The organism is Neorhizobium sp. NCHU2750 (assembly GCF_003597675.1).
In the GTDB taxonomy this organism is placed as follows: Bacteria; Pseudomonadota; Alphaproteobacteria; order Rhizobiales; family Rhizobiaceae; genus Neorhizobium.
On the sequence record NZ_CP030827.1, the window covers coordinates 3518934 to 3576604 of the forward strand.

The 57671-nt window shown below is 61.5% G+C and carries 50 protein-coding genes (2 of these 50 cut by a window edge); 11 read left to right on the plus strand and 39 right to left on the minus strand.

Annotation, left to right across the window (positions count from 1 at the left end):
• Positions 1-867 carry the 5' portion of an FAD-dependent oxidoreductase gene (locus NCHU2750_RS17075; protein WP_119941591.1) on the minus strand. 363 nt of this gene lie to the left of the window's left edge, so the window shows 867 of its 1230 coding nt (coding positions 1-867); it begins with the start codon at positions 865-867; its stop codon lies beyond the left edge, outside the window.
• A gap of 129 nt (positions 868-996) precedes the next feature.
• On the opposite strand from NCHU2750_RS17075, the gene dxr reads away from it, so the two are divergent.
• Positions 997-2184: a 1-deoxy-D-xylulose-5-phosphate reductoisomerase gene (gene dxr / locus NCHU2750_RS17080; RefSeq protein WP_119941592.1), complete on the plus strand. Its 1188-nt coding sequence runs from the start codon at positions 997-999 to the stop codon at positions 2182-2184.
• Positions 2185-2384: 200 nt separating this feature from the next.
• Here dxr and hemA read toward each other — a convergent pair whose 3' ends face one another.
• Positions 2385-3599 (minus strand): 5-aminolevulinate synthase, encoded by a 1215-nt coding sequence (gene hemA / locus NCHU2750_RS17085; RefSeq protein ID WP_119941593.1) that lies wholly within the window; start codon positions 3597-3599, stop codon positions 2385-2387.
• 408 nt (positions 3600-4007) lie between these two features.
• Between hemA and NCHU2750_RS17090 the strand changes: the two genes are divergently transcribed.
• The 5 genes from NCHU2750_RS17090 to NCHU2750_RS17110 all read left to right on the plus strand — a co-directional run bounded on the left by NCHU2750_RS17090 (position 4008) and on the right by NCHU2750_RS17110 (position 13544).
• Positions 4008-4271 carry a YMGG-like glycine zipper-containing protein gene (locus NCHU2750_RS17090; RefSeq protein WP_119941594.1) on the plus strand — a complete coding sequence of 88 codons (264 nt, stop codon included), beginning with the start codon at positions 4008-4010 and terminating at the stop codon, positions 4269-4271.
• A 188-nt stretch (positions 4272-4459) separates the two neighbouring features.
• The gene (locus NCHU2750_RS17095; RefSeq protein ID WP_119941595.1) at positions 4460-6385 is read left to right on the plus strand and encodes an autotransporter assembly complex protein TamA; all 1926 of its coding nucleotides are present in this window, start codon (positions 4460-4462) and stop codon (positions 6383-6385) included.
• Positions 6386-6402: 17 nt separating this feature from the next.
• Positions 6403-10899 carry a translocation/assembly module TamB domain-containing protein gene (locus NCHU2750_RS17100; RefSeq protein WP_119941596.1) on the plus strand — a complete coding sequence of 1499 codons (4497 nt, stop codon included), beginning with the start codon at positions 6403-6405 and terminating at the stop codon, positions 10897-10899.
• 210 nt (positions 10900-11109) lie between these two features.
• Positions 11110-11589, plus strand: a complete 480-nt coding sequence (locus NCHU2750_RS17105; protein WP_119941597.1) for a chemotaxis protein CheW — start codon at positions 11110-11112, stop codon at positions 11587-11589.
• Positions 11590-11792: 203 nt separating this feature from the next.
• Complete coding sequence (locus NCHU2750_RS17110) at positions 11793-13544, plus strand: methyl-accepting chemotaxis protein (RefSeq protein WP_119941598.1); 1752 nt, start codon at positions 11793-11795, stop codon at positions 13542-13544.
• Positions 13545-13604: 60 nt separating this feature from the next.
• On the opposite strand, the gene NCHU2750_RS17115 is transcribed toward NCHU2750_RS17110, so the two are convergent.
• The 8 genes from NCHU2750_RS17115 to NCHU2750_RS17150 all read right to left on the minus strand — a co-directional run bounded on the left by NCHU2750_RS17115 (position 13605) and on the right by NCHU2750_RS17150 (position 22607).
• Positions 13605-14654 carry an aldo/keto reductase gene (locus tag NCHU2750_RS17115; RefSeq protein ID WP_119943466.1) on the minus strand — a complete coding sequence of 350 codons (1050 nt, stop codon included), beginning with the start codon at positions 14652-14654 and terminating at the stop codon, positions 13605-13607.
• A gap of 188 nt (positions 14655-14842) precedes the next feature.
• Positions 14843-15670 (minus strand): formate dehydrogenase accessory sulfurtransferase FdhD, encoded by an 828-nt coding sequence (fdhD, locus tag NCHU2750_RS17120; protein WP_119941599.1) that lies wholly within the window; start codon positions 15668-15670, stop codon positions 14843-14845.
• Between the two features lie 153 nt (positions 15671-15823).
• Positions 15824-16714, minus strand: coding sequence for a LysR family transcriptional regulator (locus NCHU2750_RS17125; protein WP_119941600.1), 891 nt, complete (start codon positions 16712-16714; stop codon positions 15824-15826).
• Positions 16711-17499 (minus strand): phosphate/phosphite/phosphonate ABC transporter substrate-binding protein, encoded by a 789-nt coding sequence (locus NCHU2750_RS17130; protein ID WP_162939667.1) that lies wholly within the window; start codon positions 17497-17499, stop codon positions 16711-16713. The genes NCHU2750_RS17125 and NCHU2750_RS17130 overlap by 4 nt, the downstream gene beginning before the upstream one ends.
• Positions 17500-17619: 120 nt before the next feature.
• Positions 17620-18552, minus strand: coding sequence for an L-lactate dehydrogenase (locus NCHU2750_RS17135; protein ID WP_119941602.1), 933 nt, complete (start codon positions 18550-18552; stop codon positions 17620-17622).
• Between the two features lie 62 nt (positions 18553-18614).
• Positions 18615-19739, minus strand: coding sequence for a mandelate racemase/muconate lactonizing enzyme family protein (locus NCHU2750_RS17140; protein ID WP_119941603.1), 1125 nt, complete (start codon positions 19737-19739; stop codon positions 18615-18617).
• 198 nt (positions 19740-19937) lie between these two features.
• Entirely contained in the window at positions 19938-21437 is a 1500-nt protein-coding gene (locus NCHU2750_RS17145) for an aldehyde dehydrogenase (protein WP_119941604.1), read from the minus strand.
• 12 nt (positions 21438-21449) lie between these two features.
• Complete coding sequence (locus NCHU2750_RS17150; protein ID WP_119941605.1) at positions 21450-22607, minus strand: iron-containing alcohol dehydrogenase; 1158 nt, start codon at positions 22605-22607, stop codon at positions 21450-21452.
• Between the two features lie 110 nt (positions 22608-22717).
• On the opposite strand from NCHU2750_RS17150, the gene NCHU2750_RS17155 reads away from it, so the two are divergent.
• Positions 22718-23617 (plus strand): LysR substrate-binding domain-containing protein, encoded by a 900-nt coding sequence (locus NCHU2750_RS17155; protein WP_119943468.1) that lies wholly within the window; start codon positions 22718-22720, stop codon positions 23615-23617.
• 70 nt (positions 23618-23687) lie between these two features.
• Here NCHU2750_RS17155 and NCHU2750_RS17160 read toward each other — a convergent pair whose 3' ends face one another.
• From NCHU2750_RS17160 to NCHU2750_RS17185, 6 genes are all read right to left on the minus strand, one after another.
• Complete coding sequence (locus NCHU2750_RS17160; protein ID WP_119941606.1) at positions 23688-24095, minus strand: F0F1 ATP synthase subunit epsilon; 408 nt, start codon at positions 24093-24095, stop codon at positions 23688-23690.
• A gap of 110 nt (positions 24096-24205) precedes the next feature.
• On the minus strand, positions 24206-25636 hold the full coding sequence (atpD, locus tag NCHU2750_RS17165) for a F0F1 ATP synthase subunit beta (RefSeq protein WP_119941607.1): 1431 nt from the start codon (positions 25634-25636) through the stop codon (positions 24206-24208).
• A gap of 23 nt (positions 25637-25659) precedes the next feature.
• Entirely contained in the window at positions 25660-26535 is an 876-nt protein-coding gene (locus tag NCHU2750_RS17170) for a F0F1 ATP synthase subunit gamma (RefSeq protein ID WP_119941608.1), read from the minus strand.
• A gap of 31 nt (positions 26536-26566) precedes the next feature.
• Positions 26567-28096: a F0F1 ATP synthase subunit alpha gene (gene atpA / locus NCHU2750_RS17175; RefSeq protein ID WP_119941609.1), complete on the minus strand. Its 1530-nt coding sequence runs from the start codon at positions 28094-28096 to the stop codon at positions 26567-26569.
• A complete protein-coding gene (locus tag NCHU2750_RS17180; protein WP_119941610.1) occupies positions 28096-28662 on the minus strand; it encodes a F0F1 ATP synthase subunit delta in 567 nt (188 codons plus the stop codon). Before NCHU2750_RS17180 ends, atpA begins: the two co-directional genes overlap by 1 nt.
• 259 nt (positions 28663-28921) lie before the next feature.
• Positions 28922-29413, minus strand: coding sequence for an AGROH133_08824 family phage infection protein (locus tag NCHU2750_RS17185; protein ID WP_245480274.1), 492 nt, complete (start codon positions 29411-29413; stop codon positions 28922-28924).
• Between the two features lie 177 nt (positions 29414-29590).
• On the opposite strand from NCHU2750_RS17185, the gene NCHU2750_RS17190 reads away from it, so the two are divergent.
• Positions 29591-30652, plus strand: coding sequence for an alginate lyase family protein (locus NCHU2750_RS17190; protein WP_119941612.1), 1062 nt, complete (start codon positions 29591-29593; stop codon positions 30650-30652).
• 6 nt (positions 30653-30658) lie between these two features.
• Here NCHU2750_RS17190 and NCHU2750_RS17195 read toward each other — a convergent pair whose 3' ends face one another.
• Entirely contained in the window at positions 30659-32896 is a 2238-nt protein-coding gene (locus NCHU2750_RS17195; RefSeq protein ID WP_119943470.1) for a primosomal protein N', read from the minus strand.
• Between the two features lie 54 nt (positions 32897-32950).
• Entirely contained in the window at positions 32951-33880 is a 930-nt protein-coding gene (locus NCHU2750_RS17200) for a GNAT family N-acetyltransferase (protein ID WP_119941613.1), read from the minus strand.
• A gap of 137 nt (positions 33881-34017) precedes the next feature.
• On the opposite strand from NCHU2750_RS17200, the gene NCHU2750_RS17205 reads away from it, so the two are divergent.
• Positions 34018-34953: a tyrosine recombinase XerC gene (locus NCHU2750_RS17205; RefSeq protein ID WP_119941614.1), complete on the plus strand. Its 936-nt coding sequence runs from the start codon at positions 34018-34020 to the stop codon at positions 34951-34953.
• Positions 34954-35084: 131 nt separating this feature from the next.
• Positions 35085-36158 (plus strand): TraB/GumN family protein, encoded by a 1074-nt coding sequence (locus NCHU2750_RS17210; protein WP_119943472.1) that lies wholly within the window; start codon positions 35085-35087, stop codon positions 36156-36158.
• Between the two features lie 62 nt (positions 36159-36220).
• Here the strand turns inward: NCHU2750_RS17210 and NCHU2750_RS17215 are convergent, their stop codons facing one another.
• The 15 genes from NCHU2750_RS17215 to sdhC form a co-directional block, all read right to left on the minus strand.
• Complete coding sequence (locus NCHU2750_RS17215; RefSeq protein ID WP_162939669.1) at positions 36221-36871, minus strand: EF-hand domain-containing protein; 651 nt, start codon at positions 36869-36871, stop codon at positions 36221-36223.
• A 427-nt stretch (positions 36872-37298) separates the two neighbouring features.
• Positions 37299-38705, minus strand: a complete 1407-nt coding sequence (lpdA, locus tag NCHU2750_RS17220; protein WP_119941616.1) for a dihydrolipoyl dehydrogenase — start codon at positions 38703-38705, stop codon at positions 37299-37301.
• Positions 38706-38767: 62 nt separating this feature from the next.
• On the minus strand, positions 38768-39409 hold the full coding sequence (locus NCHU2750_RS17225) for a LysE family translocator (RefSeq protein ID WP_119941617.1): 642 nt from the start codon (positions 39407-39409) through the stop codon (positions 38768-38770).
• A 13-nt stretch (positions 39410-39422) separates the two neighbouring features.
• Positions 39423-39836, minus strand: coding sequence for an MAPEG family protein (locus NCHU2750_RS17230; protein WP_119941618.1), 414 nt, complete (start codon positions 39834-39836; stop codon positions 39423-39425).
• 120 nt (positions 39837-39956) lie between these two features.
• The gene (gene odhB / locus NCHU2750_RS17235) at positions 39957-41186 is read right to left on the minus strand and encodes a 2-oxoglutarate dehydrogenase complex dihydrolipoyllysine-residue succinyltransferase (RefSeq protein WP_119941619.1); all 1230 of its coding nucleotides are present in this window, start codon (positions 41184-41186) and stop codon (positions 39957-39959) included.
• A 62-nt stretch (positions 41187-41248) separates the two neighbouring features.
• The gene (locus NCHU2750_RS17240) at positions 41249-44248 is read right to left on the minus strand and encodes a 2-oxoglutarate dehydrogenase E1 component (RefSeq protein WP_119941620.1); all 3000 of its coding nucleotides are present in this window, start codon (positions 44246-44248) and stop codon (positions 41249-41251) included.
• Positions 44249-44532: 284 nt separating this feature from the next.
• Positions 44533-45435: a succinate--CoA ligase subunit alpha gene (gene sucD, locus NCHU2750_RS17245; RefSeq protein ID WP_119941621.1), complete on the minus strand. Its 903-nt coding sequence runs from the start codon at positions 45433-45435 to the stop codon at positions 44533-44535.
• A gap of 18 nt (positions 45436-45453) precedes the next feature.
• Complete coding sequence (gene sucC, locus NCHU2750_RS17250; RefSeq protein ID WP_119941622.1) at positions 45454-46647, minus strand: ADP-forming succinate--CoA ligase subunit beta; 1194 nt, start codon at positions 46645-46647, stop codon at positions 45454-45456.
• 68 nt (positions 46648-46715) lie between these two features.
• Positions 46716-47678, minus strand: a complete 963-nt coding sequence (gene mdh, locus NCHU2750_RS17255; protein WP_119941623.1) for a malate dehydrogenase — start codon at positions 47676-47678, stop codon at positions 46716-46718.
• 174 nt (positions 47679-47852) lie between these two features.
• Positions 47853-49016 (minus strand): cell division protein ZapE, encoded by a 1164-nt coding sequence (zapE, locus tag NCHU2750_RS17260; RefSeq protein ID WP_119941624.1) that lies wholly within the window; start codon positions 49014-49016, stop codon positions 47853-47855.
• Between the two features lie 27 nt (positions 49017-49043).
• Positions 49044-49574, minus strand: a complete 531-nt coding sequence (locus tag NCHU2750_RS17265) for a protease inhibitor Inh/omp19 family protein (RefSeq protein ID WP_119941625.1) — start codon at positions 49572-49574, stop codon at positions 49044-49046.
• Positions 49575-49783: 209 nt separating this feature from the next.
• Entirely contained in the window at positions 49784-50563 is a 780-nt protein-coding gene (locus NCHU2750_RS17270) for a succinate dehydrogenase iron-sulfur subunit (RefSeq protein WP_119941626.1), read from the minus strand.
• Between the two features lie 18 nt (positions 50564-50581).
• The gene (sdhA, locus tag NCHU2750_RS17275) at positions 50582-52426 is read right to left on the minus strand and encodes a succinate dehydrogenase flavoprotein subunit (protein ID WP_119941627.1); all 1845 of its coding nucleotides are present in this window, start codon (positions 52424-52426) and stop codon (positions 50582-50584) included.
• 6 nt (positions 52427-52432) lie between these two features.
• Positions 52433-52813, minus strand: a complete 381-nt coding sequence (gene sdhD, locus NCHU2750_RS17280; protein WP_119941628.1) for a succinate dehydrogenase, hydrophobic membrane anchor protein — start codon at positions 52811-52813, stop codon at positions 52433-52435.
• Between the two features lie 11 nt (positions 52814-52824).
• The gene (gene sdhC, locus NCHU2750_RS17285; protein WP_119941629.1) at positions 52825-53214 is read right to left on the minus strand and encodes a succinate dehydrogenase, cytochrome b556 subunit; all 390 of its coding nucleotides are present in this window, start codon (positions 53212-53214) and stop codon (positions 52825-52827) included.
• A 279-nt stretch (positions 53215-53493) separates the two neighbouring features.
• Between sdhC and NCHU2750_RS17290 the strand changes: the two genes are divergently transcribed.
• Positions 53494-53976 (plus strand): hypothetical protein, encoded by a 483-nt coding sequence (locus NCHU2750_RS17290; protein ID WP_119941630.1) that lies wholly within the window; start codon positions 53494-53496, stop codon positions 53974-53976.
• Positions 53977-53987: 11 nt separating this feature from the next.
• On the opposite strand, the gene NCHU2750_RS17295 is transcribed toward NCHU2750_RS17290, so the two are convergent.
• The 6 genes from NCHU2750_RS17295 to tsaD form a co-directional block, all read right to left on the minus strand.
• The gene (locus NCHU2750_RS17295; RefSeq protein WP_119941631.1) at positions 53988-54374 is read right to left on the minus strand and encodes an ester cyclase; all 387 of its coding nucleotides are present in this window, start codon (positions 54372-54374) and stop codon (positions 53988-53990) included.
• 58 nt (positions 54375-54432) lie between these two features.
• The gene (locus NCHU2750_RS17300) at positions 54433-55077 is read right to left on the minus strand and encodes a class I SAM-dependent methyltransferase (RefSeq protein ID WP_119941632.1); all 645 of its coding nucleotides are present in this window, start codon (positions 55075-55077) and stop codon (positions 54433-54435) included.
• 9 nt (positions 55078-55086) lie between these two features.
• On the minus strand, positions 55087-55527 hold the full coding sequence (locus NCHU2750_RS17305) for an EVE domain-containing protein (protein ID WP_119941633.1): 441 nt from the start codon (positions 55525-55527) through the stop codon (positions 55087-55089).
• 9 nt (positions 55528-55536) lie between these two features.
• Positions 55537-55839, minus strand: coding sequence for a YciI-like protein (locus NCHU2750_RS17310; RefSeq protein WP_119941634.1), 303 nt, complete (start codon positions 55837-55839; stop codon positions 55537-55539).
• A 61-nt stretch (positions 55840-55900) separates the two neighbouring features.
• Positions 55901-56884: an NAD(P)H-dependent glycerol-3-phosphate dehydrogenase gene (locus NCHU2750_RS17315; RefSeq protein ID WP_119941635.1), complete on the minus strand. Its 984-nt coding sequence runs from the start codon at positions 56882-56884 to the stop codon at positions 55901-55903.
• Positions 56881-57671: the 3' portion of a tRNA (adenosine(37)-N6)-threonylcarbamoyltransferase complex transferase subunit TsaD gene (tsaD, locus tag NCHU2750_RS17320; RefSeq protein ID WP_119941636.1), read on the minus strand. 307 nt of this gene lie beyond the right edge of the window; 791 of the gene's 1098 nt are visible here — the last part of the coding sequence; its start codon lies beyond the right edge, outside the window; the stop codon is at positions 56881-56883. Before tsaD ends, NCHU2750_RS17315 begins: the two co-directional genes overlap by 4 nt.

Consider the following 57671-nt stretch of genomic DNA (forward strand, 5'->3'; position numbering starts at 1 on the left):
GATCAACCCGGTCCGCCACCATTGGCTGAGACGATCGATTCTGACAGTCAAAAGGCTCGTATCGTCGAAGGAGCCGATCTCGCCCATCCGTGCCGGCGGCAGCGGCGAGACATCCGCCACCATTTTTCGAAAGGCCTCGATCCCCTTTTGCCTGATGTCGGCAAATGTCGTCCGTCGGATCACGTAACCACATTGCCAGTAATCGCCCCGGTCGATCAGCACGAGCCCCTGCCTTGGTCCCGCATGGCCCATCACCTCATGTGGATCGCCCGACTGTTTGGAGAGCTTCATCCACACGACTTCGCTCGGCTGGCCAAAGCTTTCGACAGTCAGTCCCGCCTTGTCGCGAATGACCGAATTGCGCCCATCCGCGCCGACCACCAGCTCGGCCCGAATGGTGATATCGCCGCCCGCCATGCGGGCACGAAGCCCGCGGATACGGCCATCCTCCTCGACAAGGTCGGTCACCTGCGCCTGCATGATCAGCCTGAAATTCGGATAGGCCTTGGCCGAAGCTGCAAGGAAATTCAAAAAATCCCATTGCGGCATGAAGGCGATGAAGCGGTTCTTCACCGGCAGCCGCGAAAAATCGGCGATCGTGATCGTGCGCCCGCCCATCTCCGCCGAGAGCTTTTCCGCCCGCGTATGCGGCAGCGCCAGGAACGCATCGATCAGCCCCAGCTGGTCGATCACCTCCAGCGTCGAGGGATGGATCGTATCGCCGCGGAAATCCCGCAGGAAATCGCCGTGCTTTTCGACAACCGTGACATCGACGCCCGCCCGCGCCAAAAGCAAGCCGAGCATCAGCCCCGCCGGGCCACCGCCGGCAATCACACAGGTTGTCTCGATCGTGTTGCTCTCTTTCATCACCTCATTTCGCTCCGATCGACGGCCGGATCAAGCCGGCCGTCATCACATCTGCCGTATTTCTCGGAACTCTTGTAGAGGCCGGCTTTCGCGAGTAGACCAGCGGCAACTGTAAGAGTGGAAGAGGTCATGGCAGACATTCTAAGGCGCCGCATCAGCATCCTCGGATCGACCGGCTCGATCGGCGTCAATACGCTCGACGTGGTCGCCCAACTCGGCGGACGCGATGCTTTCGACGTGGTCGCGATCACCGGCAACAGCAATGTCGACCTTCTGGCCGAGCAGGCGAAAATGTTTGGCGCGCGCCTCGCCGTCACCGCCGATGACAAGCAGTATGCGGTGCTGAAGGACGCCCTTTCCGGCACCGGCATCGAGGTCGCGGCCGGCCGCGCCGCACTGGTGGAGGCGGGAGAGCGGCAGTCCGATTGGGTCATGGCCGCAATCGTCGGCACCGCCGGCCTTGCGCCCACCCTTGCGGCAGCAAAACGCGGCGCCGATATCGCGCTGGCCAACAAGGAATGCCTGGTCTCCGCCGGCGACCTGTTCGTCAAGGCGGTCGCCGATGGCGGCGGCAGGCTGATCCCCGTCGACAGCGAACACAGCGCCATCTTCCAGTCGCTTGAGGACGACCAGCGCCACGCCGTCGAACGCATCGTCATCACCGCCTCGGGCGGCCCGTTCCGCACGTTCAGCCGCGAGCAGATGGCCGGCGTGACGGTCGATATCGCCCGCGCCCACCCGAACTGGTCGATGGGCCTGAAGATTTCAGTCGGCAGCGCCTCGATGTTCAACAAGGCGCTGGAAATGATTGAGGCAAAGCACCTCTTCAATGTCCGCCCGGACCAGATCGAGGTCGTCGTCCACCCGCAATCCGTCATCCATTCGATGGTCGGCTATACCGACGGCTCGGTTATCGCGCAGCTCGGCTGCCCCGACATGCGCACCGCCATCGGTTATGCACTCACCTATCCCGACCGGCCGAAGCTGAACGTCGATCGCCTCGATTTCGCTAAGCTGGCCCGCCTTGATTTCGAGGCTCCCGACGAGATCCGCTTCCCGGCACTGAGGCTCGCCCGCACCGCCATGGCACGCGGCGGCGTGCAGGCTGCGGTAATGAACGCCGCGGAAGAAACCGCCTTCAACGCCTTCTGCGACCGCCGCATCGGCTTCCTGCAGATGGCCGATATTGCCGAACAGGTGATGGAAGACATGACCGGCTATGGCGTCGCGATCACCATGGACGACGTCTTCGCCGCCGATGGCGAGGCAAGGCGCCGCGCCGGGGACGTCATCGCCAGAATGGAAATGGCGGCTTAGGGAGCCGTTCCCCTCACTTGCGATTTCTAACACTTAGCCTTCGGCTAAGATGTTGAAATCGCTTTCTCTCCCGCAAGGGGAGAGATGCCGGGGAGGCAAGCTCGACGCTATACCTCTCCCCCTGCGGGAGAGGACACAAAATCAAGATCTTAGCGTCAGCTAAGTCTTAGATTTTGTTGGTGAGGGGATGGACCCGAACCTCAGGCCACATTTCGAGCCAGCGCGCAGCGCGACCACAACTGGTGCAGTGAAGCGACCAGATGCTCGATATCGGCATCGCTATGCAGCGGCGTCGGGGTAATCCTGAGGCGCTCGGTCTTGCGCGGTACCGTCGGATAGTTGATCGGCTGCACATAGACATTACACGTATCGAGCAGGATGTCGGAGATCCACTTGCACTTCGATGCATCGCCGACCATGACCGGCACGATATGGCTCGGGTTCGGCATATGCGGAATGCCTTGGCTGTCGAGCAGGCCACGCAGCTTGCGCACGCGCTCCTGATGGCGGGCACGTTCGAACTGGCTGACCTTGAGATGCTGGATCGAGGCGACGGCACCGGCGGCAAGTGCCGGCGGAATGGCGGTCGTGAAGATGAAGCCCGAAGCGAACGAACGAATGAAATCGCAAAGCGCGGTAGACGCGGCGATATAACCGCCCATCACGCCGAATGCCTTGCCGAGCGTCCCTTCGATGATCGTCAGGCGATCCATCAGGCCTTCGCGCTCGGCAATGCCGCCGCCGCGCGGACCATACATGCCGACCGCATGAACTTCGTCGAGATAGGTCATTGCGCCATACTTGTCGGCGAGATCGCAGATTTCCTTGATCGGCGCGATATCGCCATCCATCGAATATACGGATTCAAAGGCGATCAGCTTCGGCGCATTCGGATCGGCGGCCTTCAGCTTGGCTTCCAGATCGACGAGATCGTTATGCTTCCAGATCACCCGGTCGCACTTGCCGTAACGGATACCTTCGATCATCGACGCATGGTTCAGCGCGTCGGAGAAGATGATGAGGCCGGGGATCTTCTGGCCGAGCGTGCCGAGCGTTGCCCAGTTCGAGATATAGCCGGAGGTAAAGACGAGCGCCTGCTCCTTGCCGTGAAGGTCTGCAAGCTCGCGCTCCAGAAGAACGTGGTAGTGGGTCGTGCCAGAAATATTCCGGGTGCCTCCCGCACCCGCGCCACAGTGATCGATCGCCTCGTGCATTGCGGCCAGAACCGCCGGATGCTGGCCCATGCCCAGGTAGTCGTTGGAGCACCAGACGGTTACTTCCTTCTCACCTTCGGATGTGTGGTGGGTCGCCCGCGGAAAACTGCCACGATGCCTTTCGAGATCGGCGAACACGCGGTAGCGGCCTTCCTGATGAAGTCCGTCCAGCTCGCTCTTGAAAAATGCCTCGAAATCCATGCTAAACTCCAAAACCCTTGAAGGGTCTTCTTGATCTTTGCCAGCTTCTTCGTCTGCCTGCGGCAACGCGTCGTCAAGCCCGAAGAGGCGGTATGGGCGTAGCTGCGGCAATAGGCCCATCTTTTGAATTATTCCAATCTAAATCTTAGCGATAGCCAAAATGTGAAGATTGACCCATGTCAACCGGCGAACAAAAGCTCTCGCCTGTGCCATCGCGCAACACATGGGCCGCTTGGTGCAGCCGGCAGCATTTCGCGCGATTAGTGCACAACACCAAATTCCCGAATGCTGAAATAAAAATAACGCCGGCTATATGGACTCTCTGGCCTCACCGCCTATTGTTGGCTCAGAAGTGAGCAAAAGACGGCAACTGTACGTCACAACAGAGAAAACTTACCGGAGGGTGCCATGAAAAAGGCTGTCATTATGATGCTGGTCGGTGCAGCGCTTGCAGGCTGCACCCCCACGGAACAAGGTGCCGGCATCGGCGCTGCATCGGGCGCCATCATCGGCGGCGCGGTGACGGGTAATGTCCGCGGCGCAGCAGTAGGTGCAGCCGTCGGCGGCGTTTCCGGCGCATTGATCGGCAGCGTCTCCGAGCAGCCGGGCCAGTGCTACTATCGCGACCGCTACGGCCGCCGTTACATCGACGATTGCCCGCGTCGCTACTGATCCGGCTTTACTGACAGAAAGTCAGTTCTTTTCAAACATGTGGCCCCGAAACCAAGTTCGGGGCCTTTTATTTCAACGAATCGTCATGCGACCGAGATCAAGGGTACCCCTGATGGCATTTTGCGGGTACAGAGATTGTCAGCGACCATGAGGGTCTTGACCGACGGCACCGATAACTAAGTCTGCGTATGGAAAAGAAAAAAGCGGGGAGGATAAGCGACTGGAGCAGCCGGCGGCGCCGCTTGGCCTGCTTGCTGGCGGGTAGCCTGGCTCTTTCCCCCGTGCTTGCCACCAACGCTTATGCTTTCAAGATCTTCGGCATCACGCTGTTCGGTGGCGATGATGATACGGTCGAAGTCATCGACCCGGTCCGCTATGCCGCAACGCTTGATAGCGGTGATGCGGACAAGGACCTGAAGAAGCGTCTCGAAGCCGCTTCCGCCCTGGTCAGCGACCAGAAACAACCCGTATCCGGCGATCTCGGTGTCGTGGTGAAGGCGCGCGAAGACCGCGACCGCCTTGTCGCCGTGCTTTATGAAGAGGCCCGCTACGGCGGCGTGGTGACGATCTCGATCGCCGGCAACGACATAGACAAGCTTCCTCCCAACCCGAGTTTCGACCACTCCAAGCCCGTTCCGGTCACCGTTAGCATCAGGCCAGGCCCTGTCTTCAAGCTGGGGTCGGTCCGTCTTGAAGGCGATGCGGCCGGCCTGAACCCGGCCGATTACGATCTGAAGCCCGGCGGCGAGGCCGGCTCGCTCGTCATCCTGAAAGCCGGCGAACAGATCGTCCTCGACCTGAAGAAGCAGGGCCGCCCGCTTGCCCATCCGCTGCAGCGGCAGGTGACCGCCGATCATGCGACGCAGACGGTCGACGTCGTGCTCGGCGCCTATGGCGGACCGATTGCGCCCTTTGGCGCCGTGACGGTCAAGGGTGCTCGCGCGGTCGATGCGGATTTCATCAAGCGCTATTCCCGCCTCGACAAGGGCCAGCGCTACTCTCCGGAACAGCTGAAGAAGGCCTCCGACCGGCTTCGCCAGCTCGGCACCTTTTCCAGCATCACCATCCACGAGGACGACAAGCTGGCGCCCGATGGCTCCCTTCCGCTTGCGATCGAAGTGTCGGAAGGCAAGTTCCGCTATTTCGGCTTCGGTCTCGAATATGCGTCCACCGATGGCGCCGGCGTCTCGGGCTACTGGGGCCACCGCAACCTGTTCGGCCAGGCGGAATCGCTGCGCGTCGAAGGCTCGGTCACCGGCATCGGCGCAAGCGATGTCTCGACATTCGATTATTCCGCCGGCATTACCTATACGAAGCCCGGTGCCTTCGTGCCGGAAGCGACCTTCGTCTCCAAGCTGGAAGCCAAGAGCGAAAACCCGGACGACATCTACGAGGCCCAGTCCCTCACCTATTCCGCCGGCCTGACCTATGAGCTCAACTCGACCGACAAGGTCTCCGGCGGCGGCGAGATCGCCTATATCCGTGCCAACGACGTCTTCGGCCATAACGACTATCTGACCTTCAGCCTGCCGGTCTCCTTCGAACGCGATACGCGCGACAACAAGCTCGACCCGACCGAGGGCTTTTATGGAACCGTCTCAGCCAAGCCGAGTTACGAGGCCATTCGCGGCAATGTCTTCTCGTCCTTCGAAGGCCAGATCTCCGGCTATTACGGTGTCGGCGCCGAAGATCGCGTCGTCTTTGCCGGCCGCCTCGGTGCCGGGTCCATTATCGGCACCGGCGATCTGGCGGACATTCCGGTCACCCGTCGCTTCTACCAGGGCGGCGGCGGCTCGGTCCGCGGCTACAGCTATCGCGAGATCTCGCCCTATAATAAGGACAACGATGCGCTTGGCGGTAAGTCTTACGTTTTAGCGTCTTTCGAAACGCGCGTAAAAGTGACAGAAAAGGTTGGAATCGTACCGTTTATGGACGTCGGAACCGTTGCAACCGAAATCGTGCCCGATTTTTCTGATATACGCGCGGGGGCAGGTGTGGGATTGCGCTATGCGACGCCGTTCGGGCCGATCCGCCTGGATTTCGCAATTCCGTTGAAGCGTTATGACGGTGGTAATTCGTTCGGTATCTACGCTGGCATCGGCCAGGCATTCTAAAAGGCGACTATAAGACTATGACATTCATCGCCCGCCTCCTGAAATGGACTTTGAGAGCCGCAATCGCGGCAATCGGCGTCCTTTTCGTCATGGCGCTCGGCGTTGTCCTTTTCGTCGCCTTCACTCCCGTCGGTGGTGATCTTGCCGCCAGCCGCATATCCTCGCTCATATCGACCCCCGACCGCGCCATTTCCTTTACCCGTCCCAAGGGATTGCTGACCGGTGATCTGCGCGTCGGCGATCTGGTATTGTCCGACAGCAAGGGCCCCTATGCGAAGATCAGCGGCATAGAGGTCGACTGGTCGCCCGCCGCCCTGTTCACCGGCGAATTCCGCGCCGACCGTGTATCCGCAGCCGCCGTCGATTTCATTCGCCCGCCCGAACCCAGCACGGCCGTCCAGACTTCGACCAGCTCGAGCTCGGGCACGTCGCTGCCGGTGGGTATCCGGATCGCGGAACTGGATCTGCCCGACATCAATCTCGCCCAGGCGCTGTCCGGCAAGGACTTCGCCCTCTCGGTCAAGGGATCGGTGGATGCCACAGGCCCGAATATCGCGCTGAACCTGCAGGCGACACGCAAGGACGAGCCGGATGCCAAGGCATTGGCCGACATCGTCTACGCCCCCTCCGAAAACCGCCTGACGGCAAAGGCCTCCGTATCAGAACCCCAGGGTGGCCTGCTCGCCCGCCTGCTGCGGCTGCCCGGAGCCCCGGCGGTCCAGCTGGCGCTTGATGGTGAAGGACCGCTATCGAACTGGGCGGGCAAGCTGACGGGCCAGGTCGACGGCCAGCCGGTCATCTCCGTCGACGGCCGCCATGTGCTGGTCGACAACAGCGGCCACCAGATCGAGATCAAGGGCGGCGGCCAGTTGGCAACGCTGATGCCCCCCGCCTTGCGCGACCTGTTCGATGGCACGACAGATATCGACATCGCCGCAACCTATTCCAAATCGGGCCGCATCGATTTCCAGCGCGGCCAGCTGACATCGGGTGCCGTGCGCCTTTCGGCCAAGGGCGCCTGGGACCCGAAGGGCGACAACAGCCTGACGGCAAGCCTTGCCGGCACCAAGGGGCCGGTCGAGGTCGCCTGGCCGATCAACGGTCAGCCGAGCCGTTTTTCGGTCGAGACGCTGAACTTCACGCTGACCGGAGCCGCCAAGTCTGCGCGCTTCAACGCAACCGCTTCCCTGCCCTATGCCGAGCCTCCGCAGGGACGCTTCCGCCAGATCAGGGTTCAGGCCGAGAGCGAGGATCTCGATCTCGTCGATCGCGCCGGCAGTATCCGCAGCCGCGTCACTGTCGCCGATCTCAATTTCGCCAATCCCGACATCGCCCGCATGGTTCGCGGCCCGGTCACGCTTGATGCGCCGCTGCGCCTCGCGCCGCCGGCAATCGGCCTCGACGCAGCCACGTTCGAAAGCGCCGGCTTCAACGGCACGGTGAGCGGCGCCTACGATACGTCCAAACAGGCTGTCACCGGCAATTTCCGCATATCCGCCAATCCAAGCATCCTGCCGCCCTCCGTCTCCGGCCGTTTCGATGGCCCGATCGCCGCCGAAGGCTATGTCGACGTCGTCCAGGGCGGGCGCATGAGCCTCGAAAATATCGTCGTCAAGTCGAATGCCATCGAAGCGCATGGCAACGTGCTGATGGAAAACGGCAACGTTTCCGGCCGGCTCGCCGGCCGCCTGCCGGATATCAAGCGCTGGCTCGGCGACGCCGAAGGCGCCGCAGGCTTCGACGTGTCCGCCAAGGGGCCGCTCAATGCCGTCGCGGTCAAGGCCGTGGTCAATTCGGCCGAGGCCCGGCTCGTCGGCCGCAAGCTCGAAGACTTGAGCCTCGTGATCGATGGCACCGCCAATCCGCAGGCGCCACAGGGCCACCTGACCGCCAAGGGCTCGATCGACGGCAAGCCGATCCATATCAATGCCGATGTCGCATCGGCCAATGGCGAAACTCAGGCCCCCGCAATCGATGCCGAGATCGGCCCGAACAAGCTCACCGGCGCGCTCACCTTCTCATCCGATTTCATGCCATCCGGCCGCCTCGATTTCGATTTCCCCGATATCTCGCTGCTTGCAGCGCTCGCCGCCCAGCAGGCGCAGGGCGATCTCAAGGGCTCCGTCGTGTTCAACCGGCATGGTTCTGTCTCGGGGGCCGTCATCAATGCCAGCGGTTCGGCCGTTCGTCGCGGCAATGCCGGCCTCGTCCAGCCGGTCATCGACCTGACTATTCCCGACATCAAGACGATTGCGGCACAGGGTTCGATCCGCGCCGCTCGTCTCGGCACCGACAGCATTTTCCTACAGGGCCTCAACGTCGCCTTGCAGCATAGCGGCACCACGACCTCGGTCGATCTCTCCGCCAATTACGACAACGCGCCGCTGACGACGAAGGCAACCATCGAGACCGCCGGCGGCCTTGCGATCGGCCTGCAGAGCTTCGAGGCGACACCCCGCAGCATTCCCGTCCGGCTGGCGGAACCGAGCCGCATCGTTATCGAGAATGGCGGTGCCCGACTGTCCGGCCTGACGCTGCAGACCGGGACGGGCAGCGTTTCCGTCAATGGCGCAGCCGGATCGAGCCTCGATCTGGTGGCGACGATCAAGGCTCTTCCTGCGAGCCTCTTGAACACCTTCCTGCCGACCATCCACGCGGCAGGAAGCATTTCGGGCACTATCAAGGCAACGGGCACCAGTGCGGCGCCTGCTGTAAAATACGATTTGGAATGGAGTGATGCCCAGCTTCGCCAGATGCGCGATGCTGGCATCAGTCCGTTTCGCATCTCTGCAGCAGGCACCTTTGCCGACGGTACAGTCGCACTAGAAAAAGCCCAAGTCACCGGCAGCGGCGGAATGCAAATTACCGCCGACGGTCGCGTCCTGCTGAACGAGAATGGCGGCCCTGCCCTCAATATCGACGCAGAGGCCAAAGCCGTGCCGGCCAATATCGCCAACGCCTTCGTGCCGAACCTCGGGGCACAGGGAACGATCTCCGGAACGGTCAAGGCGACCGGCACCGCCCAGGCGCCTGCAGTCCGTTACGATCTGAAGTGGAATGACGCATCCGTCAGCCAGATGTCCGGCGCCGGCGTGGCAGCGGTCGACATCACCGCCGGCGGTACATTCGAGAATGGTCGCGTCACCCTCGATACGCGCCTGTCGGGCGGCGGAGGCATCGCGCTCTCCGGCGGCGGCTCGGTGGTCATCACCGGCGATCGCGCCCTGGATCTGAAATTCGCCGGCAATTTCCCCTTTTCCGTTCTGGCGGGCCAACTCTCGGCGCAGGGCTTCCTGCTTGAGGGAACCGGCAATGTCGATGTCAAGGTGGGTGGCAATGCTGCATCTCCCGCCATCAGTGGCACGCTCGCCACATCGGGTGCCCGGCTGATCGACGTCCGCCGTAACCTCGCCATCACCAACCTGTCGGCCAATGTCGCCCTGGATGGCAAGACGGCACGGCTTTCAGGCATTTCCGGCAAGCTTTCCGGCGGCGGTACCGTCTCCGTCGATGGCACGGTCGGCATCGATCCCGCATCCGGCTTTCCCGCCGACCTGACGATCAAGCTCGCCCAGGCGAGCTATGCGGATGGCACATTGTTCGCCGTCACCGCCGATGGCACGCTCACCTTCAAGGGCCCCGTTATGTCCGGCCCCGTCCTTGGCGGCGAAGTCTCGCTCACCAAGGCATCGATCACCGTGCCGGCCAAGTTGCCGACCTCGCTATCGGCCATCGATATTCGCCACCGCAACGCACCGGCCGATGTGTTGCGCCAGATGGAAGAAATCCGTCCGAAGCAGGCAAATGGCAGTTCCAACCCGATAAGGCTCGACCTGAAAGTGCGTGCGCCGAACGGCATCTTCGTTCGCGGTCGTGGCATCGATGCCGAGCTTGGCGGCCAGCTTGCAATCGCCGGCACTGCGATCGATCCGCAGGTCATAGGCAAGTTCGAGATGCGCCGCGGCCGTATCGTCATCCTGACGAAGCGTCTCGATTTCACCAATGGCGATATCACATTTGGCGGTGGGTTGATCCCCGTGCTGGACATGTCCGCCGACACGACGTCGGGCCAGACCACCATCACCGTCGGTGTTACCGGCCTGGCGAACGACCCGACGATCGCCTTCACCTCATCTCCTGCCCTGCCGCAGGACGAAGTTCTCGCCCAGCTGATCTTCGGCCAGTCCATGTCGCGCCTGTCGCCTCTGCAGATCGCCCAGCTCGCCGACGCCGTCAGCCAGCTGGCCGGCGGCGGCTCGACCTCGCTCCTCCAGACGCTGCGCAGCAACCTCGGCGTCGACGATCTCGACGTCAATACCGATGCCACCGGCCAGACCACCGTCTCGGTCGGTCGCTACATCAACAACCGGACCTATCTCCAGGTCGAGCAGGGCGGTGAAAAGGGCGGCGCCGAGGCGACGATCAATCTCGATGTCGGCCGCGGGGTCAAGCTCAAGGCCGGAGCGGGTAGCGAGGGTGGCAAGGCCGGCGTCTTCTACGAAAAGGAATATTGAGGCGCTCCGCGCCCGCCTTGTCGTTCCGCCGCGTCGGCCGTCATATCCACCAGCGGTTTAGGTTTGAGCAATAATCCTCGGTTACTATCATTTCCAAGCGTTCCGGGAGTGGCCAAAAGCTGCGCCTGAACGCAACATGACGAACGCTTGAGCGCCCTTCATCCGGCGAGGCGTCCATCGTGCGGGCAATGGAGAGCTGGGGCAAATTTGATGGCAACCACGATCAATTCGACAATGTATAGCGGCGAAGTGCTGGAAATTATCGCTTTCCGCCTTCACGACCAGGAATTCTGCGTCAAGACGACGACGATCCGCGAAATCCGCGGCTGGGCGCCCTCGACCCCCATTCCCCACGCCCCGGCAGACGTCATCGGCGTGATGAACCTGCGCGGCTCGGTCATCCCGATCATCGACCTTGCCTACAAGCTCGGCATGAAGAGCACGGTTGCCAACGAGCGCAGCGCCATCGTCGTCGCCGAGGTCCATAACATGGTAATCGGCATGCTGGTCGACCGCGTGTCCGACATTCTCACCATCCCGTCGAGCCAGGTGCAGCCCGTGCCGGAAATCTCGGCTTCCTTCGATAAGTCCTTCTCCGAGGGCATCATCGCCAACGAGAATGGCATGATCTGCTTCCTGAACCTCTCCAAGATGTTCAAGGGCAGCGAGATGGACGATCTCGCCGCCTGAGGCGAGCGATTTACAGTCGAATTGCTGGAAGGGTCGCAGAAATGCGGCCCTTATTCTTTTTCAAAGCTAATAATCGTAGTTTTAATAAAGGCTGCATTAATTTTTTAATGTCCTAATATAAGTGGAAGTTCAGCGCATTGGAGAGAGGCGCACTTCCACGCAATATGGCAGTAACCGCCAAGGTTACGTCTGAGGGACATTCCATGCTGGGACTGGGCAAGACGGCAGGTGCATTGGACATCCTGGCCGCGATATCGAAATCGCAGGCAGTCATAGAATTCGACCTGAACGGCACCATACTCGATGCCAATCAGAACTTCTGCAACGCGCTCGGCTATTCGCTGCAGGAGATCAAGGGCAAGCATCATCGCATCTTCTGCGAAGCGGAATATGCTGCATCTCCTGAATACAAAGCCTTCTGGGCCAATCTCGGCACCGGAAACTTTGATGCGCGCGAATACAAGCGGATCACCAAATCAGGCCAGGAGATCTGGATCCAGGCGTCCTACAACCCCGTCTCGCATCGAGGCAAACCCTACAAGGTGGTGAAGATCGCCACCGACATCACGGCCACCAAGATGAAGGCGGCCGAGGATGCGAGCAAGCTTCTGGCCATCAGCCGTTCGCAGGCCGTCATCGAATTCCTGCCCGACGGCACGATCCTCGACGCCAACGACAATTTCTGCGCCGGGCTCGGTTATGATCTGTCGGAGATCAAGGGCAAGCATCACCGCATGTTCTGCGAGCCGGGCTATGCGGCTTCCACCGAATATGCCGAATTCTGGCCACGGCTGGCGCGCGGCGAGTTCATAGCCGATGAATTCGTCCGCTACGGCAAGGGTGGCCGCGAAATCTGGATCCAGGCGGCCTATAATCCGATCGTCGACCTCAAGGGCAAGGTCACGAAAGTGGTCAAGTTCGCCACCGACGTGACGCCGCGCATGAGTGCCATCGGCCTTCTCGGAAACGGCCTTCGCGACCTCGCCGAAGGCAAGCTCGACCAGTCGATCGACACACATTTTGTTCCCAGCATGGAAACCACCCGCCGGGACTTCAATGCGGTCGCAGCCAAGCTTAAGGATGCGATGGCTGTCGTCGCCCAGAACGCCTCGGGCATCGCCTCTGCCTCCAGCGAGATCCGCGACGCGTCGCAGGAACTCGCCAAGCGCACCGAGCAGCAGGCGGCTTCGCTGGAAGAGGCAGCGGCGGCGCTTGAACAGATAACCCGCACCGTCAGCGATTCCAGCCAGCGGGCGGAGGAGGCCGGGCGCCTCGTCACCACCACCCGCCAGAATGCCGAGCAGTCGGGGAACGTGGTGGAGCAGGCCATATCTGCCATGGACGCGATCGCCGGGTCCTCCAATGAAATCACCAGCATTATCGGCGTGATCGATGACATTGCCTTCCAGACCAATCTTCTGGCGCTCAATGCCGGCGTGGAAGCTGCCCGCGCAGGCGAAGCCGGCAAGGGTTTTGCCGTCGTCGCCCAGGAAGTGCGCGAGCTTGCCCAGCGTTCAGCCAAGGCGGCGAAGGAAATCAAGACGCTGATCAACACGTCGAGCCACCAGGTATCCGGTGGCGTCGAACTGGTTGGCAGGACGGGCGCCTCTCTGCGCGATATCGTGATCCAGGTCGCCAGCATCCACGAAAATGTTTCGGCGATCGTGGAAGCGTCCCGCGAGCAGGCCTCCAGCCTGCGCGAGATCAGCCAGGCGGTCAACCATATGGACCAGGCCACCCAACAGAATGCGGCCATGGTCGAGGAAACCACGGCAGCCAGCCATTCACTGGCGAGCGAAGCCGAAAGCCTCCGCGGACTGCTGATGCAGTTCGATATCGGGGCCTCGGGTGCCGCACTCCATCGGTCGGCGGTAAAACCGGTTCAGGTCGGCACCGCCCCGCTCAGAAGGGCCCATGCCAATCTCAAGCAGGCATCCGGCTGGGAAGACTTCTGATCGAAAGAACATACCGAGGAGGACGTGGGGAAGGCCGAAATGGCCTTCCCCACGACTGTTTCAGACCTTCACTTCAAAAGGAGCCGGACGGCGGCCGGCGGTCTGCCGTTCGACCATCCAGCCGGGATATTCCGGCGCCAGCGCACTCACCTCGTCGAGCCGCGCCATGTCCCCGGCGTCGAGGTGCACCGCGACCGCCTTGAGGTTCTCCTCCAGCTGCTCGATGCGCTTGGCACCGATGATGACGCTGGTAACGAAGGGCTTGGCAAGAATATAGGCAAGCGCCACCGCCGCCACGCTCGCATCGTGCTTTGCGGCAATCTCGCGCATCGCCGCAACGCAGGCCCAGGCACGATAGGTATCGACCGGCGGGAAATCGAAATCCTGTCGCCGCCCTTCGCCATTGCCGGGAGCGCCGGGACCGTATTTGCCCGACAGAAGCCCGCCGGCCAACGGCGACCAGACCATCAGTCCGAGCTTCTCTTCCTGCATCATCGGAACGATGTCACGCTCCAGATCACGCCCGGCGATCGAATAATAGGCCTGCACCGTTTCGAAGCGGGCAAAACCGCGCCGTTCGGAAATACCGAGCGCCTTGGAAATGCGCCACGCCGCCCAGTTCGACAGGCCGATATAGCGGACGAGCCCGCGTGACACGAGATCGTCGAGCGCCCGCAGCGTCTCGTCGATCGGCGTCACCGGATCCGTTCCATGGATCTGGTAGAGATCGATATGATCGACCTGCAGGCGCTCGAGGCTTTTCTCGACCGAATCCATGATATGCCCGCGCGAACCACCCCTATCATTGGGCTTGTCGCCCATCTGGCCAAGAAACTTGGTGGCGATGATGATGTCCTTGCGGGCAATGCCGATATTGCGGATCGCCTGGCCGAGGATGCGTTCGGAGGTGCCGAACGAATAGACGTCAGCCGTATCGACGAAATTCACCCCCGCCTTGATCGACCGGTCGAGAATCTGGTCAGCGGCATCCTGGTCGAGGCCGGCGATCTTGCCCCATTGCGCCGTGCCGCCGGCTTCGCCGAACGTCATTGTGCCGAGGCAGATTTCGGACACGAACAGGCCCGTATTGCCCAATTGATTATATCGCATGAACCGCTCCATTCTGGAGATATATGATGTGAAATGAGATCGGATGGAACCGAAGGCCCCGGCCGCCGGAAAGCCCTGTCCGGCGAAAGGCACAACCATTCATAGCGCATGAATATGTATTTGGCAAGTAAACGGAGGCTCCTCCGTTTACTGAAATATTAAGGCAGCATAATTTCAGGCGTCGTCACTCAAGCCACGTCGGTGGCAGGCGCGAGCGAAATGCGTTGGTATCCGGAGAAAATCTCGAAATCTTCGCCGCGTGTCAATGCCACCAGCGTCATTCCTGCTTCCTCGGCGGTCCGGATCGCGAGAGCCGTCGGCGCCGAAATGGCAACCAGGGTCGAACTACCCAGAATTGCGGCCTTCTGCACCATTTCGACCGAAATGCGGCTGGTCACCGCAACGATCCCTTCGCGCCCGTGGCGTCCCGCGCGGATTACGGCACCGGCGAGCTTGTCGAGCGCATTGTGGCGCCCGACATCCTCGCGCACCGCGATCAGCCCTTCGCCGGGCACGTAGAACCCGGCACCATGGACGGCATGCGTCTGGGCATGCAGCGGCTGGGCGCCATTGAGTGCAGCGATCGCACCCGTGATATCCTCCGCAGTCAAAGCCATCGCCACGTCGGACACATCCGGAACGACACGCATGGCCTGCTCGATCGATTCGATGCCGCAAAGTCCGCAGCCGACCGGACCGGCCATATGCCGTCGGCGGACGCGAAGCGCATCCTCCTTGTCCTCGGCAAGCGTCACCTGCACGTCGAGGCCCTGCCCCTCGTCGAGCACCGTGATCTCCTCGATCTCTGCCATGGAAGTGATGATCCCTTCCGTCAGGCTGAAGCCTACGGCGAAATCATCGAGATCGGCCGGTGTACCCATCATCACCGCATGGGTCGAACCGCCATAGGAAAACGCGATCGGCACCTCCTCCGGCACCATGCGGCTGCCGGCACGGACGATCCCCTCGCGGCGAATGATTTCTTCTGCGGTCGTTGTCGTTCTGAAGCCCGTCATCGGGTCCTCTCACATTCTGCATCCGGGTTACATGGGCGGCTGTCACAAAGCCGGGCAGCCTGATGCATTGGTCAGCCCAGTCTATACATTCGTCGGCATGCCGCACAGATCGAAAAAGCCGCAGGCACGGGCAATGCTCGGCCGGGCCGTCACTCAGCCCAGCCGCGCACCAAGCCCTCTCGCCTCGTGGAGCAGTGCCGAAACCAGCGGCGTGAACGGTTCCCGGTGCGGCGCCACCAGCCCCACCACATGCCGCACTTCCGGCTCGACGATCGGGATCATCCGCATCCCCTCGGCAAAGCCGAACGAGCTCACCGCATGCCGCGGCATGATGCTGGCAAGCCCGCCCGCCGCGACATGTGACAGAAGCACCGCCATGGAGTTCGATTCCAGCGTCGGCTTCACCGTTACACCCGCCTCGGCAAGATGCTGGTTGATGATCCGCCGGTTCTGCATGTCCGGGGTCAGGAGGCAGAGCCTGACATCGGACATCTCCGCCCAGCGAATGCTGTCGCGCTTGGCATGCTTCGTCCCTTCGGCGACAACCAGCGTATATTCCTCCGAATAGAGCGGCACGCTGGTGACCCGCCCCAATGGCTCGTTGTCGAGATAGGTAATGCCCGCATCGATCTCGAAATTGTCGAGTTGCGACAGAACCTGCAGCGATGTGCGCGACACCACCGAAAAGCTCACATCGGGATGTTTTTCCTGAAACGGCTCGGTCAGTCCGGTGACCATGGAGAGTGCGGTGGGGATCACCGCCAGGCGAATATGCCCGGTCAGGCCCTTGCGCGCCGCCCGCATTTCCTCGCGCATCGTCCGGACATCGCCGACGATGCGCTTTGCCCATTCCAGCACCCTTTGCCCCTCGGGCGTCAGCCCGCGATAACGCGACCCGCGCACCACCAACTGCACGCCAAGCTGTTCCTCCAGCTGGCGGATGGCGGCCGACAACGACGGCTGGGCAACGCCACACTCTTCCGCCGCCCGCCCAAAATGCTCTTCCCGCGCCAGGACGATGAAAAATTCCAGCTTGTCGATCATCGCGGCACCCCGGAAGCCTTGAGAATTGATGTCCCGTCCTGTGGCATGACGGCCTCGATCAAACGCCAGTCGCGTTCGATCCCGGCATAGTCCTCAGCCTTGCTGCGCCGGAAACCGGTCAGCAGCAGTTGCCGCCGAAGGGAAGGCTCAAGCAGCCTGATCGCCTCTTCGGTCGCGGCGGCAAGGGCATCCACGGCCCCGCTCGGCAAGGCGGTGATCAACGGCAGGCCCGGCGTCGGGCAAGTGCAGCAGATCACCTCGACCCCGTCAATCTCGGGCACGTGGCGCTCTGCCAGCCGGAAGGATACGGCATCGATCGCCGCCAGTTCAGCCTTGCCGCTGGCCACAGCTTCTATCGAAGCCCGATGAGCGCCGGACACCTGGATCTCCACTCCCCCCATATCGACGCCGGCCGCGACCAGAGCTGTCACCAGCGCCGCGAAACCGGATTGGGAACCGTATGAGTTGATGGCCAGGCTTCCAGAAAACCCGTCGAGCGCCGTCCCGCTGCCTTTCGGAGCGATCAACACGCTGTAATAACAGCCGGGCGCGCAGCCGATGTCGTAGCTTGGCGTCCCGATCAACCGCACATGCCGGTTGAGACCGGTAGCAAAGGGAAGGCCGCAGGTCTGCCCCACCATGAGCTCTTTCGAATGCCATAAAGCCGCAAGATCGACCTGCCGCGTCAGCGTAGCGGGCGCCTCTATCCCCCTTCGCAGCAGGCAGTCCCTGAGTACTGTCCAGAATTCATCCGTGGCCGCTGAAATTTCCGGCCAGTCATACATGGGTAGGCCTGCGAGCATCTTGCCCTCGACATCGTCAAGGACACGTTCTAGCCGCTTCCGACCGGCCCTGCCAATAGTCAAATCCGACAGCACATGGCGATGGCCCGTCGCCGACCCGTTTCAGATCCTGAGCGAATCGGAAAGCTCCTTCAGCATCTGGGCACTGCGTGTCAGTGCCTGCTGTTCGGAAGGCGCGAGATCGGGGAGAAGATCGGCGGTCACACCGCGGGCGCCGACGACGCGCGGCAGGGACAGGGTCACATTGTCGACGCCGGCGACATAATCCGTATGGATCGAGACCGAAAGCACCGAGCCTTCGTCCCGCGTGATCGCCCTGACGATCCGGGCAATGCCGGCACCGATGCCGTAATAGGTGGCACCCTTGCCCTCGATGATCTTGTAGGCGGCATTACGCACGTCATGATCGATGGCCTTACGCACGTCCTCGGTGATCGGCTTGCCAAGCTGGGCGGCAAACGAGATCAGGTCGGCGGAGCCGGCAACGGCCCCCGACCAGGCAAGCACTTCGCTGTCGCCATGCTCGCCGATCACGAAGGCGGGGATGGACTGCGGCGAGATTTCGATATGGCGGGCAAGCAGGCTGCGGAACCGGGCCGTATCGAGGATCGTCCCCGAACCGATCACCCGGTTGCGCGGCAGGCCGGAAATTTTCGCCGCGATATGGGTGATGATGTCGACCGGATTGGCCGCGACGAGCAGGATCGGATCGGGGACCACCGCCAGAATTTCGGTGACGATGCTGCGGATGACGACGGCATTGCGTTCAAGAAGCTCGAGCCTGCCCTCTCCCGGCCGCTGGCTGACGCCGGCCGAAAGAACCACGATGCCGGCCCCGGCAAGATCGGCATAACCGCCTGCCCTCACCCTGGTTGCCGACATGAACGGCACCGCATGCGAAATGTCTTCCGCCTGGGCGACGGCCAGCGCCTCGTTCTTGTCCACGAACACGATCTCGTTGGCATATCCGGCAATCGCCAAGGCGAAACCCGCCGAACTGCCCACCATGCCTGCGCCGACAATACCTATCTTCATTGCAATAGCTCCGTAAAATCGCACGGAGCATAGCAGCTTGGCATGATCCTGCCATGCCGGAATCAGTCGATGCGTGTGGCCTTAAGACGCTCCTCATCGAGCACCACGCCGAGGCCCGGTGCTTCACCGAGCTCAAGCCAGCCGTTGTGGTGCTTGAGCGGCGCGGCCATCGGATAGTCGCGCCGCGCCTCGCTCCATTCGGGATTGTCGTATGGATATTCGAGGAAGGGCGCATCCCCCACGCCAGCCGTCAGATGCGCGTTAGCGAGCACCCCGATCCCGTTCGTCCAGCTATGCGGGGTAAACATCACCCCCGCCTCGCGCGCCTGATAGACAAGGCGGCGACAGCCGGTAATGCCGCCGACCAGCGCCACGTCCGGCTGGATCACGTCGAAGGCGCGCTCCTCGATGATGTCACGGAACTCGTAAAGCTCGCGGGTCATCTCGCCACCGGCGATCCGCACCGACGTCGCCTCCTTCAAGGCCTTCATGCCCTTGCGATCGGACCGGAACAGCGGCTCCTCCATCCAGTAGATGCCGAGCGGCTCCAGCTCTTTCGCCACGGCCAGCGCATCCTTGAAGGTCCATGGCAAAGTCGTATCCCAGGGCATGCGCCAACCCTGGTTACAGTCGACCATCAGCTCCATCCGGTCGCCGACACGCGCCCGGATCGCCTCCAGCGCCTTCACGTCGTCGCGCCATCCCGAGCGACCGCCGGCAGATGAGGAGAAGCGCACCTTCATCGCCGGAAAGCCCTCCCCGATATAGCGCTCTGCCTGTTCGGCCATCGCACCCGGATCACGCAAAACGCCGGAGGAGGCATAGAGCCTCACCCTGTCCGATCGCCCGCCAAGCATCCGCCACACCGGTTCACCGGTGATCTTTCCGGCAAGATCCCAGAGCGCCAGATCCATCGGCCAGCAGCGGCCATAGTGGAAGTTGATATGCGAAAGGACCTCGTAATGCCGCTCCAGATGGCGCGGGTCCTCACCGATGAACAGGTCCTCGTGCCCCTCGAACCCCTTCATCAGGTCGCCCGAGCCGATCCCCTCTCGCCCCTCGTCATCCCGCACCCTGACGACCGTCGCATCGAAATTGAGCCGCGCCCGCCCGTCCCAGCTCGCCTTGAACGGCGGATCGAGAGGAAGACGATGGTGAGTGATCTCGATGGATGTGATGCGGCTCATCAATATATCCTTCCTCATTTTACCCGAAGGCGCTTCCTCATCCGTCAAGAAAGACCCCTCCCAACCCTCCCCACAAGGGGGAGGGCTTAACCCGGGCGCTCCACCGAGGTCCAATATGGGACGATCGAGAGCAACGAGTCTTCTCCCCCCTTGTGGGGGAGATGGCCGGCAGGCCAGAGAGGGTATTTGTCCGAGGCGTTACCCGAACTGCTGCCAGATCGTCTTGTAGTCGCAATATTTGTCGATCGCATGCACCGAACGGTCACGCCCGAAGCCTGACTGCTTGAAGCCGCCGAAAGGCGTCGCAAAATTCGACATGTCATAGGTATTGATCCACACCGTCCCCGCATGGACCGCTTCGGAAAACCGATGCGCCCGGTCGATGTCCTTGGTGAACACCGCCCCTGCAAGCCCATAGATCGTATCGTTGGCGAGCCTCAGCGCCTCCTCCTCCGTATCGAACGGGATAGCTGCCAGAACCGGCCCGAAGATTTCCTGACGGGCGAGGCTCATCTCGTTGGTCATGTCGACGAAGACGCCCGGCGAGATGTAATAGCCGCCGCTCTCCGACATCACCTGCTCGGCGCCGAAGGCCCTTTTCGCTCCCTCCTTCTCGCCATCCGCGATCATGCCGAGCACCTTCACCATGTGCTGTTCCTCGATCAGCGCGCCGATCTGGGCTGAAGGTTCGAAAGGATGCGCCAGCGCGATATCGCTCTTGGTCACCGCCTCGATCTTCTCGATCAGCCTGTCCTGCACCGAGCGCTGCACCAGGAGCCTGGTCGAGGCGTGGCAGGTTTCGCCGGAATTGTAGAAACAGCCCCAGGCAACGGCAGAGGCTGCGGCATCGAGATCGGCATCCTCGAAGACGACGAGCGGCGACTTGCCGCCAAGCTCCAGTGCCACCCGTTTGACGTTCGATTGCGCCGCATAGCCCATGATCAGCTTGCCGACTTCGGTCGAGCCGGTGAAGGCGATCATGTCGACATCCATATGCAGCGCCAGGGGCTTTCCCGCCTCCTCGCCATAGCCGGTGACGACATTGAAGACGCCGGGCGGAAGCCCCGCCTCGACGGCGAGCGACGCCAGGCGGATCGCCGACAGCGACGACTGTTCGGCCGGCTTCAGCACAACGGAATTGCCGGCCGCGATCGCCGGACCGAGCTTCCAGGCATCGATGATCATCGGATAATTCCACGGCGTGATCGCCCCGATGACGCCGAGCGGCACCTTGCGGACAAGTGCGCGAGCTTGGGGCCCGGTAGGCGCGATCTCGTCATACAGCTTGTCGATCATCTCGCCATAGAACTGGATGCCGTCGGCGCAGAGCCGGACATCGACATTAAGCGAGGCAAGCACCGGCTTGCCGACATCGAGCGTTTCCAAGATCGCCAACTCTTCGCCATGGGCGCGGATCAGCTCCGCCCATTTCAGCATGATCTTTTTCTTCTCGAGCGGCTCCTTGCCGCGCCAGACGCCGCACACGAAGGCGGCCCGTGCCGATGCGACCGCAAGATCGATATCGGCTGCCACGCCGCGGGCCAGCACCGCCCCCGGCCTGCCATCCATCGGCCGGATACGGGTGAAGGTTTCACCGGAAACGGCTGCCCGATGATCCCCGTCGATAAAATGGCGGCCTTCAAGCGTGAGGGCGGAAAGCGCGCTTTCCCAATAGGCTCGGCTGTAGGTCTTGGTCATCTCGCCATCTCCTCAAAGCGTCTTCGGCAGGGCCATCATTTTTTCGGCAAAAGCGTCGATATCCGCCTCCGTCACCTCGCGGATCGTCGAACGCCGCATCGGCTGGTTCTCCGGCGCGCGCATCTCACGGGCAAGATCCGCCGCGGTGAAGGCCTCGAACGCTTTCGGCAGCGCACGCACGATGCCACAGCGATCCATCAGGTCCGAAACAAAAGCCGGCAACTGGCTCGCATCGGCAAGCCCGATTGCCTTCGCCGCGCCGTTGAGGCCCGGCGTATCGCTATCGGCGAGCCAGGAAAGCGTCACCTCGAAGCTGAGCGCGGTGGCAAGCCCGTGATGGATGGGCCCGAGCCCCGCCAGCGCATGGCTGATATTATGGGCGATCGCCGTGCCGCAATTGTCGATCGCAATGCCTGCATAGCAGGAACCGACCAGCACCTTGCCGCGCGCATCGAGATTGCCGGGCGCCTTGACCGCCGCTTCCAGCGAGCCTGCGACCAGCCGCATCGCTTCATATGCGTAGAGCTTGGCCCCCGCATGTGACCCGGAGGGAGCGTTGCGGTTGGTCGCGGCCTCGAAGGCGTGAATGAAGGCATCCATGCCGCACCATGCGGTCAGGTTCGCCGGCAGCGTGATCGTCAGTTCCGGATCGAGCAGAACCAGATCCGCCTTGGTTTCGGGACCCCAGATCCAGAGTTTCTTGCCCTCGGGACCGGCAAAGATATTGGTGGCCGAGGTCTCGGAACCGGTGCCCGCCGTCGTCGGCACCATGATCTTTTTAAGCGGCATCTTCGGCAACGGATTGGCCGCCAGCGCATAGAACATCGGGTCTTGCCCGGATGCTGCGCAGCAGGCGGCGATCTTGGCTATATCGAGCGCCGAGCCACCGCCAATGCCGATCACCAGGTCGGTACCCTTTGCCAGTTCGCTCGCCGCCTGCAGATGCTTGAGCTTCGGCTCGCCGGAAAATTCACTGTAAAGCCGCGGCTCGATACCGGCATCAGCCAGACTGCCCGCCAGGCTTTTCGCCAGTCCGCCGGATGCCAGAAAGGCATCCATCACGATCAGGACCCGACGCACCCCGTCGAAGCTTTTGACTGCGCCGGCAAGACCGCCGAATACGCCCTGTCCGAAACGAATGTCGGGAATGAAGGAAGTCGAGAACCGCATCTGGCATGCCCGGCAAAGTGAATAATCAGCGCACTCTGCATCACAATCTCAACTCTTCAAATCCATCGAAATATCGGCTTTATTGATAACCTCAAATCATGGAGAAGCCGATGCTGGAACGCATTCCCCTTGAAGCCTTCCGCGTCTTCGATGCCGCCTCCCGCTTCATGAACTTTTCCCGTGCCGGACGCGAGCTGCATATCACCCAGGCGGCCGTCAGCCGCCGTATCCAGAACCTTGAAGAACATCTCGGAGCGAAACTCTTCACGCGTCGCGGCCGCAATCTGGCCCTCACACCGGAGGGCGAGCGCCTCACCCAAAGGGTACGCGCAACACTCGAATATCTGGAGGAAAGCCTTGAGCCCTTCCGGGGTGGCGGCCGCGAGACGATCTCGATAGCCGCCAGCGGTTCCGTCTCGCATCTCTTTCTCGCCACACGGCTGAAGGATTTCGACAATGAAAGCCCCTCGGTCTCCGTCCGCCTCCTGACCACCGACGCGCCCTCCGAACTCGCCTCCGAAGCCAACGACCTTGTCATCCTTTATTCCACCGGGGAACATCCCCGCTGGAACCTGACACTGATGATCCCCGAAATCCTCGTGCCCGTCGCCTCGCCTGATTATATTGCAAGGCGCCGCCTGTCGCCGGCCGAACTCGGCGCGGACGAGATCGCCCGCCTCGACCTGATCGATTACGAGCGCTTCAACGCACACTGGATCTCGTTTCGCCAATGGTTCGCCCGCCTGCCCTCTCCTCCGAAGACACGCATCAGCCCACGTCTATCCTTTTCCACCTATTCGCTTGCCGTCGATGCCGCCCTGCGCGGCGAGGGCGCGACGCTCGGCAGTCGCGGGCTGATCGCCGAACAGCTAGCCGCCGGCACACTGGTGGAACTGGGCCGGGCGAAGCTGGAGACCGGTTACGGCTATTATCTCGGCATGCCGCGTTACCGGTCACTGTCGCCCGGTGCTGCACGCCTCCACCAGCATCTGCTGTCCAGCCTGTCCTAAAAACACATCCCCAAAATGCAAAAGGCGGCCCGCTGGACCGCCTTGCAAAATTCCGATGCCGACCTGAAGATCAGGCTGCGACGACGATGCCGTTGAGCTCGGTCAGATCCGAGAGGAACTGTTCCAGGCGGGTCTTGCCTTCGTCGGTATTGGTATTGCCGAGCTCGATCTTTGCCGTCTCGATGCGCTTGTGCAGCGTGTCGACCGTCAATTCACCGGCCGGGATGGCGGCGTCGGCGAGCAGCGTGCAGCTATCCGGCAGGATATCGGCGAAACCGCCGAACACGACATACTTGTTGACCTGGCCGGAAGCGAGCTTCACCGAAACGACGCCAGGCTTGATCGTCGTCATCGTCGGTGCGTGTTTGGCAAGCACCGTCATTTCGCCAAGCGTCGCCGGGATCACCACTTCGGACACCTTTTCCGAAACGAGCAGACGCTCGGGCGAAACCAGTTCAAAATTGAAAGCGTCGGCCATGAAGGTCCACTTCCCCATAATTCGCAGGCAATTTGCATGTCCTGCGCGAAATCGCGTGTCTTATTGAGGAATGACGCGCCGGACTTTCCGGCGCGCCGTCCCATCTTGAATTAGGCGGCTTCAGCCAGCTTCTTGGCCTTTTCCATCGCTTCTTCGATCGAGCCGACCATGTAGAAGGCGGCTTCCGGCAGATGGTCGTAATCGCCGTTGACGAGGCCCTTGAAGCCCTTGATCGTGTCTTCGAGAGCAACCAGCTTGCCCGGCGAACCGGTGAAGACTTCAGCAACGAAGAACGGCTGCGACAGGAAGCGCTCGATCTTGCGGGCGCGGGCAACGGTCATCTTGTCCTCTTCGGACAGTTCGTCCATGCCGAGGATGGCGATGATGTCCTGCAGCGACTTGTAGCGCTGCAGCGTCGTCTGAACCTTACGGGCCACTTCGTAATGCTCTTCACCGATAACCTGCGGGTCGAGCATGCGCGACGTCGAGTCGAGCGGGTCGACGGCCGGGTAGATGCCCTTTTCGGCGATCGAACGCGACAGAACCGTCGTTGCGTCCAGGTGGGCGAACGAGGTCGCCGGTGCCGGGTCGGTCAAGTCGTCGGCGGGAACGTAGATGGCCTGAACCGAGGTGATAGAACCGGTGGTCGTCGTGGTGATGCGCTCCTGCATCTGACCCATGTCGGTTGCGAGCGTCGGCTGGTAACCGACGGCCGAAGGAATACGGCCGAGCAGAGCCGACACTTCAGAGCCTGCCTGGGTGAAGCGGAAGATGTTGTCGACGAAGAACAGAACGTCCTGGCCCTTGTCGCGGAAGTCTTCGGCGATCGTCAGGCCCGTCAGAGCGATACGAGCGCGCGCTCCCGGCGGTTCGTTCATCTGGCCGTAAACCAGCGCAGCCTTGGAGCCTTCGCCGCCGCCATGCTTGTTGACGCCCGACTCGATCATTTCGTGATAGAGATCGTTGCCTTCGCGGGTACGCTCGCCAACGCCGGCGAATACCGAGTAACCGCCGTGTGCCTTGGCGATGTTGTTGATCAGTTCCATGATCAGAACGGTCTTGCCGACGCCGGCGCCGCCGAACAGGCCGATCTTGCCGCCCTTTGCGTAAGGCGCAAGAAGGTCGACGACCTTGATGCCGGTGACGAGGATCTGGCCTTCCGTCGACTGGTCGACATAGGCCGGGGCGTCCTGGTGGATGGCGCGCAGATGGCTGCGGTCCAGCGGGCCGGCCTCATCGATCGGCTCGCCGATGACGTTCATGATACGGCCGAGCGTATGTTCACCGACCGGAACCGAGATCGGCGCGCCGGTGTCGGTGACCTTCTGGCCGCGAACCAGACCTTCGGTCGAGTCCATTGCGATCGTGCGAACCTGGTTTTCACCAAGGTGCTGGGCAACTTCGAGAACCAGGCGGTTGCCATTGTTCTCGGTTTCAAGCGCGTTGAGGATCGCCGGCAGTTCGCCGTCGAACGCGACGTCAACGACAGCGCCGATGATCTGAGTCACTTTGCCGAGGGACTTGCCCGTTGCGGTAGCCATGATTCTTACCCTCTTCTTGTCCGTCAGAGCGCTTCCGCGCCCGAAATAATTTCAATGAGTTCCTTGGTGATCTGCGCCTGACGCTGACGGTTGTAGGACAAGGTCAGCTTGTTGATCATATCACCTGCGTTGCGCGTGGCGTTGTCCATCGCGGACATCTGCGCACCATAGAAGGAAGCGTTGTTTTCCAGCAGAGCCCGGAAGATCTGCACGGCGATGTTCTTCGGCAGCAGCTCTTCGAGGATTTCCTCTTCGCTGGGCTCGTATTCGTAATGCGTCTGTTCTTCGGAGACCGGTGCGGCGTCGAAGGTCGCCGGGATGATCTGCTTCGCGGTGGGCACCTGCGAGATCACCGAGTGGAAGCGCGCAAAGAACAGCGTCGCGATGTCGAATTCGCCGGCGTTGAACATTTCCAGCACCTTGCCGGCCACTTCGTCGGCCTGGGCGAACCCGAGCTGCTTGACCTCGCGGAAGGTGATGTAGTGAACGATATTGTCCTTGAACGTACGGCGCAGGACATCGTTGCCCTTGCGGCCGACCGTCAGGATCTTCACCGTCTTGCCCTGCGAGATCAGCTTGAGGGCGTGATCGCGTGCAAGACGGATGATCGAGGAATTGAAGCCGCCAGCCAGACCGCGCTCGCCGGTGGCAACGATCAGAAGATGAACCTGATCCTTGCCGGTGCCCGACAGGAGAAGCGGCGCGCCTGCATTGCTGGCATTGGCGGCCGAAAGGCTCGCCAATACCTTGTTCATCCGTTCTGCGTAAGGACGGGCTGCTTCGGCCGCTTCCTGCGCACGACGCAGCTTCGCCGCGGCGACCATTTTCATCGCCTTGGTGATCTTCTGCGTCGCCTTGACTGAGGCGATCCGGTTTTTCAGATCCTTAAGTGAAGGCATCCGTTATCGGTCCTTAAGCTAGATCCGTATGTTAAGCGAAAGACTTGGCGTAGGTGTCGATGGCCGACTTGAGCTTCGCCTTGGTGTCGTCGGAGATCTGCTTTTCAGTGCGGATCGTGTCGAGGACGTCCTTGCCTTCCGAACGGAGGTAGGAGAGCAGGCCCTGCTCGAACTTGCCGACATCCGAAACAGCGATCTTGTCGAGATAGCCGTTGACGCCCGAGAAGATCACCGCAACCTGTTCTTCCGTCTTCAGCGGCGAGAACTGCGGCTGCTTCAGGAGTTCGGTCAGGCGCGCACCGCGGTTCAGCAGGCGCTGCGTCGAGGCATCGAGGTCGGAACCGAACTGCGCAAAGGCAGCCATTTCGCGATACTGGGCAAGCTCGCCCTTGATCGAGCCGGCAACCTGCTTCATCGCCTTGACCTGCGCGGCAGATCCGACGCGGGAAACCGACAGACCGACGTTAACGGCCGGACGGATGCCCTGGTAGAACAGGTCGGTTTCGAGGAAGATCTGGCCGTCGGTGATCGAGATCACGTTGGTCGGGATGAAGGCCGACACGTCGTTGCCCTGGGTTTCGATGACCGGCAGAGCCGTCAGCGAACCGGCGCCGCGCTCGTCGGAGAGCTTTGCAGCGCGCTCGAGGAGACGCGAGTGGAGATAGAAGACGTCGCCCGGATAGGCTTCGCGGCCCGGCGGGCGGCGCAGCAGAAGCGACATCTGGCGATAGGCAACGGCCTGCTTCGACAGGTCGTCATAGGCGATTAGAGCATGCTTGCCGTTGTCGCGGAACCACTCGCCCATGGCAGCACCGGCAAACGGTGCGAGATACTGCATCGGCGCCGGATCGGAAGCCGTAGCCGCGATGATGATCGAGTAAGGCAGAGCGCCGCGCTCTTCGAGAACCTTGACGAACTGGGCAACGGTCGAACGCTTCTGGCCGATGGCAACGTACACGCAGAACAGCTTGTCGTTTTCCGGGCCGTTGTCGTGGATCGGCTTCTGGTTCAGGAACGCGTCGAGAATGATCGCGGTCTTGCCGGTCTGGCGATCGCCGATGACGAGTTCGCGCTGGCCGCGGCCAACCGGGATGAGAGCGTCGATGGCCTTGATGCCGGTCGACATCGGCTCATGAACCGACTTGCGCGGAATGATGCCCGGAGCCTTGACGTCGACGCGCGAACGCTGCGTCGCGTTGATCGGGCCCTTGCCGTCGATCGGATTGCCGAGCGCATCGACGACGCGGCCGAGCAGTTCCGGACCGACCGGAACGTCGACGATCGCGCCGGTGCGCTTGACGATATCGCCTTCCTTGATCGTACGGTCGGAACCGAAGATGACCACGCCGACATTGTCGGATTCAAGGTTCAGAGCCATGCCCCGGATACCACCGGGAAACTCGACCATTTCACCAGCCTGCACGTTGTCGAGACCGTAGACGCGGGCAATGCCGTCACCAACGGACAGGACCTGGCCGACTTCGGAAACTTCAGCATCCTGGCCGAAATTCTTGATCTGGTCCTTGAGAATTGCGGAAATTTCCGCTGCACGGATATCCATCAGCCGACCTCTTTCAATGCAAGCTTAAGGGTGGAAAGTTTGGTGCGAAGGGACGTATCGATCTGACGCGAACCGATCTTCACGATCAGACCGCCGAGGATCGACGGGTCGACCGTGACGGCGATGGTCACATCCTTGCCGGTCACGCCCTTCAGCGCCGATTTGAGTTCTTTTTCCTGCGTTGCGGTCAACGCATGAGCCGAAGTGACTTCGGCGGTGATTTCGCCGCGATGCTCGGCGGCGATCTCGCGATAGGCGCGGATCATGCCCGGCAGAGCAAACAGGCGGCGATTGCCGGCCACAACCTTGAGGAAATTCAGGACCGTTACGGAAAAGCCCGCCTTGACGGCAACGGCGGCAACCGCCTGCTGCTGCTCATGAGCGGAAAATACCGGACTTGCGACAAGGCGTCGCAGGTCTTCACTTTCGTCCATCAGCGCCTGGAACCGATCGAGATCGGCACCCACGGCATCAATGGAACCGGCTTCCGACGCAAGTTCAAAGAGCGACAGAGCATAACGCTCTGCGACACCGGAAATAAGCGGGGACGTCTCAGCCACAGGCACAGTTTCCCTGAATTGACTTCAATCATCACGCTCGAAAACGATGATCGAGCAAGACTTTGAAATGTATTGAATTTCCATCGAAACTCGCAGTGCCTCCGCCCAGCGTTTCCGACGTTCGCGGTTCGTCTAGCATAGGATGTAGGGACTCGCAACACGACTCGACGCCGAAAAAGCCTGCCCCACAAGGTGATGCTTATTTATTCGCCGATTTTCCCCGTAATTCCGGGCACTCGGCAACCGCCCGCGGTGATATGCGACATTAGATGTAGCCGAACACGTAGGCGAGCGGCGCGGCCGATAAAGCAACCTCAAGTAGAAAAAACACAATATTCCGTGGCGTTACGCCGCGGTCGATGAAAAATGAAACCAGACGTCCGGCTGCGCCGAGCGCAAGCACCACACCGGTCGCCATATAGAACCAGTCCTGCGCCAGCAGGATCGGCAATATGCCGAGACCGATATAGCGCCCGCCAACGGCCCGAACAGACCCATAACCTTCCGGCCTCACCTCACCCACCTGAAAGGCGGAAAGCCTCAAGACGGTGCCGGGGAAGAGAAAGATCAGGAGACCGATGACAGCCGTCGCGGCGCATCCGATGAAGGCTACTTGTTCGTTCATCTCGGTCGGAAAGTAAAATTCCATGCTGTCGCACCCTTTCGAATCATGCCCGATTCTAGCCGATAGGGTAAAAAAGTCGCAAAGAAGGGGTGAGAGAAAACCTCTCGGATCGACATCGAGCGGCACCTGCATGGGTGCCGTGCACCTTCGCGGCCCGCGGCGCTGTTCCGGAAGGCCGAACGACAGAAGGCCTATGGCCGGCTTTGGCGGTGGGATCATGACGAAAGCCCCCTCAACCGATCCCGGTCGAAAAGCCGCCCCAATCCGGCGCTCTTCTGCCGCAAACATCTCAAGCCCCGGAGAGAGCGCATGAGCCGAGAGATTCTCCGGCGTCTGACTACGTTCCTCGTGCTGGCAATCGTTTCCCTGACGACGGCGCCTGCAATCGCGGCGGAGCCGCTGCAGTCCCCGTTTGACAAGCCACCTGAACGGGCCTCCCCGATACGACCAGAACATGCCTGCCCATTGCCGCCGGATTTGCCCAGAGATCTGTCGACCAGCAGCTATTACGACGACGCCGCCCATTCCCATATCGATCCTGCCCGTCAGCAGGCCTACAGGGTGGCGACGGAGAAGTTTCAGACCGCCGTCCGCAAGGTGGAGGCGATGGCCGACCAGTACCGGACGACCGGCGACGAAAGGGCCGCAGCCTGTGCTGCGTCCTGGCTTGCAGCCTTCGCGCAGGCGGGAGTGCTTGGCGGCGAGATGGCCGGCAATCAATCGGTCTATGTGCAGGGCTGGATGCTGGGTGGCCTCTCGATGACATGGCTGAAGATCCGCGCCGCAGAGGCCTTGCCGGCATCCGCCCGCAGGACGGTGCCTGCCTGGCTCTCCGATCTGGCATCTCAAAACATGACCTACTATGCCGGCCGGGATGCCAAAATGGATCGCCGCAACAACCATCGCTATTGGGCGGGGTTTGCCGTCATGGCAGCGGGCATAGCCGCCGACCGCCACGACTTTTTCGACTGGGGCATTGCAAGCTTTCGCATCGGCATCGATCAGATCCAGCCGGACGGCACGCTGCCTCTGGAATTGGCCCGCCGCGCCCGCGCGCTTCACTATCATCTCTTTGCGGCAGCACCGCTGGTCGCCATCGCCGAGCTGGCCGCAGCAAACGGCATGGATCTCTACGCGGAACGGGATGCCGCCCTGCCCCGGCTCGCCAAAAAGGCCATCTCCGGCATTGAACAGCCTGAGGATTTCGCCGCCAAGGCGGGCATAGCCCAGGAACCAATTCCGCTTCAGGCAGGAAATATCGGCTGGGCTGCGCCATTCGAACACCGGTTTCCGGATCCGGCCCTGCAAGCCCTGCTCGCTCGGCTGAAATCTCGCAGCATCACCTATCTCGGCGGGCTGCCGCCGGGCTGAATATGCTTACAGGAAGCTTTGCGGATCGACATCCAGCTGGATCTGCACCGTGCCGCGCACCTTTGGCCCCTGCGCGATCATGGTCCTCAGAAACGCCTGCATATCGGAATTGCGTCTCCCGTGAACCAGTAGACGGAAGCGATAGCGACCGCGAACAAGCGCAATCGGCGCCTCGGCCGGCCCAAGCACCGATATGCCGGAAACATCCGGTGCCGCAGCCCTCAAGCCTCGCGCGTGGTTTTCCGCATCCGCCCGCGCATCGGCCGAGACGATCAGCGAGGCAAGCCGGCCGAATGGCGGCAAAAGCGCCTTTTCCCGCTCGGAAATCTCCCGCTCGTAGAAGGCGGTGGAATCGCCGGACACGATCGCCTGCATGACCGGATGCTGCGGCTGGAACGTCTGGATCAGCCCGTGGCTCTTCAGGCCCGTGCGCCCCGCGCGCCCGGTCACCTGGCTCAAGAGCTGGAATGTCCGCTCGGCCGCGCGCGGATCTCCATTCGATAGGCCGAGATCCGCATCGACGATGCCGACCAGCGTCATCAGCGGGAAATTGTGGCCCTTGGCGACGAGCTGCGTGCCGATCACGATATCGACATCACCCCTTGTGATCGCTTCCAGCTCCAGCCGCATCCGCTTGACACTGCCGAGAATGTCCGACGACATCACGATGGTCCGGGCCTCTGGAAAATGCTTCTCGACCTCTTCTGCGATCCGCTCGACGCCGGGACCGCAGGCAACCAGATGATCGAGCGTGCCGCATTCCGGGCAGGCTTCCGGCGTTCGCTCGGAATAGCCGCATTGATGGCACTGGATCTGGTTACGGAAGCGATGCTCCACCAGCCAGCTCGAACATTGCGGGCACTGGAAGCGATGTCCGCAGACGCGGCAGAGCGTCAGCGGAGCATAGCCGCGCCGGTTGAGGAACAACAGCGACTGCTCCTTGCGCTCAATCGTGCGCGCCATCGCCCGAAGCAGTACCGGCGACAGGAACCCGCCACGCTCGGGCGGATGCCGTCGCATGTCGATCAGGTGCAGGTCAGGCAGCGCCGCATCGCCGAAACGGGTCGGCAACTGCACGAGATTGTAGCGGCCCGAAAGCCCGTTGACCTGGCTTTCCACCGAGGGCGTCGCAGACACCAGCACGACCGGGAAATCGCCGATCCTGCCCCTGACAACGGCCATGTCGCGTGCGTTGTAGAAAACGCGGTCTTCCTGCTTGTAGGCAGGATCGTGTTCTTCATCGACGATGATCAGGCCCAGCTCTTCGAAGGGCAGGAACAGCGCCGATCGTGCGCCGGCCACCACCCTCACCTCACCAGTAACCACGCCGCGCCACACCTTTTCGCGCATCCGCGGTGAAAGATCCGAATGCCACTCGGCGGGTTTCGCCCCGAACCGCTGCTCGAACCGTTCGAGGAAGGCCGGCGTCAACGCGATTTCCGGCAACAGGATCATCACCTGCTTTCCACGCCGCAGAGTTTCGGCCACCGCCTCGAAATAGACTTCCGTCTTGCCCGAACCCGTGACGCCATCGATCAGCGATGCGGCAAACCCGCCCTGTCGGATCGAACCGACGATCTCTTCGGCCGCTTGCTTCTGCGGTCCCTCGATACGCGGCGCGATATAATCCGGCTCTGGCCTTGCCACGACCGGCGGCGGGGGCAGAAAGATCGTGTCGAACATGCCCTGCTTGATCAATCCGTCGATCACGCTCAGCGACACGCCGGCGGCATGCGCCAGCCCGCTGCGCGTCCACGGCGCCTCCTGTTCGCGCGCCATGTCGAGGACGCGGATTCTTGCCGGTGTCAGCCGGTCCGGCTCGCCGCCGAGATAGCGCAGGCCCTCCACCATCGGCTCGGGATCGAGTGCTGCCGGCGCCCGGATTGCCATGCGGGCCACAAGCCCCGGCGGCGAAAGCGTATAGGCCGACACCCAGTCGACGAAATCCCGCATATCCTTCGATAGCGGCGGGCAGTCGAAGACGAGCGTGATCGGACGAAGCTTCTTCGGATCGAGCCGCTCGTCATTCTCGCCGTCCCAGACGACGCCGATCAACTGCCGAGGCCCGACCGGCACCTGCACGACGGAGCCCGCCTCGACATGCATGCCTTCCGGCACGGCATAGCTATAGGCGCCCGGCACCGGCAGCGGCACCAGCACGGGAACGACGCGCACGGGTTTTGCCGACGGCGCCAGCGCGTCGCCGAACAGCGTACCCATCATGTCAGAAGAATCCTTGCCCATGCGCGGCGACCATGCCGAAAGACGGAACAAAAGTGAACAGGGCGGCGAAGAAAATCAGGCCGTTGCCGCAAGCCGGGCGACACCCTGGAACTCGAACCGCGCATCGCCGTCCTCGGCGAGATCGAAAACCGTGTGATGCTCCAGCGCCTTCGTCACCTCGGCCGGATCGCCTTCCAGTTCCTCCGGCCGGATCATCTGGCCGACGGTAAAATCGAACCGGTTGCCCTTCTTGTTGAGGAGCTCGTAGAACACCGTCATGTCGCGCAGTTCCGTCGACCATTTGGCAAACCAGTAGAACAGGCCGGAATTGCGCGCCGTGATGTGGATCGGCAGGATCGGCAGATTGTATTTGCGCGCCAGACTGACGGCGGATGTCTTCCATGGTCGCTCGTTGAGCTTGCCGTCCGCCCAATAGGCGATGCGGCCGGATGGGAAGAGCACCAGCACCTTGCCCTCCTCCACCGCCTTGTTGGTCAGCACCAGCGTCTCGCGCGTCTTCAACTTGCTCTTGTATTCTTCCCGCCATTCGACCGGAATGATCATCTCTGCAAAGCGCGGATTGACCCTCACCGCATCACGATTGGCAAACACCATCAGGTCCGGTCGCGTCGCCTTCAACAGATCGAACACCGCCACGCCATCGGCAATGCCGGTCGGATGGTTGCTGACGAGGATGAAGCCGCCCTTTTGCGGTATGCGCTCGACATTGCGGGCTTCGATATGCAGCTTCAGCAGATCGCTCATATATTCGAAGCACTGGAAGCCGCTTTTCGGCGCCACGTCGTCGGCGAACTCGATCGCCTTGCCGTATCTCAACAGCGTGTAGAGGAAAGGGCGCATCAGCGGCCAGAACGGGCTACCGACGATCCGCCGGCCGCGCTCGCCGATCAGCGTATCGACGATATGGCCGGGCCGGCCTCGGGAATTGAGTGTAATGGTCTCCGCGAATTGACTGAATGTCGTCGAATTGTCACGGCGGGCCATACAAACTCCTTGGGCAGGGCAGCCTTGTGGCAGCCCTGTATGATAAAACTTTGGCAGACAGCAACGACTTAGTATTTCCGTAACGCTGTCGGTAGCAATCTGGTACTCCTGTCCACCAAAATCAACGGTTGAGCCGATTGAACGAGCTGCTGATCATTGCCGCGCCTGATCTTCTTGCAAAGCGCCACGACTGGCTGGAAAGCCTCAGGAACGAGCGTCGGCTGTCGCAAAACACGCTCGATGCCTATGAGCGCGATACCCGCCAGTTCCTGACATTTCTCACTGGCCACCTCGCCGGACCGCCGAAAATCTCCGACATCCACACGCTTCGCCCGGCCGATTTGCGCTCCTTTCTCGCCGCCCGCCGCCGCGATGGATCGGGGCCGCGATCGCTTGGCCGTCATCTCGCCGGCCTGCGTTCATTCCTAGGTTACCTGGAGCGCCAGGGCCTCATCAATGCGGCCGCGGCCGGTGCCGTCCGGGCACCGAAACAGCCGAAATCCCTGCCCAAGCCGCTCTCCGACCGGCAGGCCACCAGTCTGACGATCACCGAGACACAGATGCAGGACGAGCCCTGGATTGCCGCCCGCGACGCCGCCGTTCTGGCCCTTCTCTATGGCTGCGGCCTGCGCATTTCCGAAGCGCTCGGCCTTCTTCCCGGCGAGATCGAGCCCGGCACCACGACGCTGCGCATCAAGGGCAAGGGCGGCAAGACCCGCATCGTGCCGGTACTGCCGGTCGTGGCCGAGGCCGTCACCCGCTACCGCGATATCTGCCCCTTCCACCTGACCGACGAAAAGCCCCTCTTCCGTGGCGCCCGTGGCGGCCCGCTTCAGCCTGCCATCATCCAGCGGCAGATGCAGAAATTGAGAAGCGCCTTTGGCCTGCCCGACACGGCCACGCCACATGCGCTGCGCCATTCCTTCGCCACCCATCTTCTTGCCGGTGGCGGTGACCTGCGCACCATCCAGGAACTGCTCGGCCATGCCAGCCTTTCGACCACCCAGGTCTATACCGGGGTCGATACCTCGCGCCTTCTTGAAGTCTACGATCGCGCCCATCCCCGTGCGTAAATCTGGGCGTGAACCCGCGCCCGGCATTGCCTCTGTGGACAAGCGCAACTGAACCAATCGTTAACCAGCCCCGTTAAGCACCCGTCGAGCAGCCCTTGGTAATCTCGGCGCGACAAATGCGGATCGATGACATGCACCAATCATTCCTTTCGGAAACCGGCATTAGGCGAATTCAGGATATCGGCCTCTGGCTGCTGGCGGCCATCCATGTCGCGGTTCTGGCTTCGCTGGTTCTGGTGCTGGGCATGCTGTCGAACGCGAATGCGCAGGACACGGCCTGCCACGGCAGCAATCTTCTCGACGAGATGAAGGCGGAAAACCCTGTCGCTTACCAAAAGATCGTTGCCGATGGCGACAAGGTGAAAAACGGCAAGAGCATCTTCTGGAAGATCGAAAAACCCGGCGTGCCCGCCTCCTATCTGATGGGCACCATGCATGTCACCGATCCCCGCGTGCTGAAAATGCCCGAAGGTGCGCCTGCCGCACTGGCATCCGCCAAAACCATCGTCGTCGAATCCGACGAGGTTCTGGACGACAAGAAGGCGATGGCCGGCATTCTCGCCCGTCCGGATCTGACGATGTTCACCGATGGCACCACGATCGATAGCCTGCTGGACAAGGACGACCTGGCCCTGCTGGAGACGACGCTGAAGAAACGCGGCATCCCGCTTTCGGCCGTCTCGCGCATGAAACCGTGGATGCTGATGTCCTTCGTTTCGCTGCCCGCCTGCGAAATGGCCAACAAGGGCGACAAGACCGCCTTTCTCGACAAGCAGATCGCAGTGGATGCGGCAGCCGAGGGCAAGACGGTGAAGGGCCTTGAAACCTTCGCCGAGCAGCTTTCCGCCATGGCGGCGATCCCGACCGACATGCACATGAAGTCGCTGATCGAGACGATCAAGCTCGGCCCGAAGATGGATGATGTCTTCGAGACCATGACCGAACTCTACCTGTCGGGAAATATCGGCCTCACGATGCCCTTCCTCAAACAGGTGGCACCCGAGGGCGAAAACGACGATGCCGGCTATGCCGAGTTCGAACAACTCATCGTGACCAAGCGAAACCACAATATGGCCGAGCGTGCCGCACCGATCCTCGCCAGCGGCAATGTCTTCATCGCCGTCGGCGCCCTCCACCTGCCCGGCGACGAGGGCCTGGTCGAGCTGTTCCGCAAGCAGGGCTTCACTGTCACTGCAATGAACTAAACGGCTCGCTGCGGTCTGCAGCAAGCCGTTCAGCATGTTTCAAGGATGCGAGTTGCGACGGCTCAGACAGTCGTCAGCAGAGCCGATGTCGTGTCGACGTCATCGGAGGAAGACGACAGATATTGCTGTGCAATCTCTTCAAGCTTGGCCAACAGGGCTTCCATCGAGGTCTGATCGTCGGTCGACGATGTGTCGTCGGTTGAGGACGTGTCGTCAGTCGAAGCGGTTGCGTCCGTATCGGTCGACGAATCGGCCAGCAGCGAGCCATCACGGTCAGCCGCCAGCTCGCTTTCGGTGATGCTGCCATCACCATCGGTGTCCAGCGACGAGAACAGCTTGGCCGACATATCCTCGCTGACGCCTTTAGGCGCTCCGGCCGCGAATTCCGCTGCGCTGATCGCACCGTCGCCGTCGGTATCAAGTTTGGAGAGCATCATCTCTGCCGGAGACTCTCCGTCAGACTGACCACTCTGCGCCTCGCCGCTGCCTGCCTGCAGGATGATGGACATCATCATCGACGAAAGCTGGCTGGCGGCCGCATTACCGGTGCTGCCATCGTCTTCGGATGTTGTCGACAGCAACGACGTCGAACTGGACGTCGATGCGGTCGCGGCGGCAAGCTCGTCGGCAGAGACGACGCCGTCACCGTTCGTATCATAACGCGATACGTAACTGCTTGTCGTTGAACTGGAAATGGAGCCTATGCTGGTCAATTTGGCCTCCTGGGGACCTCTTGCCACGTCGAAACAAGTGAACCGTTGGGAAGGGACGTCATGCCCATGCCGTCGTCTTGACGGTAATGCCTCATGCATGAAACGGGATGAGTTTTACGCATCTCCGTTGAGGCTGAGCCGCGGAGGCCGCCCTTAAATACACCGGGCGTTAACCATTCTTTTACCGGGATTTTCCGCCCCTCGCAAAAGCACGCTATCAGTCGAAAGAAATCAGGGTTGACACCATTCGAATCAATGGTTTGTTAACCTTTGCGCTACTGTGGCTTTAACTGCGAATCGTCACTCAATCGGGCCACGAACATACAACCCGTGGCTCGGCGGGATGATTCGATATCGATGTTGAAACGAAAAAGAGCCGCACCCCGAAGGCACGGCTCTCGATCTCGTCAGGAAAGGTCCTGGCCGATTACATATGGATCGGCTTGGCGAAGGTGGCGAGGGCAGCCTCCTTGACGGCCTCCGACATGGTCGGATGCGCGTGGCAGGTGCGGCCGAGATCTTCCGATGCACCGCCGAACTCCATCAGCACGGTGATCTCGTGGATCATCTCGCCGGCGCCGAAGCCGACGATATGGCCGCCGAGGACCCGGTCGGTATCCTTGTCGGCGAGGATCTTGACGAAGCCGTCCGTTGCCAGCATGGCGCGGGCGCGGCCATTTGCCGTGAACGGGAACTTGCCGACCTTATAGGCGATGCCTGCGGCCTTGAGTTCCTCTTCGGTCTTGCCGACGGAGGCGACTTCCGGCTGGGTATAGACGACGCCCGGAATGACGTCATAGTTCACATGGCCATGCTGGCCGGCGAGGATTTCGGCGAGCGCGACACCCTCATCTTCCGCCTTGTGCGCCAGCATCGGGCCCTTCACCACGTCGCCGATCGCATAGATGCCCGCGACATTGGTCTTGAAGCCATGGTCGATCTCGACGCGGCCGCGATTGTCGAGCGCGACGCCGGCACCCTCGAGGCCAAGACCTTCGGTATAGGGCTTGCGGCCGGTGGAGATCAGCACGACATCTGCCTCTACGGTTTGCGCCTCGCCGCCCTTGACGGGTTCATAGGTCACCTTGGCGCCGGTCGCGGTCTTTTCGACGGCCGTGACCTTGGCTTCGGTGCGGATATCCATGCCCTGCTTTGCGATCATCCGCTGGAACTGCTTCGACACGTCGGCATCCATCGCGCCGAGCAGCTTGTCGAGATATTCGATGACGGTGACCTTGGCGCCGAGACGCATCCAGACCGAGCCGAGTTCCAGCCCGATGACGCCGCCGCCGACCACGATCAGGTTCTGCGGAACCTTGTCGAGCGAGATCGCACCGGTGGACGACACGATCACCTTCTCGTCGATTTCGACATTGACGCCCGGAATGCCGGCGACATCCGAACCGGTAGCGATGACGATGTTCTTCGTCTCCAGTTCCTGCACCTTGCCGTCTTCGCCGGTGACGGAAACCTTGCCCGCGGCAACGATCTTGCCGGTGCCGATAAACCCGTCGATCTTGTTCTTCTTGAACAGGAAGGCGACGCCGTCGACGTTCGACTTGATGGTCGCATCCTTATGGGCCATCATCTTCGACAGGTTGAGCGTCGGAGCAGCCACTTCAACGCCAAGCGCATCGACGCCATGGGCGACCTGGTGGAACATTTCCGATGCATGCAGCAGCGCCTTGGACGGAATGCAGCCGACATTGAGGCAGGTGCCGCCATAGGTGGCGCGCTTTTCGACGACCGCGACCTTCAGGCCGAGCTGGGCTGCCTTGATTGCGCAGACATAACCGCCGGGGCCACTTCCGATAACGACGACATCATAAGCCATGTTCTAATTCCTGGTTCCTGGTTTTGGCGGGGTCGTTCCCGCGGAGATTTCGACAATGGCCTTCAGGCCGCTTTTTCAGTCGCAAGTTTAAGTCCGAGCGCGATGAACACCACGCCACTGGTCCGGTCGATCCACTTGCTGGCACGCGAGAAGGCCGCCCGCATGCGCGGCGTCGTCATGAACGTGCTGACGCCGACGAACCAGACGATCAGGCAGGTCGCCATCACCAACCCGTAGCCGAACTTGATCGCCATCGGCGTATGCGCGCTGACGACTGTCGAGAAAATCGACAAAAAGAAAAAGACCGGTTTCGGATTGAGCGCATTGGCGGCAAAGCCGAGCGTGAATGCCTTCAGCGCCGATTGCTTCCGGGGTTGGTTGTCAGAAGCTTCCGGCGCAACGGTGATTTCGGTCTTGCCTGCCCTCAGCGCCTTGATGCCGATATAGATCAGATAGGCGACACCCAGCCATTTGACGATATTAAACAGATAGACCGACTGCGAGATGATCAGGCCGAGGCCGAGAATGGTATAGGTGACATGGAACATCAAAGACGTGCCGATGCCGAAGCTGGTAATGATCGCCTGTCGCCGCCCCTGCATGATCGCCTGGCGCATGACCATGGCCAGATCCGCACCCGGCGAGACGATCGCGAAGGAGAAGATGGCCATCAGCGAGATCAATTCGATGAGATAGGCATGCATTGGATAAGATCCCTCAGAAAAGCAAGGCAGCCATCATGATCACCAGCCCGGCCAGGCTCAACAGCCAGACGAGCGAACGGATATAGGCAATGCCGGCAAGATAAAGCGGCACATAGGCAATCCGGGCGATCAGCCAGACCCAGGCACCGCCGATGCCGAGCCCGCTTGGATCACCGATGAAGGCAAGCCCGAGAAGCAGGCCGATAAAGGCCGGATAGGTTTCCTGATAGTTTTTCGAGGCGCGAGCCGCCCGGCCCGCCACCGCGCTCTTCGGCGCAACGCCCTCGTCACGCGGTCCTGCATTCCACTTGGAACCCAGCTCGCGCGTCGCAAGAAAACCCTGCAGCAGAATATGAAAGAGCAGCAGGACGACGCTCAGGCAAAGCACTACCACGAGATGGGTCGCATTTGCCGAAGCGGGTTCCATGCTGCTCTCCCTTAATTCAGAACATGTCGCGCAAACTTAGACGCGTTAGCGACAAAGACATGCGGCAGAAAGAAACCGAAGCGACACCAATCCCACGGATCAGCATCGCTTCAGGATTGATCAGAGATCGAGAACCAGACGTTCCGGATCTTCCAGGCTTTCCTTGACGCGAACGAGGAAGGTAACCGCTTCCTTGCCGTCGACGATACGGTGGTCGTAGGAGAGCGCGAGATACATCATCGGACGGATGACGATCTGGCCGCCGACGACGACCGGACGCTCTTGGATCTTGTGCATGCCGAGAATACCGGACTGCGGAGCGTTGAGGATCGGCGAGGACATCAGCGAACCGTAGACACCACCATTGGTGATGGTGAACGTGCCGCCCTGCATGTCGGCCATCGACAGCGAACCGTCGCGGGCTGCCTTGGCAAGACGGGCAAGTTCCTTCTCGACGCCGGCGATCGAACGCTGGTCGGCATCACGGATGACCGGCACGACGAGGCCCTTGTCGGTACCGACCGCCATGCCGACATGGCAGTAGTTCTTGTAGATGAGGTCGGTGCCGTCGATCTCGGCGTTGACAGCCGGCAGTTCCTTCAGCGCGTGGGTCACAGCCTTTGTGAAGAAGCCCATGAAGCCGAGCTTCGTGCCGTGCTTCTTCTCGAACACGTCCTTGTAGCGGTTGCGCAGGTCCATAACGGCCTTCATGTCCACCTCGTTATAGGTGGTCAGCATGGCTGCGGTGTTCTGTGCATCCTTGAGGCGCTTGGCGATCGTCTGGCGCAGACGGGTCATCTTCACGCGCTCTTCGCGCGATGCGTCGTCAGCAGACGATACCGGGCGCGGAGCCGCCGGAACGGCAGCCGGTGCCGGAGCCGACGAGCCCTTGGCGATGGCAGCAAGAACGTCGCCCTTCAGAACCTGGCCGCGCTTGCCCGAACCGTCGATATCGGCGGTCGAGATATTGTTGTCGGCAGCCACCTTGGCGGCAGCCGGTGCAGCCGGCATGGACGATGCGGCCGCAGGAGCAGCAGCAGCCGGCGCGGCGGCGACGGGAGCGGCAGCGGGTGCCGGTGCAGCAGCAGGAGCGGCAGTCGCGGCACCTGCACCGCCTTCGGCGATCTGGCCGAGCAGCGCGTCGAGGCCGACGGTCTCGCCGTTCTGCGCAACGATTTCGGTCAGCACGCCGGAAGCCGGGGCCGGCACTTCGACGGTAACCTTGTCGGTTTCCAGTTCGACCAGAGGCTCATCGGCCTTGACCGTGTCGCCGACCTTCTTGAACCAGGTGCCGACTGTTGCCTCGCTGACGGACTCGCCGAGAGTTGGGACGCGGATTTCGGTGGCCATGACTTGTTTCCGTTTTTTTTCCAGATTTCGTTTCGTATGAAATAGGGGAGACGGCTGAAAAATCAGCCGCCGAGTGCGTCTTCGAGGAAAGCCTCGAGCTGCGCCAGATGCTTCGACATCAGACCGGTCGCAGGCGATGCCGCAGCCGCGCGGCCCGTGTAGCGGACGCGCTGATACTTGGCATCGATATGCGCCAGAACCCATTCCAGGTACGGGTCGATGAACGCCCATGCACCCATGTTCTTCGGCTCTTCCTGGCACCAGACCATTTCCGCGTTCTTGAAGCGCGAAAGCTCGTTGATCAGGGCCTTTGCCGGGAACGGATAAAGCTGTTCGATACGCAACAGGTAGATGTCGTCGATGCCGCGCTTCTCGCGCTCTTCCAGAAGGTCGTAGTAGACCTTGCCGGTGCACATCACGACGCGACGGATCTTGGCATCCTTCTGCAGCTTGATCGGGCCGTCCTTGATGACTTCCGCATCGTCCCACAGCAGGCGATGGAACGAGCTTTCGCCCGCCAGTTCCGCCAGCGAAGACGTGGCGCGCTTGTGGCGCAGCAGCGACTTCGGCGTCATCAGGATCAGCGGCTTGCGGAAGTCGCGCTTCACCTGACGGCGTAGGATGTGGAAGTAGTTGGCCGGCGTCGTGCAGTTGGCGACCTGCATGTTGTCTTCGGCGCAAAGCTGCAGGAAGCGCTCCAGGCGTGCCGAGGAGTGTTCCGGACCCTGGCCTTCATAACCATGCGGCAGAAGGCAGACGAGACCGGACATGCGCAGCCACTTGCGTTCGCCAGACGAGATGAACTGGTCGAACACCACCTGCGCACCGTTGGCGAAATCGCCGAACTGGGCTTCCCACAGCGTCAGCGCATTCGGACGGGCGAGCGAATAGCCATATTCGAAACCGAGAACGGCTTCTTCCGACAGCATGGAGTTGATCACTTCATACTTGCCCTGGCCCGGCTGCAGGTTGGACAGCGGGATGTAGCGTTCTTCGGTGTCCTGATCGTAGAGAACCGAATGGCGCTGCGAGAACGTGCCGCGTTCGCAATCCTGGCCCGACAGGCGGATCTTCGTGCCTTCGACGGCGAGCGAGCCGAACGCAAGTGCCTCCGCCATCGCCCAGTCGAGACCTTCGCCGGTCTCGATCATCTGCGCGCGGTTTTCCATGAAACGCTTGATCGTGCGGTGCGCGTTGAAGCCTTCCGGAATGACCGAAAGCTTGCGACCGATTTCCTTGAGGCTCTTCATCGGCATCGAGGTCTTGCCGCGGCGCTGTTCGTCGGCATCGTCAGCCGAACGAAGACCCGACCACTGACCGTCCAGCCAGTCGGCCTTGTTCGGCTTGTAGCTCTGACCGGCTTCGAATTCGGCGTCGAGATGCGAACGCCAGTCGGCCTTCATCTTGTCGAATTCGGCTTCGGTCAGCACGCCTTCGGCGATCAGACGGTCAGCATAGAGCTCGGCCACGGCCTTGTGAGCGCGGATGACCTTGTACATCTTCGGCTGGGTGAATGCCGGCTCGTCGCCTTCGTTATGGCCGAAGCGGCGGTAGCAGAACATGTCGACCACGACCGGCTTGTGGAACTTCATCCGGTATTCGGTGGCAACCTTGGCGGCATAGGTGACCGCTTCCGGATCGTCGCCATTGACGTGGAAGATCGGCGCTTCGATCATTTTTGCCACGTCGGACGGGTATGGAGACGAGCGCGAAAAGCCCGGATTGGTGGTGAAACCGATCTGGTTGTTGATGATGACGTGCATCGTACCGGCAACGCGATGACCGCGCAGGCCCGACAGGCCGAGGATTTCGGCAACAACACCCTGGCCCGCGAATGCGGCATCGCCGTGCAGCAGCAGCGGCAGCACCTTGGAGCGCTCGGAGAGCGGGATGATGTTGTCCTTTTCCCAAACCTTGGTCAGCAGGTCCTGCTTGGCGCGGGCTTTGCCCATGACGACCGGGTTGACGATCTCAAGGTGCGACGGGTTGGCCGTCAAAGACAGGTGAACCTTGTTGCCGTCGAATTCGCGGTCGGAAGAGGCACCGAGATGGTACTTCACGTCGCCCGAGCCTTCGACTTCGTCGGGCTTGTAGGAACCGCCCTTGAACTCGTGGAACACGGCGCGGTGCGGCTTGCCCATGACGTTGGTCAGAACGTTCAGGCGGCCGCGGTGTGCCATACCGACGATGACTTCTTCGAGGCCGAGCTGGCCGCCGCGCTTGATGATCTGTTCGAGCGCCGGAATCAGCGCTTCACCGCCATCAAGGCCGAAGCGCTTGGTGCCTTTGAACTTGACGTCGAGGAACTGCTCGTAGCCTTCGCCTTCGATCAGCTTCGACAGGATGGCCTTCTTGCCTTCCGGCGTAAAGTCGATGCCCTTGTTCGGACCTTCGATCCGTTCCTGGATCCAGGCCTTTTCCTCCGGGCTCGACATATGCATGAACTCGACGCCAATGGTCGAGCAATAGGTCCGTTCGAGGATCTCGATCATCTCGCGCACGGTTGCGTATTCGAGGCCGAGAACGTTGTCGATGAAGATCTTGCGGTCGTAATCGCTTTCCTCGAAGCCGTAGGACTTCGGCGACAGCTCGTTATAGTCCTCCACCGGGCTTGCAATGCCGAGTGGGTCGAGCTTGGCATGCAGGTGGCCGCGCATGCGGTAGGCGCGGATCATCATGATGGCGCGCACGCTGTCGCGGCTCGCCTGATGAACGTCGGCCGGGTTGACGACGGCACCCTTGGCAGCGGCGGCAGCCTCCGCCTTCGCCTTCACTTTGGTTTCGATTGCCTTCTCGACCACAGGCCAGTTGCCGTCGAGCGCGGAGACGAGTTCGCCGGACGCCGGCAGCGGCCAGTTCGACTTCTTCCAGGAGGCGCCCTGGGCAGCCTTCTTCACATCTTCGGGACTGTCGGCCAATGCCTTGAAGAAGGCCTGCCATTCTTCCGAGACCGAATTCGGATCGGCTTCGTAATTGGCGTAGAGTTGTTCGATATAGACGGCGTTCGCGCCGTCCAGGAACGAAGTGATGAGAAACTGCTCGTTAGCTTCTTGCCGTGACATGGCCTATTGCGGGCGCCGCGCCCGCCTCCTCGCGTGATCGGAACCGAAGACCTCCACGGTTCCGCATTCTCTTGGGTGTCTTATCCCGCCTTTTTTCATTGCCCCGGCACCCTTCCCCGTCTGCGGAAAAGGAGGCGTATAGTGCCGTTCCATCACCCCGGACAGTTGCTTCTGCAACTCCCTTTTCCGAAGCCTCGCAATCGAGGTTTTGGCAAAGGGCCGGGTAAGGAGCAATTCGCTATCGATCGCCGGCTTAAGAGCCGGCGATCGACCTTTATGTGGCGTCAGCCCTTCAGGACTTCAACTAGCGTCTTGCCGAGGCGTGCCGGCGAAGGCGATACCTTGATGCCGGCTGCTTCCATGGCTGCGATCTTGGATTCCGCGTCGCCCTTGCCGCCGGAAACGACAGCACCGGCATGACCCATGGTGCGGCCCTTCGGAGCGGTACGGCCGGCGATGAAGCCAGCCATCGGCTTCTTGCGACCCTTCTTGGCTTCGTCGATCAGGAACTGGGCTGCATCTTCTTCAGCCGAACCGCCGATTTCGCCGATCATGATGATCGAGGTCGTGGCTTCGTCGGCCAGGAACATCTCGAGCACGTCGATGAATTCGGTGCCCTTGACCGGGTCGCCGCCGATGCCGACAGCCGTCGTCTGACCCAGACCTTCGTTGGACGTCTGGAATACGGCTTCATAGGTCAGCGTGCCGGAGCGCGAAACGATACCGACCGAACCCTTGCGGAAGATCGAGCCCGGCATGATGCCGATCTTGCATTCTTCCGGCGTCAGGATACCCGGGCAGTTCGGGCCGAGCAGGCGCGACTTGGACTTGTCGAGCTTGGCCTTGACCTTCACCATGTCCATGACCGGGATACCCTCGGTGATGCAGGTGATGAACGGGATTTCGGCGTCGATCGCTTCGATGATCGCGTCGGCGGCACCTGCCGGCGGAACGTAGATCACGGAAGCGTCTGCACCGGTCTTTTCCTTGGCTTCGGCAACCGAAGCGAAGATCGGCAGGCTTTCGCCCTTCGAACCGGTCCAGGTTTCGCCACCCTTCTTCGGGTGGATACCGCCGACCATCTGCGTGCCGTAATAGGCGAGCGCCTGTTCGGTGTGGAACGTACCGGTCTTGCCGGTCAGGCCCTGAACGAGGACCTTGGTATTCTTGTTGACGAGAATCGACATGAGATGAGGTCCTTCAGATTAGGCGTTGATCGCAGCGACGATCTTCTTGGCCGCATCGTCCAAGTCGTCTGCAGCCGTGATCGCGAGACCCGACTCGTTGAGGATCTTCTTGCCGAGGTCGACATTCGTGCCTTCCAGGCGCACGACGAGCGGAACCTTGAGGCCGACTTCCTTCACGGCGGCGATAACGCCTTCCGCGATGACGTCGCACTTCATGATGCCACCGAAGATGTTGACGAGGATGCCCTCGACCTTCGGGTCAGCCGTGATGATCTTGAAGGCAGCCGCGACCTTCTCCTTGCCCGCGCCACCGCCGACGTCGCAGAAGTTAGCCGGCTCCTTGCCGTAAAGCTTGATGATGTCCATCGTCGCCATGGCGAGACCGGCACCGTTGACCATGCAGCCGATATTGCCGTCGAGGGCAACATAGGCGAGGTCCCACTTGGAGGCTTCGATTTCCTTGGAATCTTCTTCCGTGACGTCACGCAGTTCCTTGACGTCGTCGTGACGGAACAGCGCGTTGCCGTCGAAGGACATCTTGGCGTCGAGAACGCGCAGGTGGCCGTTCTTCATGACGATCAGCGGGTTGACTTCGAGGAGCGCCATGTCCTTTTCGCCGAACGCCTTGTAGAGCGCCGGGAACAGCGACTTGGCGTCTTCGGCGGCAGCGCCGGTCAGCTCGAGAGCCTTGGAGATCTTGGCAACGTCGTCAGCGGTCACACCCTTGGTCGGGTCGATCGCGATCGTGTGGATCTTTTCCGGCGTGTCATGCGCGACGGCTTCGATGTCCATGCCGCCTTCGGTCGAGACGACGAAGGCAACCTGGCCGACCGAGCGGTCGACGAGCAGCGAGCAATAGAGTTCGCGGTCGATATCGGCGCCGTCTTCGATATAGAGGCGGTTGACCTGCTTGCCGGCTTCGCCCGTCTGCGCCGTGACCAGCGTATTGCCGAGCATTTCCTTGGCGTGAGCGACGACTTCGTCGATCGACTTGGCCAGGCGAACGCCGCCCTTGGCATCAGGGCCGAGTTCCTTGAACTTGCCCTTGCCGCGGCCGCCGGCATGGATCTGGCTCTTGACCACGTAGAGCGGGCCGGGAAGCTGCTTGGCAGCGGCTTCTGCTTCTTCGACCTTGAGGATGGCGACACCTTCTGCGACCGGTGCACCATAGCCCTTCAGGAGAGCCTTGGCCTGGTATTCGTGAATATTCATGGGGCTTGATCCCTATTTGAATGACGTGAGCGCTGACCGAGGCCAGCGCCGAACTTTTCGGGGTCGGATTACTTGAGCGACGGCGCGATGCCGATGCAGGCTTCGCACAGGCTGGCGACGGCGCCGACCGACTTCTGGAAGGCGGCTTCTTCGTCCTTGTTGAACTCGACTTCGATGATGCGTTCGATACCGCCGGCACCGATGATCGTCGGAACGCCGACATACATGTCCTTCACGCCGTACTGGCCGGACAGATAGGCTGCAGCCGGAAGCACGCGTTTCTTGTCCTTGAGGAAGGATTCGGCCATTTCGATCGCCGAGGCGGCCGGAGCATAATAGGCAGAACCGGTCTTCAGAAGACCGACGATTTCCGCGCCGCCGTCACGGGTGCGCTGGATGATCTCTTCGAGGCGCTCGGCGGTGACCCAGCCCATCTTGACGAGATCGGTCAGCGGAATGCCGCCAACGGTCGAGTAGCGTGCAAGCGGCACCATGGTGTCGCCATGGCCGCCGAGAACGAAGGCGGTGACGTCCTGGACGGATACGTTGAATTCTTCCGAAAGGAACAGGCGGAAACGGGCGCTGTCGAGCACGCCGGCCATGCCGACGACCATGTTCTTCGGCAGGCCGGAGAACTTCTGCAGGGCCCATACCATCGCGTCGAGCGGGTTGGTGATGCAGATGACGAAGGCGTTCGGGGCATATTTCTTGATGCCGGCGCCAACCTGTTCCATGACCTTCAGGTTGATGCCGAGCAGGTCGTCACGACTCATGCCCGGCTTGCGGGCGACACCGGCGGTGACGATGCAGACATCTGCGCCTTCGATCGCCGCATAGTCGCTGGCGCCCGTAAGCTTGGCGTTGAAGCCCTCGACAGGGCCGGACTGGGCGATATCGAGGCCCTTGCCCTGCGGAATGCCGTCGGCGATATCGAACAGGACGACGTCGCCCAGCTCCTTCACGCTGGCGAGATGCGCCAGCGTGCCACCGATCATGCCAGAACCAATAAGTGCGATCTTCTTACGCGACATCGAAATGCTTCCTCTCAGGTCCGTACCTGCGACAAGTCATCGCAGGTTCTCCTTGCGGCAGCACCGATAACGCCATCTGCCAAGAATGGCAAATGATTATTTTGGCACTATATATTTCAATCGGTTAGATATGATTTGACTTACGTAAACGTAAGAAAAAGCGTCACAATTATGTCAGACTGTCTGCCGCTTCTCGTTATGCAGCGCAAGATATTCCGCGCTGCGCATCTCGAACAGGCGCGACACGGTGCGGTCGAATTCAAACCCTTCCGTGCCTCTTCTTTCAGAGAGAATTTGATCGGGCGCAGTTGCGGCCGAGATGAACAGACGCACGGAATGATCGTAAAGTGCATCGACGAGATTAATGAAGCGTTTCGCCTCATTGCGCTTTTCCGCCCCAAGTTGCGGAACATGCTCGACGAAAACCGTGTCGAACCGGTCGGCGATCGCCAGGTAATCCGACGCGCCGAGCGGCTTCTCACAGAGATCCCTGAAGGTGAAACGCGCAGCCCGGCCGGCCGCCTGCGGCACATGAATACTGCGCCCCTTCATCGGCAGATCGACAGGCTCCGCCCGCTCCCCATCCGTCACCTGATGCCATGCCGCCTCGATCGCAGCATCCGTCCGGCCGTCGAGCGGCGTCAGATAGACCGGCAGGTTGGCATTCTTCTGCATCCGGTAATCGGTGGGGCTATCCAGCGTCACCACATCGACATTGGCGCTCAGCAGTCCGATGAACGGGACGAACAGGCCGCGATTGAGCCCGTCCTTGTAGAGATTGTCGGGCGCCACGTTGGATGTTGCGATCAGCACGCAGCCGAGATCGAACAGCTCGGTAAAGAGCCGCGCCAGGATCATCGCATCGGTGATGTCAGTCACGGAAAATTCATCGAAGCAGAGCAGTTCCGCCTCGGCAAAGAGTGCGGCGGCAACCGGCGGCACCGGATCGGCCTGCTTGGTTTCGCCACGCTTCAGCTTCTGCCGCTGTTCGTGGATGCGGTTATGCACATCGGCCATGAACTCATGAAAATGCGCCCGTCGCTTCTTTCTCGTCGGCGCCTTCTTGAAGAACATGTCCATCAGCATCGTCTTGCCGCGGCCGACGCTGCCATAGACGTAGAGGCCGCGGATCTTGCCCGGCTTTCCCCCGCCCTTGGCAAACAGCCAGCCGAGTGCGCTGGTCTTCTTGGCGGGCTTTGCACCGCGCAGCGAGGTCAGCACATGGTCGAGCTTCGCCGCTACCTGCAGCTGCGCCTGATCCGGCGTCAGCACGCCGGAAGCGGCAAGGGCCTTCAGTTCCTCGCCGACACTCGACGTATATTCGGGAATGGGCTCCACGCGGGCCCCTCTATCGTAATTGACGGATTAGCGGCTGAGGCTGACCGGCTGGCCGGAATTCATCGTGCCGTCGAAGCGGTTGTCGGCGCTCTTGTAGACGCGGCCGATCACGTCACCCGCACGGCTCTTGAACTGAACCATCTTGCCGGAAACTTCCCAGGACCCCATCGTCGTCAGGTCGCCGGCACAGCCACGCGTGCCGCCGCGCGAACCGCCGCCGAGATTGGTCAGCGTCAGGAACATGTCGCAGGACGCACCGCCGTTCGAAACGCGCCAGTTGCCGACCATCTGCTCCTTGGTCACGTCGAGAGCATTTGCCGGCGGCGCTGCGGCAGCCGGATTGCCCATGGCCATGTTCTGGCCTGCCTGCGGAGCAGTCGGATACTGCGAAGCATCACCGGGCGGCGGAAGCTGGCCACCCTGCACGCTCGGCACCGGCTGCGCCTGAAGCGGAGCGGGCTGCGAAGGCAGATCGTTATACGGGCTGTAGGATGTGCGCTGGCAACCGGCCAGAGCCAAGGTCAGAACGAGACCCGTTGCCACATACTTGAACTGCATCGAAAACTCCTGTCCGGATCATGTCACTTTGCACCCGAAGCGGGCACGACAGTTTTGCCGGGGATATCGTAAACACCCTTGGTTAATCAAGAGTAGCCAGCCATTCCGACAACAACACGACGGTTGTCGTGTTCAAAATGGCGTGCGCGAGGCACAATTTGCGAAAAAGGCCGCGAGGAAAACCGCGCGGCCTTGATCATGTAATACCGTCAGACGCGACGCTCGACCATCATCTTCTTGATTTCGGCAATCGCCTTGGCCGGGTTGAGACCCTTGGGGCATGCCTGGGCGCAGTTCATGATCGTGTGGCAGCGATAGAGCCGGAACGGATCCTCGAGATTGTCGAGGCGCTCGCCCTTGGCTTCATCGCGGCTATCGATCAGCCAGCGATAGGCCTGTAGCAGAACTGCCGGGCCGAGATACCGATCGCCGTTCCACCAATAGCTCGGACAGGAGGTCGAGCAGCAGGCGCAGAGAATGCACTCATAGAGACCGTCGAGCTTGAGGCGGTCCTCATGGCTCTGCTTCCATTCCTTGGCCGGCGTCGGCGATACCGTCTTCAGCCAAGGCTCGATCGAGCGGTGCTGGGCATAGAAATTGTTGAGGTCCGGAACGAGGTCCTTCACCACAGGCATATGCGGCAGCGGATAGATCTTCACCGTGCCGTTGATGTCGTCCATGCCCTTGGTGCAGGCCAGCGTGTTCGTGCCGTCGATATTCATCGCGCAGGAACCGCAAATGCCTTCGCGACAGGAACGGCGCAGCGTCAGCGTCGGGTCGATCTTGTTCTTGATGTAGAGCAGACCGTCCAGCACCATCGGGCCGCAATCGTCGAGATCGATATAATAGGTATCGATCGACGGGTTCTTGCCGTCATCCGGGCTCCACCGGTAGACGCGGTATTCGCGCAGGTTCTTGGCACCTTCCGGCTTCGGCCAGACCTTGCCTTCGGTCATCTGCGAATTCTTGGGGAGAGCGAGTTCAACCATGGTCCAGTTCCCTCCGGATCAATACACGCGAGCCTTGGGCTCGATCTTGTAAGGATCGATGCCTTCGGCGATCAGGTCGGTATGGACCGGCCGGTAGTCGAGCTTCACGTCACCTGCCTCTGTGACCCAGGCAAGCGTGTGCTTGCGCCAGTTCACGTCGTCGCGGCCGGCAAACGGACCGTCGGTAAAGTCCTCGCGGGCGTGGCTCCCACGGCTTTCCTTGCGCGCTTCGGCGCCATAGACGGTCAGGATGGCGTTGGCCATCAGGTTGTGCAGTTCCAGCGTCTCGACGAGATCGGAATTCCAGATCATCGAATGATCGGTGACCTTGACGTCCTTCATCTCGCTCCAGATCTGCGACATGCGCTTGCAGCCGCTTTCCAGCGATTCCTGGGTACGGAACACTGCAGCGTCTTCCTGCATGGTGCGCTGCATGCGGTCACGCAGAACCGCCGTCGGCGTGCCGCCCTTGGCGTAGCGCAGGCCGTCGAAGCGATCCATGATCTTGTCGCAGGCAGCAACGTTCAATGCCGGGATCGGCGCCGCACGGTCGATGACCTGGCCGGCGCGGATGGCAGCGGCACGGCCGAAGACCACGAGGTCGATCAGCGAGTTGGAGCCGAGACGGTTTGCGCCATGAACCGAGGCGCAACCGGCTTCGCCGACAGCCATCAGGCCGGGCAGGATGCGTTCCGGATTGTTGGCGTCGGCGTTCAGCACTTCGCCCCAATAGTTGGTCGGAATGCCGCCCATGTTGTAGTGGACGGTCGGCAGGACCGGGATCGGCTCGCGGGTAACGTCGACGCCGGCGAAGATCTTCGCCGATTCCGAAATGCCCGGAAGACGTTCATGCAGCACGGCCGGATCGAGATGGTCGAGATGCAGGAAGATGTGATCCTTGTTCTTGCCGACGCCGCGGCCTTCGCGGATTTCCATCGTCATGCAGCGCGAGACGACGTCACGCGAGGCAAGATCCTTGGCCGAAGGTGCGTAGCGCTCCATGAAGCGCTCGCCTTCGGAATTGACGAGGTAGCCGCCTTCGCCGCGCGCGCCTTCGGTGATCAGACAGCCGGAGCCGTAGATGCCGGTCGGGTGGAACTGCACGAATTCCAGATCCTGCATCGGCAGGCCGGCGCGCGCCACCATGCCGCCACCGTCGCCGGTGCAGGTATGGGCGGATGTTGCCGAGAAATAGGCGCGGCCATAGCCGCCCGTCGCCAGAACCACCATCTTGGCGGCAAAGCGGTGGATCGTGCCGTCATCGAGGTTCCAGGCCACCACGCCTTCGCAGCGGCTGCCATCGTCCGACATGATCAGGTCGAGTGCGAAATACTCAATGAAGAATTCCGCGTTGTTCCTGAGCGACTGGCCATAGAGCGTGTGCAGGATGGCGTGGCCGGTACGGTCGGCGGCGGCGCAGGTGCGCTGCACCGGCGGGCCGGCACCAAAGTTCTGCATGTGGCCGCCGAACGGGCGCTGATAGATCTTGCCTTCTTCATTTCGGGAGAAAGGCACGCCGTAGTGCTCGAGTTCGTAGACGGCCTTCGGCGCTTCCATGACCATGTACTGCATGGCGTCGACATCGCCGAGCCAGTCGGAACCCTTGACGGTGTCATAGAGGTGCCACTGCCAGCTGTCCGGTGTCATGTTCTGCAGCGAGGCGGCAATGCCGCCCTGCGCTGCCACGGTATGCGAGCGGGTCGGGAAGACCTTGGTGATGCAGGCGGTCTTGAAACCCTGTTCGGCCATGCCGAGCGTGGCGCGAAGACCGGCACCGCCGGCACCGACGACGATCACGTCATAGGAATGGTCGACATAATTATAGGCTTTGCCGTTCTGGGCGATAGGTGTGACGGATGCCATGATGGATTATCCTACGAACGCAATTTTCAGAACGGCGAAGAGACAGAGGCCACCGATCAGCATTGCAAAGAATGTATTGAGCATCACCGCCAGGAACTTCAGCCCTTCGTGATGCACGTAGTCGACAATGATTTCCTGGATGCCGATGCGCATATGCACGAGACCGGCAATCACCATCAGGCCGAACAGGACGGCGATAATCGGGTTCGACAGCGCGCCGACGACTTCCTCGTAAGGGGCGCCAGCATAGCGGATCAGGAAAATGATGAAGAAGAGGGCGAGCGGCACCATGGCCACGGCCGACATCCGCTGCATCCAGAAATGTTCGGTACCGTCCTTTGCCGATCCGAGGCCACGAACCTTGCCGAGAGGTGTACGCATATCCATGATGTTTCTCCTCAGACGGCTAGGCCGATGACCCAGACCAGCACGGTCAGACAGATCGATACGATCGGCATGAAGATCGCGACCTTGGTCTGCAGGTGCTTGTCGAACGCATGCCCCATGTCCCACACGAAGTGGCGGATGCCGCCGAGCATGTGGTGGATCAGCGCCCATGTATAGCCGAACAGCACGATGAGACCGATCCAGGTGCCGAACAGCCAGCTGACCCAATCGAAATAGGGCTTGCCGGACGCGGCGGCGATCAGCCACCAGGCGAGCAGGATGGTACCAGCTGCCAACGCGCCACCGGTAATACGGTGGACGATCGACATGACCATGGTTGGGATTGGTTTGTAGATCTGCAGATGCGGCGACAGAGGCCGGTTATTCGTTACATTCGCCATCATTACCTCGCGGCGTCGTCTAGCGGGCGGGCGCCCGGCAATGCACTATGCCGAGAAAATGTGCATTGCATCATCGGCGTGGTTTAATCGCCGAAATCACGGACGACAAGAACAATTCCAAGTGAGGGCCAATTTAATCGATTGTGAATTGCAAGGGGGAAGGTGTCGGACATATCGCCGCGCCCTGTTAACCAAGAAATCCAAAGATTTGGCCCTGCCCCCTGCCTTCCGGCATAAATTGTGTTAACCTTTGATTAACCATATTGCCCGGAGTTCGCCATGATAGCGAATCACATGAAGCCTGTCCTCTTCGCTGCTGCACTCGCGGCCGCTTTTGCCTCAGCCGTGGAAGCCCGCGATCGCTGGCCCGAAGGTGGCGGATCGAGACCCGGTTATCACGGCGGACATCATTATGGGTATGGCCATCACGGCCGCCGGGGCGATCTGAAGATCCTCAATGCCCGCGTGCTCGGCAACCCGGCTCGCGCCGTTGCGGCAGGGCCGGACCTGCAACGCAACCAGGGCTCGATCGTCACCACCGGATCGTCCGGCGTGGTCTCCGGTTCCACCATGTTCTATGTCGATGGCGGCCGGATCATCTATTCCGGCGACGGCATGGCGCCGCCCGCGACCGAAAAACCCTACCTCGCCCCGAAGGCGAAGATCATCGACGTCACCGAGGAACTGGCGCAAGGCAGCTTCAAGCCCGTTGACGGCTGCTCCTACGAAATGGGCGTCTGCGTCATCCGCGGCGACAAGTAGGCGTTACCGTCTCAAGAGAGCTGCGCCTCTATCGCCGCCTTGTCGATGACGGACCAGACCTGGGCAATTCTCCTACCCGAAAACGCGTAGAAGACGTTCTCGGAAAACTGGACGCGCCTGCCATTCACCGGAAGACCGAAGAGATCGGCGACCGGCGTGCAGTCGAAAACCAACCTGCTCGCAACCTTCGGCGCGTCGACCACGAGGAAATCGACGATGAAACGCAGATCGGGAATGGCACGAAAGTCGCCGACCAGCATTTCGCGATAGCCATCGAGCCCGATCCGCCGGCCGTTGTAGATCACCCCACCATCGACGAAATCACCGAGTTGCTGCCAGTCCTGCCGGTTCAGGCAATCGATATAGCCGCGATAAAGATCCGAGAGACCTGCAGTCATCAGAGGCTTCCTCCATTCGCGAGGGAAACGAAGGCCGTGGCAGCCCGTTCCCTCCAATTCAGAGGAACCGCCAGACCGTCGTCTTCTTCACTTCACTGTCCTCCAGCGCCCGTGTCACCGGAACCTCGTAGACGGCAAGCCTGTCGAGCCGCTCCTTTGGCAGATAGCTTCGCCCCGGATCGCCGACCAGAACCAGCTTGCCCGCATCGGCAAGCCCGGCAAACCACGGCACCAGCGCCGCGGCAAAATCACGGTCGTAAAACACGTCTCCAGCCAGCACGACATCGGCCTCGACCGCACGGCCGATCTGGTTCTCGCCGGTAAAGCCGATGTCGACGTCGTTTTCAGCCGCATTCAGCATCACCGCCGTCTGCGTCCACGGGTCGATATCCGCCGCCAGCACATGCGCCGCGCCGGCCATCTTCGCAGCGATGGCCACCAGACCTGAGCCGCTGGCGAAATCCAGCACCCTCTTACCGACGATTGCTTCGGGATGATCGAGAATATAGCGGGCAAGCCCCTGCCCGCCGGCCCAGGCAAACGCCCAGAACGGCGGCGGCAGGCCGATCGCCTCCAGATCCTCCTCCGTCTTCAGCCAGAGATCATGTGCCTCCGTTGCCAGATGCAGCACGATTTCCGGCACATGCGGCGGCCGCATGAGGTCGGTATTGGCGAGGATGAAGGCCTTCGGCTCGGTCTTCACATCAGGAACTCAGGCAGGCGATTTCGGAGGATTGTCGAGACCGCCGAGCCGGCAGATCTCCAAATACTCTTCCTCGGTGACAGGCTGTACCGAAAGTCGCATTGACGTCACCAGCGACATCGTCTGAAATTTCGGATTGGCCTTGATCTCCTTCAGCGTGATCGGCTTCGGGATATCGATGACGGCGCGGATATCGACGCAATCCCATTTCGGATCGCCCTTGGCCGAACTGTCCGGATGCGACAGCGCGCAGACCTCGACGATCCCGACGATCTCCAGCCCCTCGTTCGAGTGGTAGAAGAAACCCTTGTCGCCGATCTTCATGGCCCGCATATTGTTGCGCGCCAGATAGTTGCGCACGCCGGTCCATTCCTCGCCGGCATCACCCTTGGCCTTCTGCTGCTCCCAGGACCAGACATTCGGCTCGGATTTGTAAAGCCAGTAAGCCATCCGGTGATATTACTCCGGCTTCTTGGAAGGGTCGTTGAACACCCAGTTCCAGGCTTTCACCTCGACCTTTTCGAACAGCCCGGCGAGATAATAGGGATCGGCCTCGGCAATCGTGCGCGCGGAAGCGATGTCGGTAGCTTCGACCACGACGAGGCTGCCGGTCGGCTTGCCGTCATCGCCGAGGAACGGACCGGCAAACTTCAGCACACCCTCGGCATTGAGCTTGTTCAGGTGCTCCAGATGGGTCGGGCGGGTGTCCATACGGACCTGCAGGTGGCCGGGCTTGTCGGTGCAAAGAAAAGCAAAATACATCGGTCTCTCCTCAATATGTTGGCGCTTCCGGAGACGACCGGAACCGCGGGATGATATGTTCTCACTCGGCCTTGATCGGCCGGGTCATCAACTGTTCCATTGCCGCCATCACGTCGAGCCTGCCGTCGATGATGGCGGCCACGGCCTCGGTGACCGGCAGGTCGACGGAATGCTTGCGCCCGAGACGGGCGGCCACGGAAGCGGCAAAGGCACCCTCGACCAGCGGTCCGCCGGTCGTCTGCGCCGGCTCACCTTTGCCGATCGAAATACCGAAGCGGAGATTGCGCGACTGGTGGCTCGTGCCGGTCAGCACCAAGTCGCCAAGGCCGGACAGGCCGCGCACCGTATCCGCCTTGCCGCCCATTGCATCGACCAGCCTCGACATCTCGGCGAGCCCGCGGGAAATCAGCGCCGCACGGGCGGATTCACCCAGCCCCGCGCCCTCGATGATGCCGCAGGCGATCGCCAGCACGTTCTTCAACGCGCCGCCAAGCTGCACGCCGATCACGTCCGGCGAGGCGTAAAGCCGGAAGCTGCGGCCGGAAAGGATACGGGCAAGGTTCTCCGCCAGAGGAAGATCCTGTGCGCCGAGCGCCATCGCGGTCGGCAGGCCGCGCGCGATATCGGCGGCAAAACCCGGCCCGGAGAGAACCGCAAGCTGCGTATTCGGCAATTCGGCCGAAAGAACCTCGGTCAGAAGCCGTTCGGAAGGATGCAAGCCCTTGGCGCAGATCACCACCGACGCACCCTTGGAAAGATACGGCCCGTAATGGCGCGCCGCATCGAACTGTGCCCGCGACGGCATGACGAACAGCACGACATTCGCCTCCGCCACTGCATCGGGCTCCGCGGAAAATTGCAGGCTGTCGGGCAGCGGAACGCCCGGAAGAGCCGCATCATGCACGCGGTCGCCGCGCAGGTCGGCCATCAGGTTGGGCTGCCGCCCGACGAGGGTCACCGGATGCCGGCCCTCCAGTGCGAATACCGTCGCGAGCGCCGTGCCGAACGCACCTGCCCCGATAACCGCGATACGCTCCTGGCTCATGCCTTGGCCCCCCTCTTGCCCGATCCGAGCAATGTCTTGGCGTCCTTGTCCAGCGGCCAGCGCGAGCGCGGCGCGACGGAAAGATCATCGGGCGGAAATTCTTCTGCCATCCGTTCCAGCCCCGCCCAGGCAATCATCGCCGCATTGTCGGTGCAGAGCCGAAGCGGCGGCGCGATGAAGCGGAACCCGTGTTCGAGGCAAAGCGCCTGCAGCGTACGGCGAAGCTCCTGATTGGCAGCGACACCGCCCGCCACGACCAGCGCCGGTTCGCTCTCAAGCCCGGCGAACTCCTCGCGGAACCTGAGAAGCCCGCGGCCGATGCGGTCGCGCAGCGTGCGTGACACCGCCTTCTGGAACGAGGCGCAGATATCGGCGATATCCTGTTCCGTCAGCGGCGCGATTTCGGTCGCCGCCTGCCGGACGGCCGTCTTCAGGCCGGAAAAGGAAAAATCGAGCCGGGCCTCGCCAACCAGCGGGCGCGGCAGCGCAAATCGATCGGGATCACCGGTCCTGGCAGCCTTCTCGACGGCCGGGCCGCCGGGATAAGGGAGGCCGAGCAGCTTCGCGGTCTTGTCGAAGGCCTCGCCCAGCGCGTCGTCGATCGTCGTGCCCCAGCGCTCGTATTCGCCCACGCCACGCACGAGGATGAGCTGCGTATGGCCGCCGGAGACGAGCAGCATCAGATAGGGAAACGATAGCCCGTCAGTCATCCGCGCCGTCAGCGCGTGGCCTTCCAGGTGGTTGATCGCCAGAAGCGGCTTTCCCGAAACGCGGGCGATCGCCTTCG

What these genes read in the sequence shown, in the direction of transcription:
- fdhD (WP_119941599.1), bottom strand. Translation starts at nt 15,670, where the DNA reads ATGACGGGCTTCAGAACGACAACGACCGCAGAAGAAATCATTCGCCGC.
- NCHU2750_RS17290 (WP_119941630.1), top strand. Translation starts at nt 53,494, where the DNA reads ATGATAGCGAATCACATGAAGCCTGTCCTCTTCGCTGCTGCACTCGCG.
- NCHU2750_RS17150 (WP_119941605.1), bottom strand. Translation starts at nt 22,607, where the DNA reads ATGCGGTTCTCGACTTCCTTCATTCCCGACATTCGTTTCGGACAGGGC.
- NCHU2750_RS17190 (WP_119941612.1), top strand. Translation starts at nt 29,591, where the DNA reads ATGAGCCGAGAGATTCTCCGGCGTCTGACTACGTTCCTCGTGCTGGCA.
- NCHU2750_RS17240 (WP_119941620.1), bottom strand. Translation starts at nt 44,248, where the DNA reads ATGTCACGGCAAGAAGCTAACGAGCAGTTTCTCATCACTTCGTTCCTG.
- NCHU2750_RS17145 (WP_119941604.1), bottom strand. Translation starts at nt 21,437, where the DNA reads ATGACCAAGACCTACAGCCGAGCCTATTGGGAAAGCGCGCTTTCCGCC.
- hemA (WP_119941593.1), bottom strand. Translation starts at nt 3,599, where the DNA reads ATGGATTTCGAGGCATTTTTCAAGAGCGAGCTGGACGGACTTCATCAG.
- NCHU2750_RS17225 (WP_119941617.1), bottom strand. Translation starts at nt 39,409, where the DNA reads ATGCATGCCTATCTCATCGAATTGATCTCGCTGATGGCCATCTTCTCC.
- mdh (WP_119941623.1), bottom strand. Translation starts at nt 47,678, where the DNA reads ATGTCGCGTAAGAAGATCGCACTTATTGGTTCTGGCATGATCGGTGGC.
- NCHU2750_RS17310 (WP_119941634.1), bottom strand. Translation starts at nt 55,839, where the DNA reads ATGTATTTTGCTTTTCTTTGCACCGACAAGCCCGGCCACCTGCAGGTC.
- NCHU2750_RS17110 (WP_119941598.1), top strand. Translation starts at nt 11,793, where the DNA reads ATGCTGGGACTGGGCAAGACGGCAGGTGCATTGGACATCCTGGCCGCG.
- NCHU2750_RS17115 (WP_119943466.1), bottom strand. Translation starts at nt 14,654, where the DNA reads ATGCGATATAATCAATTGGGCAATACGGGCCTGTTCGTGTCCGAAATC.
- NCHU2750_RS17105 (WP_119941597.1), top strand. Translation starts at nt 11,110, where the DNA reads ATGGCAACCACGATCAATTCGACAATGTATAGCGGCGAAGTGCTGGAA.
- NCHU2750_RS17265 (WP_119941625.1), bottom strand. Translation starts at nt 49,574, where the DNA reads ATGCAGTTCAAGTATGTGGCAACGGGTCTCGTTCTGACCTTGGCTCTG.
- NCHU2750_RS17195 (WP_119943470.1), bottom strand. Translation starts at nt 32,896, where the DNA reads ATGGGCAAGGATTCTTCTGACATGATGGGTACGCTGTTCGGCGACGCG.
- NCHU2750_RS17315 (WP_119941635.1), bottom strand. Translation starts at nt 56,884, where the DNA reads ATGAGCCAGGAGCGTATCGCGGTTATCGGGGCAGGTGCGTTCGGCACG.
- odhB (WP_119941619.1), bottom strand. Translation starts at nt 41,186, where the DNA reads ATGGCCACCGAAATCCGCGTCCCAACTCTCGGCGAGTCCGTCAGCGAG.
- atpA (WP_119941609.1), bottom strand. Translation starts at nt 28,096, where the DNA reads ATGGATATCCGTGCAGCGGAAATTTCCGCAATTCTCAAGGACCAGATC.
- NCHU2750_RS17135 (WP_119941602.1), bottom strand. Translation starts at nt 18,552, where the DNA reads ATGAAGATAGGTATTGTCGGCGCAGGCATGGTGGGCAGTTCGGCGGGT.
- NCHU2750_RS17130 (WP_162939667.1), bottom strand. Translation starts at nt 17,499, where the DNA reads ATGTATGACTGGCCGGAAATTTCAGCGGCCACGGATGAATTCTGGACA.
- NCHU2750_RS17155 (WP_119943468.1), top strand. Translation starts at nt 22,718, where the DNA reads ATGCTGGAACGCATTCCCCTTGAAGCCTTCCGCGTCTTCGATGCCGCC.
- NCHU2750_RS17090 (WP_119941594.1), top strand. Translation starts at nt 4,008, where the DNA reads ATGAAAAAGGCTGTCATTATGATGCTGGTCGGTGCAGCGCTTGCAGGC.
- NCHU2750_RS17140 (WP_119941603.1), bottom strand. Translation starts at nt 19,739, where the DNA reads ATGAGCCGCATCACATCCATCGAGATCACTCACCATCGTCTTCCTCTC.
- NCHU2750_RS17210 (WP_119943472.1), top strand. Translation starts at nt 35,085, where the DNA reads ATGCACCAATCATTCCTTTCGGAAACCGGCATTAGGCGAATTCAGGAT.
- sdhC (WP_119941629.1), bottom strand. Translation starts at nt 53,214, where the DNA reads ATGGCGAATGTAACGAATAACCGGCCTCTGTCGCCGCATCTGCAGATC.
- NCHU2750_RS17230 (WP_119941618.1), bottom strand. Translation starts at nt 39,836, where the DNA reads ATGGAACCCGCTTCGGCAAATGCGACCCATCTCGTGGTAGTGCTTTGC.
- dxr (WP_119941592.1), top strand. Translation starts at nt 997, where the DNA reads ATGGCAGACATTCTAAGGCGCCGCATCAGCATCCTCGGATCGACCGGC.
- atpD (WP_119941607.1), bottom strand. Translation starts at nt 25,636, where the DNA reads ATGGCTACCGCAACGGGCAAGTCCCTCGGCAAAGTGACTCAGATCATC.
- sdhD (WP_119941628.1), bottom strand. Translation starts at nt 52,813, where the DNA reads ATGGATATGCGTACACCTCTCGGCAAGGTTCGTGGCCTCGGATCGGCA.
- NCHU2750_RS17125 (WP_119941600.1), bottom strand. Translation starts at nt 16,714, where the DNA reads ATGATCGACAAGCTGGAATTTTTCATCGTCCTGGCGCGGGAAGAGCAT.
- NCHU2750_RS17185 (WP_245480274.1), bottom strand. Translation starts at nt 29,413, where the DNA reads ATGCAGGTGCCGCTCGATGTCGATCCGAGAGGTTTTCTCTCACCCCTT.
- lpdA (WP_119941616.1), bottom strand. Translation starts at nt 38,705, where the DNA reads ATGGCTTATGATGTCGTCGTTATCGGAAGTGGCCCCGGCGGTTATGTC.
- NCHU2750_RS17295 (WP_119941631.1), bottom strand. Translation starts at nt 54,374, where the DNA reads ATGACTGCAGGTCTCTCGGATCTTTATCGCGGCTATATCGATTGCCTG.
- NCHU2750_RS17095 (WP_119941595.1), top strand. Translation starts at nt 4,460, where the DNA reads ATGGAAAAGAAAAAAGCGGGGAGGATAAGCGACTGGAGCAGCCGGCGG.
- sdhA (WP_119941627.1), bottom strand. Translation starts at nt 52,426, where the DNA reads ATGGCATCCGTCACACCTATCGCCCAGAACGGCAAAGCCTATAATTAT.
- sucC (WP_119941622.1), bottom strand. Translation starts at nt 46,647, where the DNA reads ATGAATATTCACGAATACCAGGCCAAGGCTCTCCTGAAGGGCTATGGT.
- NCHU2750_RS17305 (WP_119941633.1), bottom strand. Translation starts at nt 55,527, where the DNA reads ATGGCTTACTGGCTTTACAAATCCGAGCCGAATGTCTGGTCCTGGGAG.
- NCHU2750_RS17170 (WP_119941608.1), bottom strand. Translation starts at nt 26,535, where the DNA reads ATGCCTTCACTTAAGGATCTGAAAAACCGGATCGCCTCAGTCAAGGCG.
- NCHU2750_RS17200 (WP_119941613.1), bottom strand. Translation starts at nt 33,880, where the DNA reads ATGGCCCGCCGTGACAATTCGACGACATTCAGTCAATTCGCGGAGACC.
- sucD (WP_119941621.1), bottom strand. Translation starts at nt 45,435, where the DNA reads ATGTCGATTCTCGTCAACAAGAATACCAAGGTCCTCGTTCAGGGCCTG.
- NCHU2750_RS17160 (WP_119941606.1), bottom strand. Translation starts at nt 24,095, where the DNA reads ATGGCCGACGCTTTCAATTTTGAACTGGTTTCGCCCGAGCGTCTGCTC.
- NCHU2750_RS17270 (WP_119941626.1), bottom strand. Translation starts at nt 50,563, where the DNA reads ATGGTTGAACTCGCTCTCCCCAAGAATTCGCAGATGACCGAAGGCAAG.
- NCHU2750_RS17100 (WP_119941596.1), top strand. Translation starts at nt 6,403, where the DNA reads ATGACATTCATCGCCCGCCTCCTGAAATGGACTTTGAGAGCCGCAATC.